Consider the following 57,671-nt stretch of genomic DNA (forward strand, 5'->3'; position numbering starts at 1 on the left):
GGGGGGACGGTACGAAGCTTTTTCACGTTTCATAGGGCGGGGCTAGCTCTACACCTTTACATGTATTCAGATACTTAGATACACTTATTTACAGATACATACATACATGCATACGCGTACAGCTACGCACTTCACGTCACTACCGGAAGGACCACCAATGATCATTGGCATCGCAAACGTGAAAGGTGGGGTCGGCAAGACGACGACCAGCATCTACCTCGCCACCGTACTCGCTGACCAGGGCCACGAAGTGGTCGTCGTCGACCTCGACCGTCAGGGGTCCGCCTCCGAATGGGCGGACCGAGCCGAGGACGCTGGCAACCCACTCCCCTTCCCCGTCGAAGTCTCCAATGCCGCCCGCCTCAAACGCTTCGTCAAGAACTACGGCAAGCGCACCACCATCATCCTCGACACCCCACCCGGCGATCCCGCCACCGTTGACGCCGCCATCGCCATCTCCGACTACGTCGTTGTCCCGACCCGCTCCTACGGCATCGAGGTCTCTCGGGTTTGGGACACCCTCCCCTCGCTCAACGGCATTCCGCACGCCGTCTTGGTCACCTCCGCCCGCCTCGGCACGCGCTCGCTCGAGTTGTTCCTCGCGATCCTGGACGAGGAAGAGGTGCCACGCTTCCGCACTGTCATTCCCCTGCGGGAGTCCGTACCAGACACCTGGGGCGATGTGCCGACCCGATTCGAGGGTTACGACAACGTTGCTGCGGAGATCCTGGAGGCCATCAAGTGAGCGACAAGAGGAACAAGCTGAGCCCGCGGAAGCCTTCTGCCAGTCGACGTCGCAGCGTCGAGGAAGCCTTCATCTCAGCTGACGCTAAGCCGGCTCCGGAGCCAACCCAGATGTACAACATCAAACTGCCCGTCGAACTCCATCGTCGCGCGAAGATGCAGGCATTTAAGGAGGACCGCACGATGAAGGACATCATCGTGGAGCTACTACGGGATTACCTCGACGAACACGAGGAATGAGATACATAAATACACATGTATTTGTAAATACGTAAAGGTATGTATCTGTAAATTTGTGTAGATGGATACTATGGCCAGTCCTCCCCCACAAGGTCACTAGCTGCTGATACCGTTGCAAGAATAGTGAAAGCCGGGCGCTGTCCTACCAGCCCCGGCCATGACCCCACGACCCTGAATGAAAGCGTGAGGATTTATGGGTGATCATACCCTGACCCGGGACGACTCTGGCAACCCCGGAGAAATTGAGCAGACTGAGCAGGCCGTGGGCTACATCAGCCGCTGGTTCGTCCAAGCGCTCTTCCCCTATAGGAAGACTGACGAACTCGTCCGTCAGATCCAAAGCGGCCGCGACAGGGTCACCGTTATGTCCGCCAACGGACTACCCTACGGAAAATATCCGCGTCTCATTATGGCCGCCATCATCACCACCGCAGTACAGCGGGCGGGCCAGGTCGAGCTCGGCCTGATGACCCCGGAAGAGGCCCGCCGCATTCCGCTCGGCCGATCGCTGGATGGATTCCTCGCCACGATTGGGATCGCGAGCCGGGGGACTGGGGGAGCACGTGGAAACCGGACGCTGATCCGGGAGCAGATGCGCCGGCTAACGAGCTCGATCATCACAGTGCAGAAGATCTACGAGACTCGAGACCAAGGCGCGACCGCTCCTGTAGCCAAGCGTTGGGACCTGTGGTTCGATCCCGCACACCCAGAACAAGAGACTATTACTGAGTCCTACATCGAGCTCACCGAAGAATTCTGGGAGCAAATCAACCGCGCTCCCATCCCGATTGACCTCGACATCCTCAAAGCACTCGGCAGACCGAGGGCGATGGACCTCTATGTTTGGATCTCGCTCAAGAAATACTGGCTGAACAAACGACCAGAAAAGACGTTCACCTTCGCATGGGGAGACCTGACTGATCAGTTCTCCCCGAAGGAGTTGAAGACGACGGATGACCGAATGAACTTCCGCAAGGAACTCCGGAAGGCGCTCTCCGACGTCGCGAAGCTGTGGCCCGACGTCGGAGTGGAAGCTACCGCCGACGGGCTCCTGGTCCACGAGGGTCAGCCTTCCGTGAAGATCCGGACAGCCCGACAGCTGGAACAGTAGAATGTTGAGTATGCCTCTCACCATCATGGTGCGGGGCATTTCCATTTTCGCAGGTCAAGGTGCCGCAGATTTACCACCGTGGCACCTCAGGCGGCGACCTGGGAAAATGGTGTTTTCGCAGGTCAAGGTGCCGCAGATTTACCACCGTGACAAAAATTCAGCCGCAGATTTACCACCGTCAATCCGCAGATTTACCACCGTCAATCCGCAGATTTACCACCGTCAATCCGCAGATTTACCACCGTCAATAAAGTTATCCACAGGGATTGACCTGCGCTTATCTTCTTTCGGACCCCGCTGCTATAACAATAACCCCTATGACAATATGCGTGCGGTTTAGAGGTGAGTGATCATCGTCTAGGCAGTAACCGGTAGGCGAACTATCGAGGGCTGCCGCGGCGCCGCTGCGCGACGCCTTGCCCCGAAACAACAGTGGTTACCCTGTCAGTGCGCAATAAAGCTCTCCTCCCCAGTCAGTGGGGCTCTCCCCAGCAGTAGTCGGCAAGACGACGAGTGATCTGGTTCTAAGAAGTGCTTTCCCCATGAAATAGTTCTGGGAGGAGCACCACCCACTTCCCAGGAGGAGCCACCATGTCGTTGCGTCGTTGAATGACCGTGTTGGGGGCCGTTCTCGTCGTCGGGTTGACCGCCGCCGGCTGTACACCACCGAATGGGGGAGTAGCTGCCCCACCCATCACCGAGACCACAGTCTCCGCCCAGACGGACGATACTGCTGCCGTCTCACCGGCCGCTGACATCGCCTTCAGCTTATCTGGCTCATCGTCTCCGGTAGGGGAGGAGACGACCTCCCCGGGCGATCAGACTGCGGCCGCAGGGAGTGCGATGGCAGCACTCGAGACCCTGGAGGTCAAAGGCCGGGCCCCGAAGACCGGGTATGACCGCGATCAGTTCGGGCCCCGCTGGGCTGATACCGACCACAACGGCTGCGACACCCGCAACGACATCCTTGCCCGCGACCTGGAGTTCGAGACCTTCCGGCCCGGCACCCAGGACTGCGTGGTCCTCACCGGGGTGCTCGACGATCCGTACACCGCCACCGAAATCCACTTCCTCCGCGGCCAGGACACCTCCACTCAGGTGCAGGTCGACCACGTCGTCGCTCTGTCCGATGCCTGGCAGAAGGACGCCCAGCAACTCGACGAGACCACCCGCACCGCGTTTGCCAACGACCCGCTGAACCTGCTGGCCGTCGACGGGCCCGCCAACGCCCAAAAAGGCGACGGCGATGCTGCGACCTGGCTGCCGGCCAACCGGTCGTTCCGCTGTGACTACGTCTCCCGCCAGATCGCGGTGAAGGCCCACTACGACCTGTGGGTCACCAGTGCAGAGAAAGACGCCATGGGCAGGGTGCTGTCGAACTGCCCCGACCAGGTACTGCCCACCGATCAGACCGCGGCCACGGTGTACGAGATCGACACCACCGCCACCCAATACCCGACTCCCGCAGTCGCCGAGCCAACACCGGTCGTGGAATCCCCGGTGGCAGAGCCGACGACTGTGGCCCCCACACCGACGAGTATGGATCCACGGTTCACCAGCTGCGCGAAGGCCAAAGACGCCGGATACGGTCCCTACACCGCCGGAATCGACCCCGAATACGACTGGTACCGCGACGGCGACAACGACGGCACCACCTGCGAATAACCTGCAACCACACCTCCGCCGTCACTGGACCGGTCAGACCCCGGCAGCGCTGGCTGTCGGCCGCGTCCGTGCCAATCAGGAGCCGGTGGACTTCTTCCGTCCTTGAACAGACCAGCGACGCTACCTGGTGGGGCAGGTATGTCGGCTCAGTGTTGGCAATCTTCAGGCTGCGTCGCCACACCGGTGGAAGTGTCCGCACGCGGGTAAAACCCGCATGTCGTGCACCATGCAGAGGGGAAGGACACTGAGTGGTGGCTCTCCTGGCCATCGAACCCGACGATGCCCCTCTCACACTGCTCACCGCCGCGGTGTTGAGATGTGATGTCCTGGACATCATCGTCACCCGCCCAGATCGCCCGTGAGCTCGCGGTCGAATTGTTCACGAACGAGCAGGCGGGTGCTCACCGCGACAGGCACGGACGGCTCCCTCCGGATCGCGAGTCTTACAGCGTTCTACTTCGGCTCCCAGGGAGAAGAACCCCTGTCGTGAGTAATGGTTTTCTGATTCCCGCAGTGACCCATACACAGTTCTGATCAGGTTGAATGATGTCGGGTGTATGTTCTCGTTGTCCTTTTGTCGAAAGATTGAGCAGAATGGACCCATGCCTGAATTGGAAGCCTTGTTCGAGATTGATACGCCTGCTCTTCGCAAGGCACGTGGGGCTTACTTCACTCCCGAAGGAATTTCCCGTTTCATCTCCACCTGGGCTATCCGCTGCGGTGATGACCGTGTGATGGAGCCGTCGGCAGGTGATGCTGCCTTCATGGTGGCGGCTGTAGAACGACTGAAGAACCTGGCGGACAATCCAGACGCTTCACCTCTTATCGAGGGCGTGGAGATCCACGAGCACAGTGCTCGGATTGGTCACGAGCGAGTCATAGTCGCAGGTGGAACTCCGGACATCACTGTTAGTGATTTCTTTACGGTCTCTCCGGAACCGGTATACGACGCCGTGATCGGCAATCCACCGTATATCCGCTACCAGGACTTTTCTGGCACTTCCCGGACAATAGCCGCGGAGGCGGCGCTGCGGGCCGGTGTGCGCCTGTCTCGTCTGGCTTCGAGTTGGGCGGCCTTTGTCATCCACTCTGCACTGTTTCTCAAGCCCGGGGGTCGGCTCGGCCTCGTACTGCCCGCTGAGTTGATGAGTGTCAACTATGCGGCGCCGGTGCGGCAGTTCCTCTTCGACAACTTCGCGGATATCCAGCTTGTCTTGTTTGATGAGCAGGTCTTCCCGGATGCCGAAGCTGATGTGGTGTTGCTCCTGGCTGATGGCTACGGCCAGGGACCCACGGGGGAAGCTTCTGTCCGGTTAACCAAGAACGCCGAAAGCCTAGCCTCCCTCAGTGATGAGGCTGTGTCCTGGACCCCGCCCACGGCGTCGGGGAAGTGGACCGGCAGCCTTGCTGGCGCGACTGCACTGGAGGCGCTGCAGGCCTTATCCGCCCAGGACGCCTTCGTGGGTCTGCAGACCTGGGGTGAGACGACGCTGGGCATCGTCACCGGCAGCAACAAGTATTTTGCTTTGTCACCCCAACGGGTCATCCAAGTGGGATTATCTCACAGTGACACCCTCCCGCTGTCTCCTCCCGGTAGTGCCCACCTTCGGGGTCTGGCATTGACGACCCAGCAACTTCAGCGTCTGGGCCAGGAAGGGAAGTCCACCCGCCTGTTCTACCCCAAGCAGCCCCTGTCCCCGGCCGCTGCGGCCTATATCCAGGCCGGCCAGGACACCGGGGTCGACACTGCCTATAAATGCCGTGTCCGCAAGGTCTGGTACCAGGTCCCTCTGATCCCACCGGCAGATCTTCTCCTGACCTGCATGAATGCGGATACCCCACGGTTGACGACCAATGAGGCCAAGGCGCACCATCTCAACTCTGTCCATGGTGTGTACCTGGCAGAAGACCACCGGGAGCTGGGATGTGAACTGCTTCCCCTGGCCAGCGTGAACTCAGTGACGCTGCTGCATGCCGAGATCGTCGGACGCGCCTATGGCGGTGGGGTCCTGAAACTAGAGCCTCGCGAGGCAGATGTGTGGCTGACTCCTTCCCCTGATCTGGTGGCAGCTAACGCTCACGCGTTGAGAGGCGTCAAAGATCAGGTGGGCACGCTCCTGGCCGCCGGACAACTTCTCGATGCCGTCCAGGTTGTCGACGACGTGCTCTTCCACAGCAGTGATGGGGTCGCGCTGCGATATCTCGACGCCGTGCGGGAAGCCCGGGAACGTATGGCGCACCGACGTAGCGCAAGGGGGGCCAGTGGCCGCTAAACCCAGTGCCAAAGACAAGGCGTGGATCTTATTCGACGAGATCGTTGACCAGGCAGCACCAGACGGTGAGCACACCAATCCATGGGCGACGAACAGCGATGGTTCCCTTCGCTATGAGCCTGATTTCGACACGCTCACTCGACTGCTGGGTGTCCCCCTGCAGCTGAAAGCCGCTTCCCAGAGCGGTGTCCCGGCCTTAGCCCTGGACGTATGGCTCAGTTATGAGCTGCGGCGGGCTGGCTTTCACCCGGATCAGACGTGGCCTAGAGCCGAGAGCCCCCGCATCCTGCCGATGCCTATTTCTAACCTGCTTGCGGCACTGCCGCGCACGGAACGCGCTTCCCTGCAGACACGACTCGCCTCAAAATCCTCCATGTCAGGAGTCACCTCGTCGAGCGCGAATATCCTGGGCAAAAACTACCTCAAGCAGGTGGATGTGATCATGACGGACTGGGCGACCGGGCCCGAGCTGTTGATCTCCACCAAACGCATGGACTCCTCCTACGGCAAGAACGCCGCCAACCGGATTGAGGAGTCCTACGGTGATGCCAAAAACCTGCGGATGAGACATCCCCAGGCGGCACTTGGATTCGTGTTTGGCCTGCGCTCGGACATCCTCACTAAAGAACCCGACACCGCCGAATGGCTCATCGACCTCCTCGGCAAACTCGGTAACGAGGAAGACGCCTACCACGCCACCTGCCTGATCATGTTTGACTACGACGATGCCCTCCCAGACTCCGACGTGGAGGAAACAGAGACCTCAGCACTCGCGGAACCGGGCGTCGACGGAGCAGAGGAGGATGAGGGCCTGCAGCAGGATACACCTCAGGATGACCTCGGCGTTTCTTTGGAGAATCTTCCCCGTCTCGACCTTCTTCACGAGAAGATCCCCGCAGGCTTGTCCGCGAGTAGATTTCTGTCCATCATGGTCAACCATGTTCTGGACGCCACACCGGTCACGATGCACAGGGAAGCTCGCCGGCGGCGCCGAGCCGCTACCCCAGACCCTGCTGCTGTAGGGGAAAGCGGCATCGTCCACGACACTCCCGTCGCTGAGTAACACCTACGCGTGCTCTACTTTCCTCAAAGAGAAAGTTGGTTGGCGTTGGATCATGATCAGGGCTCCGATCGTTAGCCCGAAACCGAGAATCGTCAGCAGGGGCAAAGTGGTGCCGTTGACGATGAAGTCGAGTACAGCGGTAACTGCGGGAACAAGGAAGAACAGGCTAGTCACAGACACCGCATCTCGCTTGCCAACCATGGAATACAACAGGGCGGTCGCACCAACGCTGACGACCAGCACCATCCAGGTCGCAGCTCCTACAAAACGCCACCCTGGCTCCCAGGTACCGAGGCCGACAATAGGCAACGCCACCACGAATACGGCGACGGCGATCGTAGACTGAATAGCCAGGTTCGCCCACACGCCCACCTCAGAGTTGGACTTTTGCGTCAGTGTCCCCACGGTGATCGCGAGCAGCGCGATGACTGCCGCGAGGTAACCGCCCACAGCACCCGGGTTTGTCAGATCAATGTCTGCGGCCACAGCCAGTCCCACCCCGGTCAGACCGACCGCCAAGATCAGCCACGTCACACGAGGGCGGGTTCCAGTCAATACGGCGGTGATCAGTGGCTGGGCGGACACAATCAACGCCAGCATCCCGGGGTTGATCTCCTGGTCTAATGCGACGAAAAACGCAGCCTGATATGCAACTTGCATCAACAGGGCCGTGAGTATGGTGTGTCGCCACTGCCGCCGCCCGGACGGCAGCGCGTCACGCGAGAAAAGCGTCCAGATACCCCAGACGATGACGGCGCAACCGACAGCTCGGACGGGGGCCGTCCCCTGTTTGGTGGACACGCTGACCCTGGCCCAGAATGGGCCGGAGAATGCGAGAGACCACCATGCCGAAGAACACCTACACCGATGAGTTCAAAGCCGACGCGGTCCGGCTCTACGAGGACACCAAGGGCGCTTCTTTTTCCTCAATCGCCGTGGACCTCGGCATCAGCCGGGCGACGTTGAAGAACTGGGTCTACGCCGCCCGCAGGGCCCGCGGCGTCCAGCCCAGCCGCACCGCCGAGGACCCCACCGACGAGCTGCTGCGCCTGCGCAAAGAAGTCCAGCACCTGCGCTCGGAGACCCAGAAGCTTTCCACCGAGCGCGATATCCTGCGCAAGGCCGCGAAGTATTTCGCGGGAGAGACGACCTGGTGATCCGCTTCCAGTTCGTTGACGACTACGCCACCACCTACTCGGTGAAGCGGTTGTGTCATGTCCTTAATCTGAACCGGTCAAGCTTTTACAAGTGGCGGGACGGCAAGCCTGCCCGCAGGCAGCGCCAGCACGCCGATGAGGTGCTGGTGGCCCAGATGCGGGACTACCACGAGGAGTTCGACGCCACGATCGGAGTGCGCCGCATGACCGCCGAAATCAACGACACCGCGCCCACGCCGGTCAACCACAAACGCATCGAACGTCTCATGTGCCAGCACCAGATCGTCGGGGTGAGCCTGCGCAAGAAGAAGCGCACCACCATCCCGGACCAGGACGCGAGGGTCTTCGACGACCTCGTCGGCCGAGACTTCACCGCCGAGGACTGCAACCAGCTCTATATCGGCGACATCACCTACTTGCCCTGCGGGAAAGGAGAATTCATGTACCTGGCCACGGTCATCGACGTCTGTTCCAGGCGTCTGGTCGGCTACTCGCTTGCGGACCACATGCGTACCAGTCTCGTCCAGGACGCGATTGAGGACGCGGCACGCACGAGAGGCTCCCTGGACGGGGCAATATTTCACTCGGACCACGGCAGCGTCTATACCTCCTCAGCGTTCCAGACCACGTGCCGGAGGCTGGGGATCCGCCAGTCGATGGGCCGGATCGGATCGAGTGCGGATAACGCGATGGCTGAGTCGTTCAACGCCTCGCTGAAGCGGGAGACGCTGCAAGGTTCTGGTGGTTGGGCGTCGCCGGTTCAGTGTCGACGGGAGGTGTTCCGGTGGATCACGAGGTACAACACACGTCGTCGGCACTCCGGGATCAGTTACTTATCGCCGAGAGCTTTCGAACACCGCGCCACGGCTGTTACCGTGGCACCCGCTGCTTGATCAATCCTGCGTGTCCACTCAAAGGGGGACACCCCCACGGTGAGGAACGCTTGCGGCGAAACCTCCTCGAGACCGAATGGGGTGACAATCGCCCCTGAAGCCCACATCAAGACAAATGCCACTTGGCTTGTCAGGATGAGAAGGGACGACTGTGCTTGTCGATTCGTTCCGGGGTTACGGACTTTTCTCGCCGTTGTGTCCATCAGGCAGCGACGCTTACCCAATCATTGATAGAGAATCGCTCTCCGAGAGCACGAACGTTGATCATATAGTCACGGACCATTTCTGCTTTGGCGATGAGCTGGTCGTCGCCGGCGGTCCGGCAGATATCCAGCAGCCAGTCATAGGTGCGCTCACCCGGGACGTTGTAGTCGAAGTGGATCTTCGACAACAGGAACAGGACATCCTTGAAGTTGCGGCGGTTGACCACCTCCGACAACCGGAGCAGCCGCTGTTCAAGGTCTGATGTGAACGCTGCTCGTTCGCGGATTTCCGGGCTCAGATCCGGTTGGTAACTGCTTAAGTCCCGAAAGATGCTGGCTTCGTCGCGTTGCCCATCGAAGATGAAGTCCACACAGAGAGATTGACGGGACTGGCTGGAGAAGTTCACTGCTGAGTGGACAGCCGCCGCATCGAGGTACCACAGCTCACCAGGACGCATGCGGATCACAGTGTCGCTGTCAGAGTGGAACGCCTGGGGGTTATCCTCGAGGACCATGAACGTGCGGAAGTACCGGTCGTTGTCCTCGCCCAGATCGACGAAGTCACGGTGAGACACAACCATCGCGTCAATCAGGTTCCGCGCCCTGACCATCTTGACTCGATCGCGGTCGAAGACGGTGTTCACCAGTTCGGACAGGTAGGGGGTGTTCTTTCCGTGCTCGGTGGTCAAGGCTGATCCGTCGATGTCGACATAGGCGGTGTCGTCTGCTTGTCCACTGCTATTGGCCAGGGAGAGGTTCTTCCAATAGCCGGACGAGAACTCGTCGTATTCTTCTTCGACGCGTGGAACGGCGGCGGGGTAGGCGAGATCGTCATCGAGTCGTTTCTGGTCGAGGTCAATGCGGGCAAGAATGTGGGAACGCATGAGGAAGAGGTTTCTCCTTCGGGAGGCGACGTGGTGGAAAAGCGATTCCCTGCGGGGTTGTCCCATGCGGGGCACTGTCCAGCGTGCGCGCCTCGGGTTTCTAACGGTAGGCGGAGAACTGTATCCAGCATTCGCATTACGTATAATTACTGGTTATGACGATCAATATCCGCCATCTACGGGCTCTGCTTGCTATTGATGACACGGGGAGTATGACGGCGGCGGCGGAGAGCCTCGGATTGACCCAGCCGTCCATCACTCGCATCATTGCCGAGCTGGAGGAACACATGAATCTAGCTCTGGTCACGAGGAGAAAGCGCGGCACTACGCTCACTACTGCCGGGCAGCACCTGCTTACGGGGTCACGCGAGGCCGTTGATGCATTCGACACCGTGCTGTCGACGACGGGTGAGCCAAAGCCATTGCGCATCGCATATGCGTGGTCGGCGCTGATACCAGCCATGGAGCGGATCCTCCGATCCTGGAGAGAAGATAAAAATCATTGCCCCGTAGAGCTGGTGCGCACGCGTAGCCCCATAGCCTCGTTGACGGCGCACTCGTGTGAACTGGCGCTGGTACGGGACTGGCAACCTCAACCCGGCTTCGAGGGCCTCGACATCGCTGAGGAACCTCGCGCGGTGGCGGTCGCTTCCACCCATCCTTTAGCTGGCGCAGACACAATCCAGTTGAAGGACCTGGAGAAGTTCGGGCTAGTCACCAACTCCTACGGCGGAACCACCCCAATTGATTTGTGGGGGCATCCCCGCACTCACGTATTGGACAAAAAGACCGACGACATCGAAGATTGGCTAACTATCATCGCCACCGATCCCCTGGTCTTCGGCATGACACCTGTATCGACCGCGGCGATGTATCACCACCCGGCAGTGTCTTACGTACCGATAACCGATGCTCCTTCCGTGGTCTCCACACTGGTGTGGGTACCGGATAACCCATCGACTAGACAGTTCATCGTCAGCATCCGCTCTTGGAAAGAGAAGTGAGACGGGGTGGATGTTTTGCTGGACCGCCATAGGAGGGGCCGTCCCCTGTTTGGTGGACACGCTGACCCTGGCCCAGAATGGGCCGGAGAATGCGAGAGACCACCATGCCGAAGAACACCTACACCGATGAGTTCAAAGCCGACGCGGTCCGGCTCTACGAGGACACCAAGGGCGCTTCTTTTTCCTCAATCGCCGTGGACCTCGGCATCAGCCGGGCGACGTTGAAGAACTGGGTCTACGCCGCCCGCAGGGCCCGCGGCGTCCAGCCCAGCCGCACCGCCGAGGACCCCACCGACGAGCTGCTGCGCCTGCGCAAAGAAGTCCAGCACCTGCGCTCGGAGACCCAGAAGCTTTCCACCGAGCGCGATATCCTGCGCAAGGCCGCGAAGTATTTCGCGGGAGAGACGACCTGGTGATCCGCTTCCAGTTCGTTGACGACTACGCCACCACCTACTCGGTGAAGCGGTTGTGTCATGTCCTTAATCTGAACCGGTCAAGCTTTTACAAGTGGCGGGACGGCAAGCCTGCCCGCAGGCAGCGCCAGCACGCCGATGAGGTGCTGGTGGCCCAGATGCGGGACTACCACGAGGAGTTCGACGCCACGATCGGAGTGCGCCGCATGACCGCCGAAATCAACGACACCGCGCCCACGCCGGTCAACCACAAACGCATCGAACGTCTCATGTGCCAGCACCAGATCGTCGGGGTGAGCCTGCGCAAGAAGAAGCGCACCACCATCCCGGACCAGGACGCGAGGGTCTTCGACGACCTCGTCGGCCGAGACTTCACCGCCGAGGACTGCAACCAGCTCTATATCGGCGACATCACCTACTTGCCCTGCGGGAAAGGAGAATTCATGTACCTGGCCACGGTCATCGACGTCTGTTCCAGGCGTCTGGTCGGCTACTCGCTTGCGGACCACATGCGTACCAGTCTCGTCCAGGACGCGATTGAGGACGCGGCACGCACGAGAGGCTCCCTGGACGGGGCAATATTTCACTCGGACCACGGCAGCGTCTATACCTCCTCAGCGTTCCAGACCACGTGCCGGAGGCTGGGGATCCGCCAGTCGATGGGCCGGATCGGATCGAGTGCGGATAACGCGATGGCTGAGTCGTTCAACGCCTCGCTGAAGCGGGAGACGCTGCAAGGTTCTGGTGGTTGGGCGTCGCCGGTTCAGTGTCGACGGGAGGTGTTCCGGTGGATCACGAGGTACAACACACGTCGTCGGCACTCCGGGATCAGTTACTTATCGCCGAGAGCTTTCGAACACCGCGCCACGGCTGTTACCGTGGCACCCGCTGCTTGATCAATCCTGCGTGTCCACTCAAAGGGGGACACCCCCGGACTTTCAAAAATGGAAACGCCTCTCTGGCTATACCTCTGTGACCCCTTGTCGAAGTCAGAAGACGATTGCACGAACATGATGTGGTGAGCAGGGCTGTGCAAACGTCTTCTGACCACTATCTGGTCACTACCCGCGTGCACAAAGCAGAAAAGGTCAGAAGTCCCGTTCACAAACTGTCACTACAGGCTGGGGCCTGAGACTCAGGGGTCAGGCGTTGCCTTCGGCGGTGTGGGTCTCTACCGGCCGGGGCGGGAGATGTCGGTAGAGGCTGGAGCGGGTGATACCGGTCTTCTCCACGATCTTGCTCATGGAGAAGCCCTCGTTGCGTAGGTGTTCTGCGTAGCGGAGCTTGTCCGGGTCCACGACACTGGGCCGGCCCACCCGCTTTCCCTTAGCTTCGGCCACGGCCCGGGCATGGGCCGCGCGCTCGATGGCGTAGGTGCGCTCCATCTGCCCGAACAGCGAGAGGATCACTACCGATAGTTGGGCCATCGGATCATTCGGGTTGGAGGAATCAACCTTGATCGGATCGGCGAGAGTGCGTACTCCGACCTCACGCCCCTGAAGATCATGGATGAGGTTGAGCGTGTCGCGCACGGTGCGCCCCAGCCGGTCGAGGGTGTGGACGACGATGACATCACCCGCGCGGGCTTGGTCGAGTGCTTGCTGGAGTCCGGGACGGTTGGTGGTGGACCCGGATTTCTTGTCGACGTAGATGTATTTGTCGGCAATACCTTCCTGGCGCAAGGCGTCGATCTGGCGGTCGAGGTCTTGTTTCGCGGTGGAAACCCGAGCGTAACCAATATCCATGACCGGTATCGTACCGGAAGTCTATTCGGCAGCAGGTTTCGCGGGACGGTTGAGTTGAATAGCTTGTGGAACGGTGCGTCCTGGGACTATGCATTTTCATTAGGTTTTCATTAAGGGTGTTCCACTTCCTTGGAAGTGAGACACTCCAATGTGCACCCCGGCTCGGTGCTCGAATTTTTCCGGTACGGCAATTCTTTACCCCTTTCCGTCAAGTGCGGGCCTCGGCCACAATGGAAACGGAGGAGCTATGCCGGGGAAGGTCGGGGCAAGTTTCCGATGCCTCCCTCTCCTTGTTTTCCATACGGGAAATCAATGCGATCAACGGTATGGAAAACAACCGGAACGACAGTAATGATTCCGGCTGTCAGAGTCAGAAGGCGTTGGCACAGATGTCAGAAGTCCGGGCAGAGCACCTCTCTTAATACGTAGTGTCAAAAGTATGGAGACAAACCCGGATAACATCATCGTCAATATTCTCGATGACATGGCAGAAATTGGGGACTGGACCAGCATCGCCGATGCCACTGCAGCCAATGGAAAAAACTCCTTCCATGCCACTCGCGAGGACGTGGTCGCAATTCTCACCGCCATCAAAAACAGTCAGACCATTATTCCTGGAAGGCTCAATGGGGGATTCCAGGATCTTCCAGCAGACTGGGACCCCACCACGGTGATGGGCGAGATTTTCTCCGACCCGAACCCGGCGGGAGCCATGATGGAAGTTCTGTTACGACCGGCGGGAGAATGGCCGAAAAGACAAGACACTAACATCACATGATGGCCACAACATCTTCTCAGAGCCGCGCCGCCACCATGGCCGGTCAAGTGGTCTCCGGGGATTTCTTCTGCCGCGTAGGCAGGGACTTAGTGTCTTTGCGCAGTGCTCGATACACGGTGGTGCGACTGACACCGAGGACCTCGCCGATCTGGGCGACGGTCATATCCTTCTGCTCATAGAGTTGCCGGGCGGTGCGCAGTTTGTCCCCACTGAGTAGTGGCGGTCGGCCACCTACCCGGCCCCTCGCCCGGGCGGCCTCCAACCCGGCGTTGGTGCGCTCCCTAATGAGGTCGCGTTCGAACTCGGCGAGCGAGGCGAAGATGTGGAACACCAGCCGCCCTTCCGAGGAGGAGGTGTCGATGTTTTCCTGCAAAGACCGAAACTCCATCCCACGCTCCTGGAGTCCGGCGAGCTGATCAATCAAATGCCTAATCGAGCGGCCCAACCGATCAAGCCGCCACACCACGAGGGTGTCACCGGGGCGGAGTTGATCAAGCAGCTTGTCGAGTTCGGGACGCGACTGCAACGAGCCGGAGGCGGTGTCGGTGAAGATCCGGTAGTAGCCGGCTGCGGTGAGTGCGTCGTGTTGGAGTCGGGCGTCCTGGTCGCCGGTGGAGACCCGCAGACCCCACTTCGGGGAAGACGAGTCGTGGGACGGGTTTTAAGTATCTGGAAAATTTCCACGAGAAGCGGACAGTTACCAAGACAGTTATTTGGAATATCCCTTTCCTGCGGAAATCGTTTATCCATGAGTTTCGCTCAGGCTGTCTCAGTTCTGAGGAACTGAGGCAGCCTGTGTGCAGGGCCGGGCGGGGACCGTCTAGCTTTCAGTGCGATTGACCAGCGACGGCCTTACCGACACTGACCACCAGCGCCGTCGTGCTGGTGCAGTTGTCTGCTCCACGGGGGCTGAACTTTCCCACCTCCATCAAACCCGGGAAAGTTCAAAGACCGATCATGATGGGCCTTCATGTCAACGGTCTTTTGGGTATGCTAGCCGTATTTCCCGCATGCTGACTTTGCGGTTGGCCTATCCCCGAACCGATGAAAAGGTATTTACTCCGTATGGAGCCCCCTGAGCGATCTATTTGGCCCGCCTACAGTGACCACGACGTGCTGAGGCGGGTGAGATCATGACCGCAGCTGTTCTCACGTTGCTGCTCGGGTTGGCCGTCATCGGTCTGATCATCGTTGCCAACGGCTATTTCGTGGCCCAGGAGTTCGCTTATATGTCGGTGGACCGCACGCAGTTGCGGGCCCGTGCGGATACCGGGGATAAAAAAGCCGTCCGGGCGTTGGCGATCACCAACCGCACCTCCTTCATGCTCTCAGGCGCGCAGCTCGGTATTACTGTCACTGGTCTGTTGGTCGGTTTCGTGGCTGAGCCGCTCGTCGGGGAGTCCCTCGGTGTGCTGCTGGGCGGGGCGGGGGTACCGATGGCTGTGTCGGTCGGTGTAGGCACCGTTCTGGCGCTGGCCATCTCCACCATCGTTCAGATGATTTTCGGTGAGTTGTTCCCGAAGAACTACACGATTGCCGCGCCGATGAAGTCCTCACTCGCGTTGGCCCGATCGACCTCTATCTACCTGACGGCTTTCGGCTGGTTGATCACGTTCTTCGACGTCTCCTCCAATGCTTTTCTGCGGCTGTTGCGCATTGAGCCGGTAGAGGATGTTGATTCCTCTGCCACTGCCGAGGATCTCGAGCACATCGTCAACACCTCACGCAATAGTGGGGCTCTCGACGACAGCACCTTCCTGGTTCTCGATCGGCTGCTGGATTTTCCTGGCCAGGCTGTTGGGCACGCGATGATTCCGCGTTCCCGTGCCGACGTCATCGCCCCGGAGACCACTGTCGGTGAGGCCCGTGAGCTGATGACAACCGCCCACACCCGCTATCCTGTCATCGATGATGAGCATGTTCCGGTCGGTGTCGTCCACCTGATCGACGTGCTCGGTACTGAGCTTCCCGACACTGCCCCAGTCACCGGGCTGATGCGCGAGGCCGTGGTGATCCCTGAACTCATGGTCCTGCCCGACGTGGTGGACGAGCTACAGAAGCGGACGGAAAAGCTCGCCTGTGTCATCGACGAGTACGGCGGTTTCATCGGCATCATCACCCTTGAGGACCTGGCCGAGGAGATCCTCGGGGATGTCACCGACGAACACGACCTATCCCAGTCTGAGGAGATCACGACCGTCCGGCAGGACGAGTGGCTGGTCGACGGCGACACCCCGATCGATGAGGTGGAACGCGCGATCGGCCACGACCTGCCCGAGGGTGATTTCGAGACGATCTCCGGGCTGGTGCTTGCCCATGCCGGTGGGCTCGTAGACATCGGCGAGGTCCACGACATTGAGCTGGACGCCGAGCCCGAGGACTTCGTCGAGGTTGATGAGGCACCGGTGCGTATTCTGCGCATTCGCATTCAGGAGGTCGAGCACAACGTACCGGGCAGCGTGTATTTGAAGCTCATCGAGAACTATCCGTCACAAGGCGGTGGGACTGACTCCGCCCATCCGACAGACCACCACACCGAGGAGGGGCGCTAACCCATGACCGAATGGTATGTCGCCTTTCCCGCGACGATCCTGCTCATTGCCCTGTCCGCCTTCTTTGTCATCATCGAATTCGCGCTGCTGGCCACCCGGCGTAACCGCCTGGAGGAGACTGCGGAGACCTCCGCGGCCTCCCGGGCCGCGCTACGCAGCCTCAACGAGTTGACCCTCATGCTCGCCGGTGCTCAGCTGGGTATTACGGTGTGCACCTTCGCTCTCGGTGCGATCACCAAGCCGTGGGTGCATGATGCGCTGATGCCCGTTTTTGAGGTCGTGGGTATCCCGTTGGCCGCGGCCGATGTCATCGCCTTTATCCTGTCGCTGTTCATCGTCACTTTCCTGCACCTGGTCATCGGTGAGATGGCGCCGAAGTCCTGGGCGATCACCCACCCGGAATCCGCGATCCGCATCATCGCGCTGCCTGCCCGCGGTTTCATCAACCTGTTTCGACCGCTGCTGTCCTGGATTAACCGGATGGCCAACCGCCTGGTTAAGGCCACCGGTGAACAACCGGTGGAACGGGCCGCCGCCCGCGGCTACGACGCCGACACCCTGCGGCTGCTGGTCGAACATTCCCGGCTGACCGGCACTCTCGATGATGTCTCCGCCTCCCAGATCACCGGGGTCATCGAGCTGGAACGCGCCACCGTCGGCGAGGCCATCGACGCCCCCGGAAACGATCCGAGCACCCTGCCATCCACCGCGACGGTGAGAGACGTCCACGCCGCCGCCCGGAAATCCGGGCACCTGCGGGTACTCCTCGACAACTCGTCCTGGGAGGTCCCCCGTGTCGTGCATGTCCGCGACACCCTGCCCGCAGCGAAGGACGCCCCGGCGGCCGACTGGTCGCGTCCGGCGCTCACCCTGACGGAGACAGCCACCGTGCAAGACGCGCTGGAGCAGATGCGTGCGGAAAACGAGCAACTCGCCGTCGTGCTCTCCGTGAACAACGGCCACACCGTCCGCGGCGTGATCACCTGGGACTACATCCTGCGCCAGTTGTGGCCGAGCATTGAAAAAGAGATCGACCGCGTCCAGTCGAAGCGCCGAGACTAGCGTTCTACGCCGTTAATCCACTAATTAATTGGTGGGATTGGGCATATCCTCAGCAGGGGACCCGAAAGTGGAGGTGACGCTCACCGCTGATAACCATCACCGGGTGGTTCGCCGGGGGTCAGGCCCATGGGACCTCAAACTTCGGTAATCGTGGAGTTCATCCGCACCTACCGCCACCGCTTCGGGGTCGAGTCAATCTGCGAGACACTGACTATAAATCGGCCTGACCGCAGCACCCAGGACACTATGAAGCGCGTGGACGAGATCTTGGGTGCTGCTCTCTTTGGCTTCTACATAGGGGGAGAGTTGGTGCTCGTTGACAGTGAGCATCTGTCGCGCCAACTGGTAAGCGTGCTCGTCCCAGCCCTTGCGGACGAGTCGGGCAGTGCCTGGCCTACCCGGAGGAGCCCATGGCGAATAGGGACTGTTGGTACCGGTGTTCTGGGTAGTTGGTGTAGGTGGTACCACCTGGCCGGGACCACCTGGCCGGGACCACCTGGCCGGGACATCGGCACCAACTCAATCTATTCGCCAGTCCATGGACAAAAGGAGATGGAGAAACTTTTCCTCTCCCTGGCCTGATCCACTGGACACTGTCAGACTGGAGGCGTCGAGTCATCGTCAAGTCACCTACCGTTTGAAGGAGTCAGAGCATGTCCTACACCCACACCGCCACCGTGTCCCTGTCGTACGAGGACGCCGTCGCGCGTACCCGGGAAGCACTGGCCGAGCACGGCTTTGGCGTGCTGACCGAGATTGATGTCAAGGCCACCTTCGATAAGAAGCTCGGGGCAGACGCCGCCGAGGCTGTGGGTGACTACGTCATCCTCGGCGCCTGCAATCCCACCCTGGCCAGCAAGGCCCTGGCCGCCGAGCCGGAGCTCGGTGCCCTACTACCGTGCAACGTCGTCGTCCGCCGTGGAGCAGGGGACAACCAGACCACCATCGAGGCGATCGATCCGCAGACCATGGTGACACTTGGCGACAGTGACCAGGTCCGCGAGGTCGCCGACGATGCTGACGCCCGCCTGCAGGCAACCCTGGCGGCCATTATCGGCGGCAACAACATCGACGTCTAAACCGGCCCGCTGATCGTCTGACCCCGCGACACTACTCCCGGATCCCCCGGGAGTAGTGGCAGGCACGAGCGGCTGTCGCGCTTCGCTTGTGCTGGTGGGAGGATCGGAGCCTGTCGGTCCGCTGTCGCGTCCTGAATGGATCCCGGAGTGTGATTGGCCGCTATTCGCCCTTTACTTTCTCGTTGGGGCAGTGTGTACCACATCCTGCCGTACATACTGTCGGCAGATCGTGAAGTTTCGCCTGTTCGACATCTGATTCCGGAGGGAATCGTCATGAAACGCACCATCACATTATCCACCTTTACATTGGTCGCTGCCCTGGCCCTGGCCGCCTGCGGCGGGAGTACTGAGGACGGGACCACCGACACCACGACCACCAATACTGAGACGGTCACCAGCGCCCCGGAGGCCACCACCGGGACGACCACGGATCAGGCCCCGGGGGAGAGCGCCGCCGAGCACAACAACGCGGACGTCATGTTCACCCGCATGATGATCCCCCACCACCAGCAGGCCGTGGAGATGAGTCAGATCCTCCTGGCCAAGGACAACATTCCCAGTGAGGTCGTCGACTTCGCCCAGCGGGTGTTCGACACCCAAACCGCTGAAGTCGACCAGATGAACGCCATGCTCGAGACCTGGGAGCAGCAACCGGGTTCTGACAACATGGGTGGCATGAGCGGCATGGGTTCTGACTCCGGCCACATGGGTTCTGACAACATGGGCAACATGGGCAACATGGGTGGCATGATGGATCAGGAGGGTATGACCGCACTGGAGAACGCGGAAGGCACTGAGGCAGTTCGCCTCTACCTCGAGGACATGATTCCGCATCACGAAGGAGCCATTGACATGGCCCGCACCGAGGTCAACAACGGTCGCAACTCCCAAACCATCGCCCTGGCCGAGCAGATGATCACCACCCAGGAGGCCGAAATCACCGAGATGGAGCAGATGCTCCAAAACCTCTGAGCGACCCCGTGAACCCCAGAAACGATCGCCCTGACCTCGTCACGGGCGATCGTTTCAAAGCTTCGGCCCCACCAAGACCCGTTAAAAACTCTCCGGTTTAGGTTTCTTGGTTCCTGGGAACCTGAGACGCCCCGGTTGTATGCCCCGGTCACTCGTGCATGAGGGAGACGACTTGTCGACTTTCGCTGTCAGGTCTTCCCGGCAGGAACGATGATGTCATTGACCTCTTATCCCTGACGCTCGGATCGAGTGTTAGGAACGCGTAGTTTGAAACGGCATGGTAACCATCGTGAAGCGCGATGGTGAGCTTCGTGGAGCACTGAACAGACGTATTGTTTGGGACGTGCTTCCAGTAGCAGTGTTCTGACGAACCGATCGTCAGAACCGCGCTACTAAAAGCACGTCCCTAACACGTATGCCACACCCTTTCAGGGACTGCACGATAACCCGGTCGTGAGGGTGTTAAGAAAGCGTTTTCGGTAGCGCAGTGGTGATGATCCGGTAGTGCTCGAGTGAACATCCGAAGGCAGTGATTCCGGGGGCGGGGCCGTCCCCTGTTTGGTGGACACGCTGACCCTGGCCCAGAATGGGCCGGAGAATGCGAGAGACCACCATGCCGAAGAACACCTACACCGATGAGTTCAAAGCCGACGCGGTCCGGCTCTACGAGGACACCAAGGGCGCTTCTTTTTCCTCAATCGCCGTGGACCTCGGCATCAGCCGGGCGACGTTGAAGAACTGGGTCTACGCCGCCCGCAGGGCCCGCGGCGTCCAGCCCAGCCGCACCGCCGAGGACCCCACCGACGAGCTGCTGCGCCTGCGCAAAGAAGTCCAGCACCTGCGCTCGGAGACCCAGAAGCTTTCCACCGAGCGCGATATCCTGCGCAAGGCCGCGAAGTATTTCGCGGGAGAGACGACCTGGTGATCCGCTTCCAGTTCGTTGACGACTACGCCACCACCTACTCGGTGAAGCGGTTGTGTCATGTCCTTAATCTGAACCGGTCAAGCTTTTACAAGTGGCGGGACGGCAAGCCTGCCCGCAGGCAGCGCCAGCACGCCGATGAGGTGCTGGTGGCCCAGATGCGGGACTACCACGAGGAGTTCGACGCCACGATCGGAGTGCGCCGCATGACCGCCGAAATCAACGACACCGCGCCCACGCCGGTCAACCACAAACGCATCGAACGTCTCATGTGCCAGCACCAGATCGTCGGGGTGAGCCTGCGCAAGAAGAAGCGCACCACCATCCCGGACCAGGACGCGAGGGTCTTCGACGACCTCGTCGGCCGAGACTTCACCGCCGAGGACTGCAACCAGCTCTATATCGGCGACATCACCTACTTGCCCTGCGGGAAAGGAGAATTCATGTACCTGGCCACGGTCATCGACGTCTGTTCCAGGCGTCTGGTCGGCTACTCGCTTGCGGACCACATGCGTACCAGTCTCGTCCAGGACGCGATTGAGGACGCGGCACGCACGAGAGGCTCCCTGGACGGGGCAATATTTCACTCGGACCACGGCAGCGTCTATACCTCCTCAGCGTTCCAGACCACGTGCCGGAGGCTGGGGATCCGCCAGTCGATGGGCCGGATCGGATCGAGTGCGGATAACGCGATGGCTGAGTCGTTCAACGCCTCGCTGAAGCGGGAGACGCTGCAAGGTTCTGGTGGTTGGGCGTCGCCGGTTCAGTGTCGACGGGAGGTGTTCCGGTGGATCACGAGGTACAACACACGTCGTCGGCACTCCGGGATCAGTTACTTATCGCCGAGAGCTTTCGAACACCGCGCCACGGCTGTTACCGTGGCACCCGCTGCTTGATCAATCCTGCGTGTCCACTCAAAGGGGGACACCCCCGGCACCCAACAGAAGCTTTCAGCCAGCTCTATGCCTTAGCCTGTAGCGTGTCGAGGAGAATAAAACCTCTCATACGAAAACCGAAAGCCGAGTTCGCTATGACAGTGCGCAAGTGGGCGTGGATCTCTGTCTGGGTATCTCTGATAGTGGGGGCGGTCCTCGCGGTTGCCGGGTTGAACGGCTTCTATGTCACAATGCGGTGGCTGCAGCTGGAAAACGCAGAGGTGACTGGCCCGCTCCACCGCATTGAAACAGCATGGGGATATATGTGGCCAGCGGTCTGGTTCCTGGGCTATGGCGCGGTCCTGGGAATTGGGATGAAGCTGCTGCCGAGGATGGCCTGAGGGTGCCTACCGGAGAGGAAGCTGTCACGCCCTTGCGTCGTAAAAGCCAGGATCTGAAATAGCTGCGGCTGCTACCGCATCCCCACCGGCCTACTGGGTCATCACTACCGCGCTTTCAGATAGCCGTTCTATACATGGGGGAACTCGGAGGGATCTCAACCGTGGCCGGGCCCGTCGTCGCTGAGTCCCTTCTCAACCGTCTTACGGGCGGGGTGGAAAACACCAACCGGGACTGGTCGAGCACGAGGCTCGCACCGATCTGGGTCAGGTAGTTAACCCAGCGAACGAGGATCGGGGGGAGCAACGCTTCAAGATGCTCACTCCGGTGCTTCACTTTCATCACCACGTTGCTTCAAAATGCACGTTCGGAACATCGAGGGCATCCTTCGCTTCCCGGCTCCCACTGAGGGGACGAGAGGGGCATAACGCCACAACAGGGCACGTAACGGTTGCTGTTGGCTGTGCGCTGCGCCCGTCGTTTTCCGGGCGGTTATCAGCGTTCCCAGTGCTCGGCAGGGAGTTTTCGAGGCTCCGGCCAGAATAATCCTGGACCTCACAGGGCGTGACGGTGCAGGCCGGTAGTAAGAGTCAGGGGTGGGGTGCCAGCTTTCAGCTGCAATTTTCCCACCCGGGGTCGTTGCGCACCTGAGCTCATCACGATGCTTATCCCTGTGCTGTGGCGGGAGTAGGTGTGCGCATCACCAGTGTGCGAGCCCCCTTCGCACTCGTGCTCACGATCCGCTCGAGGGGACCTTGCCCGAAGGCTTTGCGCCAGGCCAGGGCGAAGATCGCGGCGGCCAGGAGGTGGAGGATAAACCACAGAGCGGGCAGATCGTAGTGGACCTGCAGGGCGAGCACCAGTAGGTGAACGGTGTAGAGGGTGAAGGTCATCGACCCCATCGCTGCCAGCGGAGCCAATACCAGCTCGGCCTTGCGGGGAATGAGCAGGCAGGCTCCCAGTACCGCCAGGCCCACGCCCAGGCTGAACATGATGGCCAGGGGGGTGTTCGTGTGCGGGGTACTAATCGCCAACCACCAGACGGTGTCGTTGGGCAGGACTTCCGGTCCCCACACCAGGACCTCCCACAGGGTGTGCTCGTCCATCCCGGGACTAGCCAGCAACCGGTCGTAACCACCGGCGCCATAAAGCAGCAGGGCGGAGGTGAGTTTGGCGCCCGCCGCCAGTGTCACACCGGCCGCCAGCAGCCGCGGGGCAGCGTCTCCTGAGTGCAGGTCGAGTCGCCCCACGGCCAGCCCGATGAGCATGTAGGTCATATACGGCAGGGCCGGGTAGACACCGGTCACGAGCAGCTGGGAAAGGAGACCAACCGGCTCGGTGACTACGTCGGTGAACGTGGGATTATAGGAGGCCATCTCCGGCAACAGGTCCTGGAACTGCTGCATCAGTACCGGGGAGAGCACGGCGAAACCGGTCGCCCACAGACACAGTGCCTTCACACTCAGGTGCAGGAAGGGGATGGACAGCAGGAAGAACACCGCGTAGTAGAGCAGGATCCCGTAGGCCGGCGGGTTCTCCACCGGCATCACGGTAGCCACCGCCAACCCGGCCAGCCCGACCAAGACTGCGCGGACGGCCAATGCAAGGCGGCCGGCGGTCATCCGCCGTCCCCGGTGCGCAGTGTTTCCCCCGGTGCCCAGGCCCAGGCCTACGCCAGCGAGCAGGGCGAACAGGGCGGCGGAATGTCCGGAAAACAGGATCCAGGACACGCTCGCCTCGCCGGTCGTCTCATTCCAGGACGGCAGGATATGGATGGCCACCAGGCCAATGAGTGCAATACCCCGGGCAACGTCCACGCCTATCAGCCGACGGGATGCTATGCGGGATGGTTCCCCGACCGTCAGGTCGGATGCTTCGTTTACTGTCGCTGTCATATTCCTACTCTTCGCTGTCGAGGGCCAGTCCCCACAGTCGGCGAGGGGATCGGGGCAGTTCAGTGAGAAAATGCGGACCTGGGTTGAGTCGCATCCTTAGGATTACAACGACAACTTGCGACCAGGTTGAGCAATTCTCAAGATTTCCTCAAGAAACGAAAAGGCCTGTCTCAGGCAAGGGCGGAGCCCGGGACCGGCAGCCGGGTGCTACCGCAGCACATACCGCACCTGGCAGGGGATCCCCCAGACACAGGCGCTCTGCCCCCTCCCGCCCCGCCTCCTGGCGTGGCCGGGAGAGCACCGGGGCCACTCGGTGGTCAGTGGGATAGGGTGGCGCGGGGGAGATGGATGCGAAAGCTTGCCCCGTGGCCGGGGCCGGGGCTAGACGCCTCCAAACGTCCACCGTGGGCTTCGACGATGGCTTTGCTGATCGCCAGACCTAACCCAGAGCTTCCGCCCGAGGTTTCGCGCCCCGGATAGGCGCGGTAGAAGCGTTCGAAGACATGGGGCAGGTGCTCGGGGGCGATGCCTTCACCATTGTCGGTGACGGTGATGGTGACCGCCTGGGGGGTGTGGTCGGTATGTACGGCAATAGTGCCCCCCTCCGGGGTGTGGCGTAGGGCGTTTTCGAGCAGATTAGACAGGACCTGCCCCATCCGGTCCGGATCCATCCGCACCAGGGCCGGCTGCGGACCCGAGCTGGTGGTAGTGATCGTGATGTGGTGGTCGGCGGCGACCTGTTCGACCGCGTCCACCGCTTCCGCGGCCAGCTGGGAAGGTTCCTGGTGTACCAGCTTCAGGCGTGTGATTGCCTCCTCCGCCTGGTTGAGGGAGCGCATATCCTGGGCAAGTCGCTCCAGGCGGAGGACCTGGGCGTGGAGGATGTCTTTGGTTCGTTCATTGAAGGCAACCACCCCATCATCGATGCCTTCCAAATATCCCCGGAGACTGGCCAGCGGGGTGCGCATCTCGTGCGCCAGATCGGCCAGCATCTGGTCTCGGGTGGTGTCCACGGCGTTGAGTTGGACGGCCATGTCGTTGAAGGAGTCGGCCAGGGAATCGAAGTCGGGTCCCAGCCCGGCGGAGGTGACCCGGATTTCGTAGTTGCCGGAGGCCACCTGTTTGGCGGCGGCGCTGAATGTGCTCACGGGGTGGCCGATCGTGCGGTAGAGGTAGACGCTGACTGCTCCGGCGATACCCAGGGCCGGGATCACGGCGATGCCCAGGGCGGTGAAGATGACCGAGCGCAGGGCATCCTCAAGGTGGATGAGTCCATAGGCTTCGTAGGCGTGCCCGGCAGACACCAGCTCGCGATGAAACATCGACGGCCCGATCGCCACGGCGGTGGCAATGACAATGATCAGGCCGACCGCCAGCACCGCGAGCTGGCCCAGCAGCAGGCGGACGGTCAGCGAACTCCACCACGGGGTGGTGGCAGCTGGTGCGGAGCTCATCGTCCATCTCCCATCCGGTAGCCGATCCCTCGGACGGTGTGAATAAACCGGGGGTGTGCGACGTCTTCGCCCAGCTTTTTGCGCACCCGCGCGATGTGCACATCGACGAGATGGTCGTCGCCCTGCCAGGCCATGTCCCACACCATCTCAATAAGCTGTCGGCGGCTGAGCACTAGCTGCGGGCGGGCGGCCAGCACCGCCAGCAGGTCGAACTCGATCCGGGTGAGCACCACTGGCTGGCCGGCCAGCTGTACCTGACGGGAGGACTCGTTGACCACCAAGTCGCCGATGGTGTGCACCGTGGCTGTCGTCATGGAGTCGGCTGCTGGGTCTGTGCCCATCGCAGCAGTGTGGCCGCGGGCCCGGCGGAGCATCGCTTGGACGCGGGCAACGAGCTCGCGGGGGCTAAACGGTTTGGTCATATAGTCATCCGCCCCCACCGACAGGCCCACGATCTTGTCCACCTCATCGTCTCGGGCGGTGAGCATGAGAACGTGACAATCGGAGAAGGCACGCACCTGTCGGCACACCTCAATTCCGTCCATTCCCGGCAGTCCCAGGTCCAGCACCACCACATTCGGGGCAAACTGGCGCACTGCGTTCACGGCCTCCATTCCATCGTGGCTGACTTGTACCTGTAGCCCGGCCTGGGATAGATAGCCCTCGATCAGCTCTGTGAGGTCAACGTGGTCATCGACCACCAAGACCCGGCCGACGAGAGATGTAGACATCAAAGCCTCCTGCGCTGTGGACAATACTGCCGGTTCGAGATCAAATCCGGCCAGGTGAGATCGCCCCCGAGATCGAGAGCTGCTCGACAACGAGCTCTGGGGAAATTCTGACACTGTCTCACCCCATTAACCGGCGAATGACTGATGCGGGAGTGTTTCTCACCGGTTCGGTTCTGGGCGGGGGTGGCCCCTCCCTTCCGCCCTGACTTCGCTCGGCAGCACCGCTGATGCGGCCGAGGAGGCGCTGAGCGCCTAACGGCACGCTCCCACGGCCAGCCCTACCGGTTTTCCTCCAGGTCTTCCCGGTGGGGCTTTCCCTGTGCGCCAGATCCCCGAATCTCAGACAGCTGCACTGTGACTCAGGGCAGAAATTGAGGTGGGGAAGACGGCGCAACGGGCCATCCTTGCTCTTCCCTCCACTTCATGAAATCATATGCACATGTATGCATATGATCAGTGGGGTACCGCCGCCGACAGTACCTACGTCGAGCTAGCTGTGGAGATGTTCTCCATGCTGGCCGACCCGACCCGGGTACGCATCATCCTCGCCCTGCAGGAGACGGAACTCTCCGTCGGGGAGCTGGCCGAGATCGTGGACAAGTCTCCGGCGGCGGTCTCCCAGCACCTGGCCAAGCTGCGCCTGGCGAGGATGGTGGCCACCCGCCAGGAGGGCAAGCGAGTGTTCTACCGTCTAGCCAATGAACACGCCCGTCAACTGGTGGCCGATGCCCTCTTCCAGGCCGAACATGCCGTAGAGGCCGAACCTCGCCACCACCGGAAAAGCTCTCCGACACCGGTCACCAGGCTCAGGAATCAGGCCAAGTCATGATCGAGGTACTGCGCAACCCCTCCTATGCAAAACTGTTTTCCGCCCAGGTCATCGCCCTGTTGGGCACCGGCCTGTTGACCGTTGCTCTGGGACTGCTGGCCTTCGACATTGCTGGCGGGGACGCCGGGCTGGTGCTCGGTACCGCGATGACCATCAAGATGATCGCCTATGTGGCCGTTTCCCCGGTCATGTCTGCCCTGACCGTCCGCCTACCGCGCAAACCGGTGCTCATCAGCGCGGACCTGCTGCGCCTGGCGGTGGCCCTGGCGCTGCCCATGGTGGATCAGGCATGGCAGATCTATGTGCTGATCTTTATCCTGCAGGCCGCCTCGGCGACATTCACCCCCACCTTCCAGGCGGTCATCCCCGAGGTACTGCCCGATGAACGTCAGTACACCCGTGCTCTGTCCCTGTCCCGGCTGGCCTATGACACCGAGTCCCTGGTCAGCCCGATGATCGCCGCGGCACTGTTGACGGTGGTGGCCTATAACAACCTGTTTATCGGTACCGCCCTGGGCTTTTTCGCCTCCACCGTGCTGGTGTTGTCCACCCGCTTCCCAGCCATCACCCCGGCCGAGCCTGCCCCCTTCCTGGACCGGTTGACGCTGGGGGCACGAATTTTCTGGCGCACCCCGCAGCTGCGCAGCCTGTTGGCGATGAACCTGGTCGTCGCCGCAGCGTCTGCGATGGTGATCGTCAACACTGTCGTCCTTGTTCAGGGACCGCTGCAGCGCCCGGAAGCCGACGTCGCGCTGCTGCTGGCCGCCTACGGGGCTGGGTCGATGATCGTCGCCCTGATCATCCCGCGATTGCTGGACAAGGTCGCGGACCAGCCAGTCATGCTTGTTGGTGCCGGTGTCCTGCCGGTGGGTTTGGTGGCTATGGCCGCGGCGATCGCTGTGCCCACCGGGCAGGCGCAATGGATAGGACTGCTCATCATCTGGCTGCTCCTGGGGGCGGCGACCTCGCTGGTTCTCACCCCGTCGGCCCGGCTGCTGCGCCGTGCCAGCACCGAGGAGAGCCGTCCGGCGGTATTCGCCGCTCAATTCTCACTCTCCCATGCCTGTTTCCTGCTCACCTATCCCACGGCCGGTGCTCTCGGTGCGTGGCTGGGGTTGCCTGACACGGCGCTGATCCTGGCAGGCCTCGGATTGTTCGGGGCGATTTTGGCCGTCGCCGCGTGGAGGCCCCGATTCCACTCTGGCCTTACTTCCCCTTGATCTCGTTGCCGACCATCATCGGCACACACTGCCTGTCTCTTGTCTATCTGGGGTGGTAGTTATAGTGGGCGGTTGAAGGGGAGTAGCTCTTTCTCGCAATTTGAGGCGGGGATGGTTGGTCGACATACTGGTGAGATTCTCGCCCGGCCGCCAGCTACCTGCCCGACCAGTTTCCCCAGTCGGTCAGGTAGTGAGCGAGACCTTCGGTCCGTGCCACCCGCGCCGACCGAGCTACTCTCGCATTTCACCTGCTCGCCGGCGCCCGAATCAGTAGGTGCTCTCATGTCTTCTCCTTCTTCTTCCCGCCGCAGTGAACAGCGCCTGCTGGAGCGCTTCATGCTGCTGTCGATCGCCACGGCGGTAGTTACCATCAGCCTCAAGGCGGGGGCTGCTGTTATCACCGGCTCGGTCGGATTTTTATCCGATGCCCTGGAATCCGGTGTGAATCTTGTGGCCGCCGTCGTGGGATTGGTGGCCCTGCGCATCGCCGCCCGTCCGGCAGATGACAACCACCATTTCGGACACGGCAAAGCGGAATACGTCTCTGCCCTGGTCGAAGGCGCGATGATCTTCGTGGCCGCCGCCCTGATCATCTGGACCTCGATCCAGCGCCTAATCACCCCGCAGCCACTAGAGCAGGCCGGCTTGGGCCTGGTGTTGACCACTCTGGCCTCAGTCCTCAATCTCATCGTCGGTGTGGCCCTGATCCGGGCCGGGAAACGATATCGCTCGGCGGCACTGTCAGCCGACGGTCACCATCTGATGACCGACGTGTGGACCTCCGCAGGTGTTCTGGTCGGCATCGCGGCGGTGGCCGTAACCGGCTGGTACTGGCTCGATCCTGTGATCGCCCTAGCGGTGGGAGCGAATATTCTTTGGGCGGGTTACCGCCTGCTGCGGCAGTCTCTGACCGGTCTGCTCAGCGCGGCCTTGCCCATGGAGGAACTCGAGAAGCTCAATACTGTCCTGGCCGGGTTCCGTACCGACCATGGCGTAACCTTCACCCCGCCCCGGACGGTGGAATCCGGTCGCCACCGGCACATCTATCTGGCTATGGGGGTACCCGCTGGTTGGACTGTCGCCACCGCCCACGAGGTCGCCGACAACCTGGAAGATGTGATCGACGACCTCCTGCCCGGAGCCGAGACCTTCATCCACGTAGAACCGGACGATCGTGCGGACGGTCCCCGACACGGTAAGTCGACTCGTCCGCGTGATTCAAATACTGAGCCAGACCGTTAACTACCGGTTGACAAAGTATAGCTCGACATCGAGAAGGGCAAGCCCTGACTGTGCGATGGGGCGGTCACCTGTTCTGCCTCGAGGAGACGAGTGGTAGTAGCGTTGGTCCTGCTGTGTGCGACGACGGGTCCACAGGAGCACGGACACGGCCACAATTGTCGCTACGGTGATGATCTCGTGGGGACACTATTCGAGCACTGGCCGTTGCATTGGGCCGCAACGTCGGGGGTGTCCCCGCAGGAGTGGATACCCTCGCCCTGACCGGGTAACGCTTTTGCGCTTCTGCTTAATGCGGGTACCCGCCGCTTCGACTGGGGCAATTACTGGGGTTCGCGCGCTGCGGTACGGGTTTACAAACGCCACCGGTTGGTGGCTCGGAGATTGTGGCAACTCACCACTGCCTTGACGATCGGACCTGAACAAGGAATCTGCGCGCTGACCGGCACTGGAGATGGCGTTTCCAACCCGCTGGGATCCGTTCTTAGCCCTCATGATGAGCGCGGCGGATGGGTATGCCTATCCGACGTTGCACTTTGATTTCCCTGCCCGGCCGCCGGACCTGCCTTTCGAGCTGGGGAACTTAGGGGAATAGAGAATTATCGCTCCGAGGAATCCCTGACGGTGACCGGTCGGGGATTCCGAGTGTCTCCAGAATGTGGTGATAAGAAGGTCAAAAAGGGCGGACAAGACGTCGCCGTGGGGCGGCGCTCTGGTGGTGGAGGATCAGCAGACATCTTCGTGATGGACGTGGCCGTCCTGCTCGATCTGGATGGTCGAGTGTCCAATCTCGAAGTCCTGCAACCGGGCCTGGGCGGCATCCAGAATTCCGCAACCGGAGATATTCATGTCCTTGACGACCAAGTGGCAGGTGGCCAGCGGCTTCGTGCCGTCGGTGCTCCAGATATGCAGGTCATGCACGGCCGTGACTCCGGGCAAGCTGAGCAGGGCGGCTTCCACCTCGCGGGCGTCGATGTTCTGCGGGGTGCGGTTCATCAGCACCGAGAGGGAATCAGCCAGCAGGCGCAGTGCCCGCGGCAGCACCAGGGCGGCAATGAATAGGGAGGCGATGGTGTCGGCGGCCAGCCAACCGGTGAACTGGATGATCAAACCGGCGATGATCACGGCGACCGAGCCGACCAAATCGGAGAGTACATGCAGGTACGCCCCGCGCATATTGAGGCTCTCGTGCTGGCGGCGTATGAGGATCAGTGCGGAGATCACATTGGCGACCAAGCCAACCACCGCAACGACGAGCATCACGCCCGTGTCGATCGATTCGTGGCCACCGATCCGGCCGACCGCACGGATGACGATCCAGACCGAGACCGCGGAGACCACCGCAGCATTGACCAGTGCGGCGAGCACTTCGACGCGGCGATAACCGTAGGTGGCTCGGGGGGTGGCGGCCCGGCGGCCGATGAGGATGGCCACCAGGGCGATGAGTAACCCTGTGGAGTCGGAGAGCATGTGCATCGCATCGGATAACAAGGCCAACGAGCCTGAGACGAGGCCTCCGATCACCTGGGCCAGGAAGATCGTAGCGGTCAGGATGAAGGCGGCCGCCAAGGCTTTGAGGGATCCGTTCGGGGCAGTGCGGTGGTTGTGGTCGTGTGGGCGCGCACTCATGCCGACAGCCTAACCAGAAAAACCTCTTATTGAAAGCTTATTGAAAAACCTGGATGGAATCCGGCCCTCACCGTCGGATACGGCTGGCAACGGACCACAATGCGCTGTGTAGAAGGCTGCGGTTAGAACCGCTCGCGCTGGCGGCGGACGAACTTCCGGGAGTGGTTCGGCTGGCTGTCGCCGTAGCGGTCGTGCAACATGCGTGAACGGGCACCGGCGGATGCGGAAGTAGCGGCTTCGGCCTGGACGACACTGTCGGTGCCGTTCTCCAAGAGGACGGTGCGAGCGGTACCCATCGGGGCCGACTCCGTCTCCCCGTCCTGTGGATCCTCGGTCTGTTGGGAGGATGCGGTGCCGCCGGCGAGCTCGACCTCCTCGCGGCGCATACGGCGGCGTTCCTTCAGCTCCGCCCAGATGAAATAACCTAGGCCGAGCGGGGCCATGATGCCGAAGGCGATCCATTGGAAGGCGTAGGACAGGTGCGAGCCGCGGTCGAGCATGGGCACCGGGATGGCGTTGATCTCCCCGGCCTGCCCCTCGGCGAGCTGCACGTAGTCCTCCGCCAGATCCGTGCCGGTCACCTCGGCGATCTGTTCAGTATTGATGCCGTAGACCTGGCGGTAGCCCTGATCTTCAATCGGGGTGGACACCGGCGCCTGCTCGTTAAAGCGGGCATGGCCGATGATGGACTGCTCACCGGCCGGCGGGGTGTCAATCGGTGGGACACCGCCCTCGAACGGCGGCTTGAAACCACGGTTGACCAGGATAACCTCACCGGAGTTCAGTTGGAAGGGGGTCAGGGCGTGAAAGGCGGGGGAGGAGTCGACCGGACGGTTGCGCATCAACACCTCATCCTCTGCCAGGTAACGACCCTCGAGAATCACCCGTGCCCACTCCTCCCCGGACTCGAGACGTCCCTGGGCGTCGAAGACCTCCCCGGCGGGAACGGGCTCGACCTCGAAGGCGGCCTCGATCTGCTCGTTGCGCTCGACGATGTCATCGTCCTTATTCAGCTGCCAGGGGGCGAGGAAGGTGAAGGCGAAATAGGAGAAGGCGATAATCGCCAGGACACCGAACACCCAGCCGGGCCGGAGGAATGTCCTCCAACTCTTCTTCTGTGGGGCCCGACCGTACCTGCGCTCAAGTGTGCTGCTCACAGGCATTGATTCTATCGCCCCGTCCGGTGAGAAAGCGTATTCTGTCGCGAGTCTCGAAAGAGGAAGCACTACTAGTAGAGTGTCGTGACTAATGTTCTGGGTAGAGGTGGCGGAGTTTGATCCGTGCGTCCGTGGTGATGAGCTGCCAGTTCACGGGTCCGAGTGGTGGACGATGCCGGTGGAGGTGAAGTCCAGCTTCGTGCGCCGGCGGGAAACAGGGAATGCTCCAGGGCCATGAGCACCATCCGGGTGTCCATGACCATGGTCACGACCCAGCCGAGGATCATCCGCGAGTACGCGTCGGCAATGAAAGCTACGTAGCAGAATCCCTTGCTGGTCCACACGTAGGTGAAGTCCGCGATCCACCACTGATCCAGGTGCGACGGGTAGGTCCACTGGCGGTTGACCCCGTCCGGGTGCCGGCGGTATGCAGGATTGGTCACCGTCGTTCTCTTCCGGTGCATCCCCCGGGACACACCGCGGATTCCGGTGATCTCCATCAGCCGTCCGACCTGGCCACGGTCAATGCTCATGCCGTCGCAGACAGCGGCCTTCCAGAGTTTACGGCGGCCCTAGACCTTGCGATTCTGCTCCCACAACCGAAAGATGTGGTGTGCATCGTAGGCCTGGTCGAGTTCTGTGCTCGAGGGACCGAAGCCACGGGACTGATGGGCGTAAAACGTGGCTTAAGGCCAATCGCGATGCCGTGGCTAGTGTCCTGCGCCGTTAATTCGTTGCTAGTTTTTGTAGAATCGAGGTATGGCGCAACGAGGACCGGCGTTAGCCGAGTTGACACTATCGGAGAGTGAGCGCGACCAGCTGGAGCGGTGAGTGCGGCGACGAAAGTCTGCACAGGACATCGCGCTGCGCTCAAGGATCGTGCTGGAATGCGCGACGGGGCTCTCGAACTCGGAGGTCTCCCGACGTGTGGGAGTCTCGTTGCCGACCGTTCGCAAGTGGCGCTCCCGGTTCCTGGAAGCGCCTGGACGGGCTGGTGGATGACCCTCGGCCGGGGCATCCTGCCACAGTAACCGCCGAGCAGGTCGAGGACGTTGTGGTCGCCACGCTGGAATCGACCCCGAAGAACGCCACACACTGGTCACGGGCGAAGATGGCCGAACGCAGTGGGTTGTCGAAGTCCACGATCGGCCGGATCTGGAAGGTCTTCAACCTCAAACCCCACCGCGAGGAGGGGTTTAAACTCTCCAATGACCCGTTGTTCGTGGACAAGGTCTACGACATCGTGGGCCTTTACCTCAACCCGCCAGAATCCGCGGTCGTGCTCAGTGTCGATGAGAAGAGTCAGGTTCAGGCGTTATCCCGGTCCCAGTCGGCGTTTGAAGATGATGCCCGGCATGCCGGAGAAGCGTACCCACGACTATGTCCGCAACGGCACGACCAGCCTGTTTGCGGCACTCAACGTTGCCGATGGAACCGTGATCGCCTCCACCCACCGCAAGCACCGGGCGGTGGAGTTCAAGAAGTTTCTGGCCAAGATCGACAAGCAGGTGCCTGAGCACCTGGATGTGCATGTCATCTGCGACAACTACGGTACCCACAATCATCCGACCGTCAACACCTGGCTGGGTAAGCATCCGCGGTTCCACATGCACTTCACCCCGACTTACTCGTCCTGGATCAACCAGGTCGAGCGACTGTTTGCCGAGGTCACCCGGGACCTTCTCCAGCGCAGTGACCACCGGAGCGTGCAAGCACTGGAGAAGGATCTGCGCGAATGGGTCAAGGCCTGGAACAACAATCCGACGCCATTCATCTGGACCAAGACCGCCGAGGAAATCCTGAAGTCACTAGGCAGAATGTTGAAACGAATTAACGGCGCAGGACACTAGTCAAGGTTTCACAGATTGGCTCGCCCCCGAAGCGCTTCCGGTAGGTGCGGGTGAACTCCACGATCACCGCAGTGTGCGGTCGAGCTTAAGCCTGGGTGAAAAAAGCCGACGCCGTCTTCAAAATCTCATTGGCGCGTCGCAGCTTGGCTACTTCCTTGGCCTGCTCGTCGTAAGCGGCCTGGAGCTGCTCGTAGGACAGGGAACCGGGCTCAGGAGCTTCGGCCTGCTTTTCCTGTTTGTGGATCCAGTTGCGCAGCGTGGATTCCTTCACGCCGAGAAGTTCACCGATCTCCCGGCGAGCAGGCGCCTTGGAGATGCCGCCTTCCTCGAGGCGCTCGAAGTACATGCGCACCGCGCGCTCCTGCGTGGCTGCGTCGTACCGGCTCGGTCGTGCCATGCTGATCGTCCACCTCAGGTAAAACCTAGTCTCCGACCAACCCAGGCCGCCTCATTGGTGTGCGTGCATCCGCACCGCCGGGAGAATTCTGAGAACGATATGTTTCACCCCGGTTTTCGGTGGGGATGGTTTAGTTTCCAGGGAACTGAGACTCCCCTACGGTGAGGTCAGAAACCGAGATAGACCGAGATCAGGGCAAACAGTGCGAAGCCGACGGTGAGGAAGAGCGGGCCGAAACGGCTGGTTTCGCTCTCGTGCGCCTCGGTCATCATTTCCTCGACGACAACACTGGTCAGTACACCACCGGTCATGGCGAGCACAGACAGGGTGATGATGTCTGGAGCATCGCGTAAGGCGAAGTACCCGATGGTGGCCCCGAGAAAGATCGGGATCACGAAGCTGAGCGCCATAAGGATGCGCACACGGCGGCGTATGCCTGCCTGGCGCATGGAAGCGACAGCGGCGAAGCCTTCGGGGAAGTCAGCGGGGACTTGTCCGAGAGCGAGCAATAAACCCAGGGAGGGGTTGAGCACTGTGGCGGTACCAATCATGACACCGTCGCTGAACAGGTCCAGCGAAACGCCGGAAAAGATGGCCAACGGGCCAGTGGTGTGTTCGCCCATTTTGAGCTTGTTCTGCACAATACCGATAAGCCTTTCGATGCCCATGAACAGCACTCCACCCACCGCAAAGGAAAGAACTGGGGCCCACGGCTGTTGCGCGTTGAAGGCCTCAGGCATCAGCTCCAGACCTACGACGGCCAATACAATGCCAGCGGCCAAGTGCAGGGCCAGGCTCAAGGCCCGTTCAGAGATCTTGAATACTTCCGAGGCCAGCCCACCAAGAAAGTTACCGGCTGCTGGCAACGCAGCTAATACCAGTACAAGCGCAAATCCCTGCATGTGGGTCTTCTCCTTGCTGACCGATTGGTTGTGGCCTATTCAGAATTACTCGGGTTTTATACGGAAGGGCACGCGGCGAAAACGCGGCCAGAAGTGGGGCAGGGTCCAGCCGTTGCCGGTCAGGGTCTCGACAATATTGAAGAGTGACTCGACACCCCCTCTTGTCAGACTTGAATCTTCCCCTGCAGGCCGCATCGCTTTAGGTCCGGGCCTTGTTCTCTGCCTGCTCGTGCCTAGGCATTCTGACGGCCTCGTCTGGGGCAGGTGTTGGGTGTGGGGCGCGCGCAGCCCGCAGCCCGTTGGCGATGACAATGACCTCGGCGACCTCATGGACCAGGACAACGGCGGCCAGTCCCAGCACGCCGGTGATCGCCAGGGGGAGCAGGACAATGATGATCGCCAGGGACAGAAAAATATTCTGATTGATAATCGACCGTCCCAGGCGGGCGTGGTGCAGGGCCCGGGGGATCAGGCGCAGGTCATCACCGGTAAACGCCACATCCGCGGACTCGATCGCGGCATCTGAGCCCGTGGCACCCATGGCAATGCCGATATCGGCCGATGCTAGGGCGGGAGCGTCGTTGATGCCGTCGCCGATCATCGCCACCGGGCCCCGCTCGGCCAGGTCGGCCACCGCCTGGGCCTTGTCCTCCGGGCGCAGCTGCGCCCGAACGTCCTGGATGCCGGCCTCGACGGCCAAAGCAGTGGCGGTACGCGTGTTGTCACCGGTGAGCATGGTGCTCCCGAAACCCTCACGGGTGAGCGTCTTGATGACGGTGGGGGTTTCCGGGCGCAGTTCATCGCGCACCCCGACCGCACCGACGGGCCGGTCGTCGCGGTGGACGATGACCACGGTCATGCCCTGGCTCTCCAGGGCCTCGACCTGGGTGGCCAGGGGACCGGGGGCAAGCCAGCGGGGGCTGCCGACCGCGATCTGTGCCCCGTCGATAACCCCGGTGATCCCCTGACCGGCGGCCTCGGCGACCTGCTGAGCGGCCGGTGCCTGGCGTGTGGCGGCGGTGATCGCGGATGCCAGCGGGTGGGTGCTATGGGACTCAAGTGCCGCGGCCCAGCCGAGAACATCCGCCCGGACGATGCCGTCGGTGGTCAGTAGCTCCGCGACGGTGGGCTGGTTGCGGGTCAGGGTGCCGGTTTTGTCCAGGGCCAGGTGCCGGATGCCGCCGAGGCGCTCGAAGGCGGCGCCGGACTTGATGACCACGCCGAACTTGCTGGCCGCACCGATTCCCGAGACCACCGTGACCGGCACCGAAATCGCCAGCGCACACGGAGAGGCCGCAACCAGGACCACCAGGGCACGTTCAATCCACACGCCCGGATCACCCAGCAAGGAACCGATGACGGCCACCAGGATGGCCAGGATGAGCACACCTGGCACCAGGGGCCGGGCCAGCCGGTCGGCAATGCGCGCCCGCTGTCCCTTCTCGTTCTGCGCCCGCTCGACCAGTTCAACCACGGTGGTCAAGGAGTTGTCCATGCCCGCGGCAGTGGCCTCGACTTCGAGGGCGCCGGTGGTGTTGATCGACCCGGCCAACACCGCATCGTCGGGGCCGACCTGGACGGGGATGGATTCACCAGTGATCGCCGAGACATCCAGGCTGCTGTGCCCGGAGCGGATGACCCCGTCTGTGGCCAGGCGTTCACCGGCAGCCAGCCGCAGCACGTCACCGGGAACGAGATCTTCGACCGGTACGGTGCGGGTGGCCCCATGGGCGGCAATGATGGTCGCGGTCGAGGGGAGCAGGGCCAGCAGAGCACGCAAACCCGAGCGGGCCTTGTCCATCGCCCGGTCCTCCAGTGCCTCGGCAATGGAGTAGAGGAAGGCCAGGGCCGCGGCCTCCTCGATGAACCCGAGGAGCACGGCGCCGATGGCGCTGATGGTCATCAGCAACCCAATTCCCAGTTTTCCTCGGATGAACAGACTCTTCAGGGCTCCGGGGACGAACTGGGAGGCACCCAGTAACAGGGAGACCCAAAACAGGGCGGTGGCCACCAGCCCTGCCCCGGGGACAAACCACTCCAAGATCAGGCCCGTCAGCAGGGTCAGGCCGGAGACTGCGGGGATGAGGATGGCCCGGTCACGCCACCAGGGGGTGTGCTCCTCGTTGTCTTTTTCCGCAGGGCTCGTGGCGGGTGCGCAACAGGCGTCCATTGTCCTTACCGCCCCTCGTCCACATCGCAGCAGCCGGCGACCGGGCATTGGGGGTCTAGACAGACGGCGTCCTCGTCGACGGCCAGGGTGGTCTCTAGCAGAGTGTTCAATGCCGTCGTCAGGTGGGCGTCGACGATCTCATATCGGGTGCGTCGTCCCTCCGGCTCGGCGACGACGATCCCGCAATCACGCAAACAGGCCAGATGGTTCGACACATTCGTTCGCGTCAATCCCAGCGTTTCGGCCAGCTGGGCCGGATATCCAGGGGCCTCCAGCAGGGACAGCAAGATCCGGGATCGGGTGGGATCGGCCATGGCCCGGCCCAGGCGGTTCATCACATCGAGACGGGGGGCAATAGTCAGCATGCGCTGACTATACAGTGGGGGCTGACGGGTATGCAATCGTCCCCCTGCGGCTGTCCTCGGATACCTGACGAGGCGCGGTCCTGCAGTGCATCACTAGGGAGGGAGGTTGTCCCATGGCACGACACACCTGCACTCGGGGTTAATTGGGAGTCTTCTACTTCTTAAGGCATGTCGCGACCTCGGACGATCAGCATGCTGACACCGGCGATGACACCAAAGATGGCCAACCCCGCGAGGGTCAAGACTATCGGATTATTGAATCTAGAGGCGTCCTCCTCGACGGCATTTCCCGCGGTCGCGGTCTCTTCCGGCTCCTCTGTGTTCTCCGTCTGATCGGCGCCGGCGTTTGTCGTGGCGGTATCAGCTGGTTGCGCCGCATCGCCAGCGACGGTGAAGGTCGTCGCGTTACGGGTGGCGTGGCCGTCGGAGGAGATGATCTGGAAACCGACGGTGTAGTCACCGGGCCCAGCGCCCACATCCGCAGGCAAATCGAGGACCACCGACTGGCCGTCGATAGTCGGCTCGCCACTGAACAGGACCTCACCGGAGTTTTGGTCCGTGATGGCCAAGGTGCTGAAACCCTCCCGGGGAAGCCCCGAGAACTCCAGCTCAATGCTGGGTGGGAACTCCTCCACCACCGCACCGTCCGCGGGGTTGCCGCCGATCACGGCGTCGTGCGCCAGCACCGCCGGGGCGGCGGCGAAAGCCACGACACCGGCCGCCACCACAGCGGCCAGCACACGACGAGGGGGCATGAGGGAGATGATCACGAAAGTCCTCCTGGACTGGGCCGATTCTTCTGGAGGTCAGCGACTAAGGCACCGGCCTGCGGGAGGTGCCAAGAGACTGGTCGGGACGGGCAGGAGGAAAGTTCCCGGCCTCGTCGTGTTTACCGGGTGTTATTTCTCACAGATGGTGGCGCCTCAGCAGGGGCGGCGGACCTCACGGATCAACCCGGGTCGAGGCACTTTGGAAGAACACCAGCAGACCACATTAGGGTAAACCTCACGCCAGCTTCCGAACACCCCACGAGAGCGGAGGCGGCATCGGACGGCGAAATGGACACAGATGACCCACCCGGTAAACGACACTCCCGCTGCCACAGATGCGACCGCAGGGAAGGCCCCCACCACCGGGAGCCGGCCTAAGGATCGGGTGCGCCCCATCTGGCCGCTGTACCTGCTCTTCCTCGTCGTCGCCGGTGCAATCGGCGGGACGATTGCCTACAGCTTCCTCGGCGAGTCCCTCGCAGCCCTGGGGATTCCCGACCCCGGCATCGCCACCACCTTCGGACTGCCGTTTTTCCGCGCGGTCGGCTGGATGCTCGCTGCCCTGTCGGCAGGCTCCTTCCTGTTTGCCGCCTTCCTCATCTCCCCACGGCTACCCGGCGGTGATAACGCCCGGCTGACTGGGGCCTCGTTGACCGTGGACGGACACCTCGCCTCCCGCACCGGGGCGGTCGCGGCGCTGTGCTTCGGGCTTGTCGCGTTGTTGATGATCCCGCTGGTGCTCTCGGATGTCTCCGGCACCCCCCTGGTCCAGACACTGGGCCCAGAGGCCCTGGCGGTGGCCCTCGAGCAGGTGGCCATGGCCCAGGTATGGCTGATCGTGGCCCTTATTGCCCTGGTTACCGGTGCTACGGGCCTCATGAGTAGATCGTGGATCACCCAACCACTGCTGCTGCTCGGGTCGATCCTCATGATCATCCCCCTGGGCCTGACGGGGCACTCCTCCTCGGGCGGTGACCATGACTTTGGCACCAACTCCTACCTGTGGCACCTGATCTTCCTGGTCCTGTGGGTCGGCGGACTCATGGCGCTGCTCGCTCATGGCCGCCGCCTGGGACCGGATCTGGACATCGCCCTGCGCCGCTACTCGGCGATCGCCCTGTTCTCGATCATCGTCATGGCGGTCTCCGGACTGGTCAACGCCAGCATCCGCATCGAGTTCTCCGACTGGTTCACCACCCGCTACGGCCTGATCATCGTGGCCAAGACCGTCGGCGTGATCATCCTCGGTATCTTCGGCTGGCTGCACCGGGCCTGGGTCGTCCCGAAGGTGCAAGCCGATCCCACCGACCGCCGCCTGTTCCACCAGGTTGCGATCGTCGAGGTACTCGTCATGGCGGCGGTCACCGGTATCGCCATCACCATGGGGCGTACCCCGCCGCCCCCACCGCGTGAGCCCAACCTCTCACAGATGGCCACCCAGCTCGGCTACGAGTTGTACGACAAACCCACCATCCTCAACGTGTGGGGCATGTGGCGCTTTGACCTGCTGTTTGGCACCCTCGCCCTGCTACTGGCTGCCGGCTACCTCCACGGCGTGTACCGGGCCCGCCGCACGGGGAAGAGCTGGGCGACGGGACGGACCATCTGGTGGCTCCTGGGATGTACGGCCCTGCTGGTGACGATGTCCTCCGGCATTGGCCTGAACATGGCCGCCACCTTCTCGGCACACATGGTCGGCCACATCATCTTGTCGCTGGTCGTACCCGTCCTCCTCGTCCTCGGCGCCCCGCTGACCCTACTGATGACCGCCTATGACTCCGGCCCGCCAGACAGGCCGGGCATCTACGACTGGGTGCGCGCCTTTACCCGCAGCCGGCTGGTGGGGATTATCACCCATCCGGTAGTCAATACCGTCCAGTTCCTGGTCTTTTTCTACGTGATGTACTTGCTCATCCCGCTTTATGAGCTGATGATCTCCGAGCATGCGGGACATTTGATCATGAACACCGTGCTCCTGGTCTCCGGCTGCTTCTACTTCTGGGGGATGCTCGGGCCCGACCCCATCCCGTATCGTCGTCCGGCTCCGGTCCGCCTGGGGTGGCTGGCCGCCTCCCTGCCGGTCCATCTGATCTTCGGCATCTACCTCCTTCAGCTCGACACCATCTTGGGCGAGGAGTTCTACCGCTCGCTGCTCCTGCCCTGGGAGCTGGACCTGCTGGCCGACCAGCACACCGCCGTTCTGTTCTGGGCCGCGGGCATGGTCCCGCTGGCTGTCGTCGCCTTCCTGCTCATCCGCCAGTGGCCGGGCGCCGGCGGGGACGCCAGGGGTAGTGAGGAAAAGACCACCACCGACACCGGTGAGAGATCGCTGGTCCACCACGACAGCCCAGGAACCGGCACGCCCTAGCTGTCCCCGCTCACCAGTGGTACCGGTGAAAGGTCACCGGAGCGGCCGGGAAGCCGCCGGAGTCCGGCCAGGAATACCCAAGCCGTGACCCCTTTTTATGAGGTCAATTATGGGCGGGGAACAACCCTCGGCACGGTGTAGTCGCCTTCGCCAATCCCCTGAAAATGCCGGTGAGCATGCTGTGAAAAGGGTAAAAGAATCACTAAACGCGCGTTCCGACTGGCTCCCTTGGAGGGCCAGGCGCTAGTGTTACGTCCGTAAATAACGGAACGGTCACAATCTGGTCTCCAACGAGTACGATACTGGGGTCGAGCGTGGCGGGACATACGGACAACGATGGAAGAAGATTCATGCGCTTGAAGGCTCGGCGATCAGCCGGAGGAAAACACCGCAAGATCACCACCTCGCAGACCAAGGGCCGTGTGGCGCTGGTGGCCGTGGCCGCAGGCGCGGTTTCGTCGGCAGGTGTGGGCGGGGCCGCAGCAGCAACGCTGCAGGCCCAACCCGAGGATCCGGCTTCCCCGGGAGTCGCCGCCGTCGACGTGGAGCTGGCCGGCACTGACACCGCCCTGTCCTCGACTGTGGCGGAGGCGGCACCGCAGGTTCTCGCGATCTCGGAGTACAAGCCGGCCGCCAACGTCGACGGGCAGTTGGACAAGGCGGTTGAGTATGCTGCCGAACGGGCCGAGGCCGAACGTCTTGCCAATGCTCCGTCCGTGGTCAAGCCTGCCGAAGGCACCTTCACTTCCGGTTTCGGTATGCGCTGGGGCAGCCTCCACGCCGGCCTGGACATCGCCAACGTCGTGGGTACCCCGATTCTCGCGGCCATGGGCGGCACCGTGATCGACTCGGGCCCGGCCTCGGGTTTCGGTCAGTGGATCCGTATCCAGCACGACGACGGATCGATTGCCGTCTACGGCCATATGGAGACCCTCGACGTGAGCGTCGGCGAGCGCGTCACCGCCGGCCAGAAGATCGCCGGCATGGGCAACCGAGGTTTTTCCACCGGTTCCCACCTGCATTTTGAGCTCTACCCGACCGGTAGCGGTGCCGTGGACCCTGCCCCCTGGTTCGCCGAGCACGGCATCACCTTCTAAACCCTTCCCCATTCAAGACAAAATACAGTCCTGGCCCCCAGGCCCACCTTCGTGGTCTGGGCGTCAGGCCATGAGCCCAGTCATCCTGGGTCACGCTGGTGATTAGTACACGGGATTGTGTACTGTCTATCGTTATGAGCACGGCGACCGTCACCCACACCTCGGCGTTGTCCCGGGTGGGTAATGCCCTGTCCGATGACACCCGGACCGGGATTCTGTTGGCCCTGCGTAACGGGCCGGCCCGACCGTCCGAGCTGGCCCGGCAGTTGGATGTCTCCAAACAGGTGATGTCGAATCAGTTGGCTTGCCTGCGAGGATGCGGACTGGTGACCTCCATCCCGGAGGGGCGCAACGTCTGGTATTCGCTGGCTGATCCCCGGCTGGGTCATGTCCTGGGCGAGTTGCTTGAGTTGGTGGTCACCATCGATCCGACCTGCTGCTCGCCGGACGGCTGCACCTGCTCATAATCACCCCAGGGCCGAGAGGGATTCGTCGGCGTCGTGCCGGGCGACCCTGAACCCACTGCCCTGACTCCCGCCAGAGATAGAACGGAACCCTCGTGAGCACCCCCACCAACCGCACCACCTCCCCCCGACCTTCCGGGAACTGGCGAAAAGCCCAGATAATTGTCTGGGTAGTGCTGGCTATCGTCGTGATCGCCGGGATCGTCGCCTTCCTCATCGGCCGGGCGGATTCCGCTCCGGAGTCCGCCCCGGAAGCTGTGACCAGTGATGCCGGCCAGGTGGTCCGGGACAACAGTCGGGTGCTGTCTCAGGCGCCGAATGAGAAGGCTGTGCTGGTGGAGTTCCTCGACTTTGAGTGCGAGGCCTGCCGGGCGGCGTACCCCTTTGTGGAGGAACTGCGGGAGGAGTACTCAGACACCGTCACTTTCGTTAACCGCTACTTCCCGTTGCCGGGCCACCGCAACTCCATGCCGGCTGCCGTGGCCGTCGAGGCCGCTGCCCAGCAGGGCCAGTACGAAGCGATGTACCACCGGATGTTTGAAACCCAGCCCGAGTGGGGCGAGTCCGCCGAGGATAACAGCGAGGTCTTCCGCGGCTTCGCTGAGGACCTGGGATTGGACATGGCCGCCTATGACGCCGCCGTCGCCGATCCGGCCACCGAGGAACGGGTCCGGCTCGATGTGGCTGACGGAACGGCCCTGGGTGTGCGCGGCACCCCGACCTTCTTCCTCGATGGCCAGCCCCTTGTCCCGGACTCCCTTGAGCAGTTCCGGGCCGAGGTCGACGCGGCCGCCGCCGACTAACCCGAATCGATGACGCACTCAGTCACCGCCCAAGACGAAAATGAGGTTCTCGTGACCGAAACGAACGATAAGACCTCTCTACCAGCCTTCGTCCGGGACCGTCCTTTCGCCCTCATCCTGCTGGTCACCGGTGTGATCGGATGGGTGGCCTCCGGTATTCTGGTGCTCGAGCGCCTGGCCCTCTACGAGGACGCCGAGCACGTCACCACCTGCGACCTCAACGCCCTGGTCTCCTGCGGGAAGGTGATGGGCACCTGGCAGTCCGAACTGTTCGGCTTCCCCAACCCTTTGATCGGCATCGTCGCTTTCGCCGTGGTTATCACCACCGCGATGGCGATGCTGTCTGGGGCTCGGCTCGGCGACTGGTACTGGGCCGGCCTGCAGGCCGGGGTGAGCGTGGGCCTGGTGCTCATTATCTGGTTGTGGTACCAGGCCCTGTTCGTTATCCACATTCTGTGCCTGTACTGCATGGTGGTGTGGGCGGTGATGATCCCGTTGTTCATCCTGCTGACCGTGCGTAACCTCGCCCGTGGGCTCTTTCCCGCCTCCCCTGCCGTGGTGCGGTTTTCCTCCCAGTGGGCGGGCACCCTGATCGCCGTGGTCTACGTCGCCGTGGCTGCCTCGGTGTTTGTCAGCTTCTACTCCGATTTCACCGGCCTCTGACCCTGACGAGCGGCCACTCCCCAGCGCCGGTGATTCCGGGGCTATGTGTGACGCAAACCCAGACCTGGGGTGACCTGCATCAACTCGGTGAGCTCTAGGTGGGGACCTTCGTCACGTTTTCGGAACTTTCCGTGAACCTGGACCGACAACTCGGGTGTACCTGAATTTAGATCGGGTGTCGGCAGGAATCGCGAGCCGGGAGTGTGTGAGGCCAGTTCGCCGCGCCTGCCGGAAAAGAAGCTGTCGCGGTGGCGATGAGCCACTGTGCCGGTTTTTCAACTGCGAAAGGCATATTCTGTGGATCTTGTCGATGTCTCACGTTGGCAATTTGGCATCACGACTGTCTATCACTTTATTTTCGTCCCCCTGACCATCGGACTCGCTCCGCTGGTGGCAATCATGCAAACGGCCTGGCACCGCACCGGTAAAGATATGTGGTACCGCGCCACTCGGTTTTTCGGCACGCTGTTCCTGGTCAACTTCGCCATGGGCGTGGTCACCGGCCTTGTCCAGGAGTTCCAGTTCGGCATGAACTGGAGTGAGTACTCTCGCTTTGTCGGCGATGTTTTCGGTGGCCCGCTCGCCTTGGAGGGGCTGGCAGCTTTCTTCTTCGAGTCCATCTTCTTGGGCATTTGGATCTTCGGCTGGGGCAGAGTCCCCCGCTGGATACACCTGGCGTCCATCTGGATCGTCGCGGCCGCGACTAATGTCTCGGCCTACTTCATCATCGTGGCGAACTCCTTTATGCAGCACCCGGTGGGGGCGGCGATGAACTACGAGAACGGTCGCGCGGAATTGATCAACGTCTGGGAGCTGCTGAGCAATCCGGTGGCACTGGTGGCCTTCCCACACGCGGTGGCCGGTTCCGTGCTCGTGGCTGGCACCTTCGTCGCCGGTATCAGTGCGTGGTGGATGGTGCGCGATCGTCGTCACGCCGCTAAGACGGGAGGAAACGCCGAGGATGCCGGGCAGTTGTGGCGGCCCCTGCTGCGCATGGGACTGTGGGTCACATTGTTGGGGATCGTTTCCGTTTCCATCACCGGTGACTTGCAGGCCAAGGTGATGTTCGAGGTCCAGCCGATGAAGATGGCCTCCGCGGAGGCCCTCTGCCATACGGAGGAGGACCCGTGGTTTTCCATCTTGGCTATTAGCACGTTCAACGACTGTAACTCCGTCTCCGAGATCTTCAGTGTGCCTTGGGTTCTGTCATTCCTGGCTGGCGGCCAGTTCAGCGGTGTGACGTTGCAGGGCGTCACGGACTTGCAGGCCCAGGCCGAGCAGCTCTATGGTCCGGGCAACTACTCTCCGAACCTGTTCGTGACCTACTGGTCCTTCCGTCTGATGATCGGCTTCATGGCCGCCTCCATCCTGGTGGTTATCGTCGGTTTCTGGTTGACCCGCAAGAAGCGCACCACCGACAAGCGGTGGTTCGCCTGGTTGGGTCTCATCGCGATTCCGTTTCCCTTCCTGTCCAACTCCGCCGGCTGGATCTTCACCGAGATGGGGCGCCAGCCCTGGGTGGTATACCCGAACCCTGACTTCGGTCCGGAGAACAGCCCGAACGGGGAGAACGACATCCACCTGATCGTGGACTTCGGGGTGTCCAACCATTCGGTGACCACTGTCTGGATTTCCTTGATCGCCTTCACCTTGATCTACGGCATCCTCGCCGTGGTCTGGTTCTGGCTCATGCGCCGCTTCGTGGTCGCTGGGGCACTGGCGCCTGGCGCTTCCGAGAACATCGTCGAGGACACCTACGGACCGGACGCCGAGGAACTAGAACCGCTGAGCTTCAACGCCGACAGCTCCGACGACGCCGAGGACAGCGACGGTTCCCACAGCACCGAAGAGTTCGAGCCAGCCGACCGGGGTTCCGCAGCTGTCACCACGAAACCACGCCGACAGCGTGATGAGCGCACCGTTGATGAGAAGGAGCAATGACTATGGATCTGCAGACCCTGTGGTTCATCGTGATCGCTTTCCTGTTCGTCGGCTATTTCGTCCTGGAGGGTTTCGACTTCGGTGTGGGCATGCTTTTGCCCTTCCTGGGCGGTGACGGTGAGGAGCGTGCGCGGCGTCGCGACGCCGTGGCCACCAGCATCGGCCCGGTGTGGAACGGCAACGAGGTGTGGCTCATCGTGGCGGTGGGTGGCATGTTCGCCGCCTTCCCCGAGTGGTACGCCACGATGTTTTCCGGTTTCTATCTCCCGTTGCTGCTCATTTTGCTCTCCCTAATCCTGCGGGGCGTCGCCCTGGAGTGGCGCGTCAAAGTCGACACCCAGGCCTGGCGGAACCGGTGCGATATCGGGTTGGCTATCGGCAGTTGGGTGCCGGCGATCTTTTGGGGCGTAACCTTCACCAATATCGTCCAGGGCGTGGCAATTGACGCCAATCGGCAGGTCGATTCCAGCTTGACCGCGATGTTCGGCTTGTTCAATCCCTACGGTCTGCTGGGGGCGGTGACCTTCGTTCTGATGTTCATGGTGCACGGAGCGACCTTCTTAGGGATCAAGGTGCACGAACCGCTGCGCAGCCAGGCCCATCGGCTGGCCCAGCGACTGACTATCCCGACAGCCGTGGTGGCCGTCGGGTTCGCGGTATGGACTCAGCTGGCACACGGTGATCCCGTCATCGGGATCGCGGTGGGTGTGCTCGCGCTGTGCGTGCTCATCGGTTCGGTGTCCCTCATGCGGGGCCACGACGGCGTCGCGTTCGCGGCCACTGCCGTGGCTGTGGCCACCCTGGTGGTGCAGATTTTCGCCACCTTGTTCCCGAACGTGATGCCCACCTCCCTGCCGGGCGGGGTGTCTCTGGACATCTATAACGCCTCCAGCTCGGACTACACACTGGTCTTTTTGTCCTGGGGTGTGCTGATCCTGGTGCCGTTCATCCTGGCCGCCCAGGGCTGGACCTTCTGGTCCTTCGCCAAGCGGATCACGGTGTGAACCGCGTGCAAGGACCCATTGACCCCAGACTCCTCGCTCTGGTTCCACCGGTACGGGGCCTGATCCTGCGCACCGGCGTTCTGCAGGCGCTCACCACCGTGTTAGTGCTCGCCCGCGGGGTGCTCATCGGCTGGATCGCCGCGCGCGTCATCCTGGACCGTGGCGCCGACTGGGACGTGCTGACCTGGCCGGTGGTGGCACTTTTCGTGGTCATCGCCGCCCACGGCGGCGTGTCCGGCCATGCGCAACGCACCTCCTCGGAGAGCGTCGGGCGGGTCGTAGATACACTGCGGGCCAAGGCCCTGGCTGCGTTGCGACGCCACGATCCCCGCCGCGTACAGGAGGAATCGGCCCACTGGCGCGAGGTGCTCACCGACGGCATCGAGGACTTCCGGCCCTACCTGAGCGCATTCCTGCCTTCGCTGGTCGCCGTCGTTCTAGCTACTCCGGCCGCTTTAGTGGTGGTGCTGGTGGCGGACCCGGTCTCCGGAATCCTGGCGCTGGTGACGGTACCGCTGATCCCGGCCTTCATGGTGCTGATCGGCAAGCTGACCGCCGCGCATACCCGACGCCGCCTGGAGGTGACCACCGCCTTGGGCGGGCAGCTGGCGGATCTGCTCTCCGGCTCGCTAACGCTGCGGGCGCTGGGAGCCACCCGCCAACCGAGCAGGCAGCTGCGGTCCACGGGGCGTCGCCATGAAAAGGCCACCATGTCGGTGCTGCGCCTGGCATTCCTCTCTTCCTTCGCCCTGGAGTTCCTGGCCACCCTCGCGGTGGCGCTAGTCGCTGTGAGCATCGGGCTGCGCCTGGTGGACGGGAACATGGAGTTGACCGCCGGGCTGATCGCGCTGATCGTGGTCCCGGAGGTGTACAACCCGATCCGGCAGGTGGGTACGAACTTCCACGCCGCCTCCGACGGGCTCACCGCCGTCGAGGAGATCCTGGAGCTGCTGGATGAGGATGCCAAAGCAACCGACACATCCGGTGCCGGAGTGGACCACCGCGGCCGGACCTACCTGACTCACCGCGAATCACCCGGAGCCGCCCCACTGACGGTCACCGGTCTCAGCGTGGGAGGCCGCGACGGCATGAAGCCGGAGAACTTGAGCTTCACCGCCGAATCCGGGACGATCACCGTGTTGTATGGCGACAACGGTTCCGGAAAATCCACTGTGTTCCTCGCCGTCCTGGGCGCGCTGCCGGGTGATCTGGTCACTGGACGGGTCACCGCTGTGCCGCTGGTACGCACGTCCTACCTGCCGGCCCGGCCGGTACTAGTGCAGGGCAGCGTAGAGGACAACCTCGTGCTGCTGGGTGCGGAGCGCGGACCGGCCACTGAAACCGCTCGGAACCTGGGCTTCGACGTGCCGCTGGAACGCTGTCTCGGACCCGCGGGGGAAGGCATCTCTGCGGGGCAGAGTCAACGCCTGGCCCTGGCGCGCACCCTGACAGGCGGCACCGGCCCCACACTGTACCTGCTGGATGAACCCAGTGCGCATTTGAGTCCGGAGCTGGTGGAGACCCTCTCCGCTGAGCTGCGGCGGCGTGCAACGGCCGGACACACGGTGGTGGTGGCCAGTCATGACGTCCGGCTGGCCGCGATCGCGGATGAGGTGGTGTACCTGTGAAGTCCGAATTTCGCGTCCTGAGCGCCATGCTGCGCCTGGCCGGCGTGCGCTACCGTGAGGTCGTCGCGGGTATCGCTGCCGGTTCCATCACGCTGATCTCTGCGCTGACCCTGACGATCGTTTCCGGTTGGTTGATCACCAAGGCCTGGCAGATGCCACCGGTGCTGGACCTCTCGGTCGCGGTCACCGCGGTGCGCGGCCTGGGCATCTCCCGGGCGGTCTTCCGCTACGTGGATCGGCTGCTCAGCCACCGCATCGCACTGCAGGCCCTGACCACATTGCGGTCACGGGTCTTCGACGCGCTGGCTTTTGACCACACCGGCTCCGGCCGGGGACACCTCTTCACCCGCGGTGACGGGCTGGTGCGCCTGGTCGCCGACACCGAACGCGTCACTGACGTCATCGTCCGTTCTGTCGTCCCCGGTGGGGTGGCGTTGGTGCTCACCGTGTTCGCGGTGGCCGGCGCCACCTGGCTGCACCCGGCAGCGGGCCTGGTCCTGGCTCTCAGCTTCATGGTCACCGGCCTTATCACCCCGTGGTTGGCGGTGCGGGCGGCCAGACGTTCACGTCGAGTGTTCGCCGAGGACGACTTCGACATAGCCCTGGATGAACTGCTGGACCACCGCGTCGAGTTCGCTGCCGCGGGCTTTGGGCAGAAGCGTGAGGAGCGGGCCGTCGCGGCGTCGCGACGCAGCAGCGACGCCACCGTAGCCGCCGAGAAACCGCTGGCCACCTCACAGGTGTTGATCACCTGGTCCACCGGTCTGGCTGCGGCGCTGACCGTGGTCGTTGGCGCACTGACCTACACAGGAGATCCCACCTGGCTGGGTATGATGGTGCTGCTGCCGCTGGCCGCCTTCGAATCCCACGCCCAGCTCTCAGAAGCCGCAATCCACGCCGACGAGGCCTCCCACAGTGCCCACCGACTCACCCACCTGGTCGAGGAGTCCGGTACCACTTCGGCGACGGACGACGGGGAGGCGTCGACGTGGGAACTCGATGACTGCCACCTTAAAGCCACCGACCTACGTTGCCGCTTCGGCGACACCACCTGGCAGGTGGATCTGCCACCCGGTGAGCGCATGGTCATTCGCGGCCCCAGCGGTTGCGGCAAGACCACACTGCTGCAGACCCTGGGTGGCCTGGTGCCACCACGCAGCGGTTCTGTCACGCTGGGAGGGCAACGTGTGCTGGAGATCGACCCGGCCGCGTTGCGGAAGACCGTCCGCGCGCACGCGGAGGACGAATGGCTCTTCTCCACCACCATCCGACAGAACCTCCTCGTGGCCAACCCGGCCGCCAGCGACGGGGAACTACGAGAGGTCCTGCACGCGGTGGGGCTAGATGACTGGTTGCGGGATACCGTTGAACCGTTAACAGACCCGCTGGACCTGCTGCTCGCCGACGGTGCGGGCTCCCTGTCGAGCGGACAGCGCCGCCGTCTGCTGCTGGCCAGGGCGCTATGTTCCACCGCGCCGGTGCTGCTGCTAGATGAGCCGACCGAACACATTGACGAACCAGATGCCGATGACCTATTAGACACCCTCCTGGCCAAGCCGCTACCGGGACCGCGCAGCCGACGCAGCGTCATCGTGGTCACCCACCGGTCGAATAAGCAGGACAGCGGGAACACTGAAGCCGGAGAAGTAGATATCCGCCGCTACGCTGACCCGGTGACGGAGCACCACTAAGTGCTTATCTGCTTGTCGACGCCTCCTGCGCCCGGGGGCAGGCCGGGGTGAGCCGTTCACCACAGGGTGATGCCGACGTGCTTGACCCCGACCAAACCGGCGTCGAGCTGCCCCACCCCTGGAATCACCGCCCACCGCGCGCCCCCTCATAAGGCAAGAGAACACCGCAATACAAGTACCCAGGCCCGCTGACCGTGTGGTCGGGGACCTGGGTGCTGACCTCTTGGGTTTCTGCCCTAGTGCGAGTTGATCTTCGTTGCCGGTGAGCATCTGCCTCACCATCCGGTAGGCGTGCTCGTCCCACCTTTGGCGTACAGCATCGCGGACGATTCGGGAGCGGTTCCCACAGGTGACCGCAGCCAATGACAGGGGTGTTGCCGCGGTGACGGCCGATCTCCACGGCATGGCGGATGTTCTCGGCCTGGGTCGCCGACCGCAAGTGGTCCTCATCGACGGGGACAAGCGATGATCTCCGGCATTGGCACACCATCAGGCGGACAGGGCCAGCAGCAGTTTTTGAGACTGGCATTTCAGGCCTCCGGCAGAGTCTATTTGGAGCCGTCGGAACCCGGCCGCTTCGGCGTGGTTTTTCCTGAAGCTCCGGCCGCGGTGCGATTCTTCAACGCCGTGCTGCCCGCGGCACCGCGAGCCTGCTCATCAGTGGAAGCACCGGCAGTCCTCTCCCCCAAGGATTCTGCATCAGACGAGTCTATCTTGCGATGCCCAGGCCTGATTCGGCGGACCTCCGCCTCGCTTTCCCTGCCCTTGGGCAGCATCAGGAAGATAATCACCGCAGCGATGAAGACCACTATTGAGACGATAGTGTTGACCCTCATGCCGAAGATCAGGGTAGCGGCATCGGAACGCATCAATTCGATCCAGAACCGACCCAGGGTGTAACCGGCGACATAGAGGGCGAAGAGTCGTCCATGGCCGATCTTGAAGCGGCGGTCTAGCCAGATCAGCAGCACGAAAATCAGCAGGTTCCATAGCAGTTCATAGAGGAAGGTGGGGTGTACCGTTGCCAAGACCTCCCCGGTAGAACGCCCATTGACCGGGGAGGGATCACCATTGGCGTCCACCCGGTAGTAGATCTCCAGAGCCCAGGGGACGTCGGTCTCACGACCGTAGATCTCCTGGTTGAACCAGTTTCCCAGGCGGCCGATGGCCTGCGCCAGGATGATACTGGGGGCGATCGCGTCGGCGAAAGGGCCCAGTTTGAGCCCCTTGTAACGAAAGAGTGCCCATACCGCCAGACCACCGAGTGCTACCGCACCCCAAATGCCGAGGCCACCGGCAGTGATATTCAGGGCGTTCATTGGGTTGCAGCCATCACAGAAGTACTTGTCATAGTCCGTGATAACGTGATATAGGCGACCGCCGATGATACCGGCCGGGATAGCCACGATGGCCGCGTCCCAGACCACTTCACCATCACCACCTCGGGCGACATAGCGTTGGTGGGTCAGCCACAGCGCGATGATCATACCTACGATGATGCACAGGGCGTAGGCGCGGATCGGGATCGGGCCCAGCTGCCAGACACCCTGGGCCGGGGAGGGGATGTTCGCGAGGATGGTGGTCTGCACCCTCCCAGTCTGCCTGATGCTTCTCGACACCGCGAGAGGACGGGGCCGGGCGGGGCACGCCCCCGGAGGTCATGCCCCTTTACAACAGCACCATATCGGCAGTATCACCGCATCGCCCACAGGAGAGGCCCGAGCAGTGGCCAGCGTAGTCACCCTGTTCACCGCGTTTCTGCGGGACTGGCAGATCCGCCGTAACCCGTGGATCCCATGTTCCGGAGGGTGATGCGGCCCCTGCGCCGTGAGGATGGGCTCACCGCGCACAGGCGTCAATATGACTCCAGGAAGATGGCTTAATCGACTGCGGGGGCTAGAAACCGCTCAACGAAGCTGTGGGTCACAGTGAAGAAGTAGCATAATCCCGCTACCTCATATTCAACTCCTCACCATCGGAGATTAGAAGCGACCATCTACTACATCCTGGATGACATCTAATTTCCGGGATTCGCCCCTGGTTCGCCCTGAGCGCTGATGGACCAGACCACACTGAATGGGGCCTCTTCACCGTTCTCGTCAAGGCCAACCATCACCGCGGAAACCTCGACCAGTACCAACTGCGGGCGCTCTGCACTGTCCTCAGTGAGGGGATCGACGGAGCCGGGAATCTCTGCCGTAGTGGCGTCATAACTACCGTGAAGCACCTGATCGTTGGCGGCAGGATCATCGTAGATTCTCAGCAGCGCCCACTCCAGTTGATGGATTGGCTCGGGGATTTCCAGATGAAGGCTTTCGTCAGGACCGACCTCTAAGGCGGGGATATCACCCTCCGGGCATTCTGTGCCGGGGACACAAGCAAGATAGGGAAAGATCTCCATCTCTTCCTCGCCGACACTGGCGGTGATGGAGACCTCCGATGGCTGGGGACCAGGCCGATTGTTCCACCAGTTCTGCATCAGCACCGAGGCGACCACGACGATCACCACCGCAATGATCAGTGCGAGAATTCGCAGCAGAGACTTCTTCTTAGCTTCCTTACGACTGACCATAATGCCCCATCATAATTCTTGGCCACCCGCTGATGAGCATAGAGACCCGTGCCCGAGATGTAGGCATGATGTTCATAACTCCCAGGTAAGTAGGGACAGACGCTCATCTCGGGCTGCGCTGCTTGGGAGGTAAGGCTGACACTAAAGTGGGATAGGTTCACTCACAGGTCTTCCTGCCGGCCCCGTCACTGGTGAAGATCGCAGCTGCAATATTAAGGAGTACACCCACCATGGCCCTCAACGAGACCACCTACGCCACCGACCGTGTCAGGCGGGGCCTGGCGGACCAGTTCAAGGGCGGCGTCATCATGGACGTCGTCACGCCGGAGCAGGCGAGGATCGCCGAGGACGCCGGCGCCACCGCCGTCATGGCGTTGGAGCGGGTCCCGGCCGACATCCGCGCCCAGGGCGGGGTCTCACGCATGTCGGATCCGGACATGATCGACGGCATCCTCGCGGCCGTGTCCATCCCCGTCATGGCGAAGGTCCGTATCGGCCACTTCGTCGAGGCCCAGGTGCTCCAGACCCTCGGCGTCGATTTCATCGACGAGTCCGAGGTGCTCACCCCGGCCGACTACGCCCACCACATCGACAAGGCCGCCTTCGACGTCCCCTTCGTCTGCGGGGCGACGAACCTGGGGGAGGCCCTGCGCCGCATCAACGAGGGTGCGGCCATGATCCGCTCCAAGGGCGAGGCCGGCACCGGTGACGTCTCCAACGCCGTGACCCACATGCGCACCATCCGCGCCGAGATCAACCGCCTGCGCTCCATGGCCACCGACGAACTCTTCGTCGCCGCCAAGGAACTGCAGGCGCCCTATGAGCTGGTCCGGGAGGTCGCCGAGACCGGTCTGCTGCCCGTCGCCCTGCTGACCGCCGGCGGAATCTCCACCCCGGCCGACGCCGCGATGATGATGCAGCTGGGTGCCGAGGGCGTGTTCGTCGGTTCCGGCATCTTCAAGTCCGGCAACCCGGAGCAGTGCGCGAGGGCCATCGTCGAGGCCACCCGCAACTACGACGACCCGGAGACCCTCGCCCGGGTCTCCCGCGGCCTGGGCGAGGCGATGGTGGGCATCAACGTCGAGGAACTGCCGGTCCCGCACCGCCTGGCCGAGCGCGGCTGGTAGTCTCCATCGGCATCAGATCTAGTACTGAGTCCCACCACCCGCCCGTCCGACGGACAGGCGGGTTTCGGCTACCCGCGAAAGGGCACGGGTTGAGCTGCCATATCTCGATAATTGCGGACGCCCGCCTGTCGTCCAACCGGCGAGGCAAGCGACATGCGACTGCTGGGAGGGGTGGGCGATTCTCCCCGGCTAAGGGTGCCTCACTTGATCTGCCGGAACAGATCCCTTGATCTTTCCCGGCAAGTTGTGCCCAGGGTGTCTCAGTTCTTAGGAACTGAGACACCTATGTCGTCCTTAGGGCGGTCGTGGAAACGGCTTCTGGATCTGACAGGATTCGAAGGCGATTTTCTTCACGAAATCTTCACAGTTTAACTCGTCAGCCCGTTCAGCCAGGGATATACCCTCTGGGTACGGGCGGGCCGGCTGTGCGGTTCGTCTTTCGGGCCCCATTGAGCAAGCAGCAACCTATGGACCGTCACAGCAGCGCTCTTTTGAATACCCAACCGAAGAATCGGGAGAACAAAGGACAAGGACAAATCCGCTGAGTGCCAGGCCTGTTCTAGGCATCCTCCGACGGTACCTGCCGGTAATGGTGCGCCCTTGTCTAAAGGCTTTGTGGGGCCGTCCACTCGACTGAAGGAGAATCTGGCGTGTCAATGAGACAAGAAGGTCATGACAAGACGAACGGGCACCACAGTGGTGGCCACAACTCACACGGTTCCAAGACGATGTACCTCCGGTTCGCTGCCATGATCCTCACCGGGATGGTGGTCATGTACTGGACTATGTTCGCTGGCTCCTGGGAGTGGAGCCACATCCGGTGGAGCGAGAGTCGCCTGTTCATGGCCCTGACCATGGGCGGCGCCATGGGTTTGGTCATGCTCGCCTGGATGCTCAACATGTACAAGAACCCGAAAGCCAACATTACGATTGTCGTCGTCAGCGTCCTGCTGCTCGGAGGCGGGATCTTCCTGGACCGTAGCCAGGTCACTGTGGATGACACCGACTTCATGCGGGCGATGATCCCGCACCACTCACTGGCCATCACTCGCTCTGAGCGGGCCGACATCGAGGACGTGAGGGTGTGCGAGCTCGCTGTGGAGATCAGCGAGGCTCAGCGCCGCGAGATCTTCGAGATGGACTGGCTGATCGAGGACATCCAGAAAAACGGCGTGGCTGACACACCTGAAGAGGCACAAGCCCGGCCAGTGCCTGACTACGAGGAACTCGCAGAGCGCCAGTGCCCCGCTGGCTGATCCCCGCGTAAGACCGGTTAGCTGTCCACCCTCCCCCGGGATAGGTGCAGGATCCGGAAACGTGAACCCACCCCGCGTCCGCCCGGGAGCATGGTTGTCCGGTTCACCGTCAAGCCGCCGCGGTGAATCACGTCGAGCGCCGGCGGCGTGGATGTGAGCACGAGCGGTGGCGGAAGCGCCTGAGACATCCCATCCGCGTTTTCCCTGCGCATCGGCCTGGGACTGGAGTTTCGGCCTTGATCCGGGGCCGGGTACCCGATAGCTGCCAGGTGCGGAACAAGGCGTAGACTCGCCACCAGGGGCAGCCGATGCGGATGCCGTTGATCAGATCCCGAAGGGTGTAGCGCCGCGGTTGACCCTGCCGGGAAGGCGCAGGCAGCAGGGGTTCGAGTAGGACCCCCTGGGCGTCGGTGAGGTCGTGGCAGGTGTCAGCGTCTACGGTGGGGATAAGGCCTCCTGTGTCCGGCATTGTTTGTTCGCACCTTCCTCGCTACACCGGAGGCCGCCCTACTTTCCAGCCGCCACGCCGACCGCGCCCACGACTTTCGTAACAGGTCCACGTAGCTAGCAAGCAGGGACTCCCAGTTGTGCGCGTATCGCTTCCTGAATTTCTAGACACGCAGTTTCATCTCGGCGTCGGGATCCAAGTCAGCAGATGTCTCAGTCACCTCGTTGAACGCGAATATCTTCGAGGCCTGTCTCGGCGATGGTGACCTCATTATCGCCGACCTTGACCCGCAGTACGCCCGCCACCGGGCTTCCGGGGACTGTCAGGTGCGCACCGGGCACTACTCCATGATCGGCCAGGTAACGCAGCAGTTGCGGGTCCCGGTCGTCAATCTGCTCGACCGTGGCAGACTCCCCCTCACCGATCGCGGCAAGGCTGACCCCCTCCACTTTCTCGACCCGCCCCTGGGCATCAGGGATGGGGTCTCCGTGCGGGTCACGGTCAGGATGTCCCAGATAGGCGTCGATACGCGCCAGGAACCGGTCCGAGACGGCGTGTTCGAGAAGCTCCGCATCCTCGTGCACCTCATCCCACGTGTAGTCGAGCGCCCGGACCAGAAAGGTCTCCAGCAGCCGGTGGCGCCGCACCATGGCCACCGCCAGCTCGCGTCCCTTTGGGGTTAGCATGACCCCGCGGTAAGGCTCCTGTTTGACCAGCCCCTTGTTGGCCAGACGGCGGATCGCCTCGGAGGCGGTCGTTGTCTTCTGTCCCACACGAGCGGCCAGTTCCCCGAGGGGGGCGGAACCACCGGAGTATTCGGTGACGGTCCAGATCGCCTTCAAATAGTCCTGGGATCGGTCGGGCAGGTCGCTTACGTGCATGCTCCCCAGGTTATCGGACCCCGCCGGGGGTGGAACCCCGCTTGCCGAGCGGAAAGTTCATGGTTACGATTCTCGAAGATTCAATATGATGAACTTTAATGTTCATTTCTATCTAGGAGAGTTGATGTGACCCGGAGACGACACCTGCTGACCGCCACCGCCCTGTTCCCGTTGGCTGCGCTGGCGCTGACCGGTTGCGCGGTAACTGACACCACCGCCGTGGCCATGGGTGACGATGCCCTCTTCGAGGTGTACGCCACCACCGGTTACCTGGCCGACGCCGTCGCTCACCTCGCCCCCGAGGCTGAGGTGGCCACCATGGTGGGCCCGGGCGGGAACCGGCAGCTGGCCGTCGGCGAGCTGCTCCCTGAGGAGCTGCTGATGGATTGGCCCGAGACCGATGATGAGGGCAACGCGCTATTTGATCCGCATGTCTGGAATAGCCCGGAGGCCTGGTCCCCGGTCGTCGGGCAAAACGATAATGGTTGACCGGGCAGCGCAGTAAAGCTAGACCGAACGAAGTTTTTGTAACGACTGTTTGACAAGGCGTGAGATAACGAGATGAGTGCCGGAATCGCCGAGCCCAAAACCCGGGGCCGCAAGACCGCTTGGCTGCTTGGCCCTGCCTTGGTGGCGGGGGTGGCTTACCTTGATCCGGGCAATGTGGCGGTCAATATGTCAGCAGGAGCGCAGTTTGGGTACTTGCTGGTGTGGGTGATTGTTGCGGCCAATATGGCGGCGTGGCTGATCCAGTACATGTCCGCGAAGTTGGGCTTGGCCACGGGGTCGAGCATGGCTGAGCTCCTGGGGCAGCGCATCAAGAGCCGACCAGGTCGGGTCCTATACGGACTGCAGGCGCAGTTCGTGGCGATCGCCACTGATATTGCCGAGGTAATCGGCGGAGCGGTAGCCCTGTGGATCCTGTTCGACATTCCACTCGTGATGGGGGCGATCATCACGGGCTTGATCTCCACTATCTTGCTTCTGGTACAGGCTAGGCGGGACGCGAAGACCTTCGAGTTCGCGATCATCGGCCTGATGCTGGTCATCGTGGTCGGATTTTGTTACGGCCTGTTCCTGGCGCCG

General features: G+C 62.2%; 50 protein-coding genes and 1 pseudogene (1 of these 51 running past the window's edge). 33 read left to right on the forward strand and 18 right to left on the reverse strand.

Going from position 1 to position 57,671, the window contains the following annotated elements; all coding sequences use genetic code 11:
* Positions 1-157: 157 nt before the first annotated feature.
* The 7 genes from A605_RS14290 (at position 158) to A605_RS14310 (ending at position 7,096) form a co-directional block, all read left to right on the forward strand.
* On the forward strand, positions 158-745 hold the full coding sequence (locus A605_RS14290; protein ID WP_015402224.1) for a ParA family protein: 588 nt from the start codon (positions 158-160) through the stop codon (positions 743-745).
* Positions 746-855: 110 nt separating this feature from the next.
* Complete coding sequence (locus A605_RS15425) at positions 856-984, forward strand: CopG family transcriptional regulator (protein WP_149029545.1); 129 nt, start codon at positions 856-858, stop codon at positions 982-984.
* Between the two features lie 193 nt (positions 985-1,177).
* Positions 1,178-2,095 (forward strand): replication protein RepA, encoded by a 918-nt coding sequence (locus A605_RS14295; RefSeq protein ID WP_015402225.1) that lies wholly within the window; start codon positions 1,178-1,180, stop codon positions 2,093-2,095.
* A gap of 10 nt (positions 2,096-2,105) precedes the next feature.
* Complete coding sequence (locus A605_RS15430) at positions 2,106-2,435, forward strand: hypothetical protein (protein ID WP_149029546.1); 330 nt, start codon at positions 2,106-2,108, stop codon at positions 2,433-2,435.
* Between the two features lie 503 nt (positions 2,436-2,938).
* The gene (locus A605_RS14300; RefSeq protein ID WP_015402226.1) at positions 2,939-3,760 is read left to right on the forward strand and encodes a GmrSD restriction endonuclease domain-containing protein; all 822 of its coding nucleotides are present in this window, start codon (positions 2,939-2,941) and stop codon (positions 3,758-3,760) included.
* A 602-nt stretch (positions 3,761-4,362) separates the two neighbouring features.
* Positions 4,363-6,033, forward strand: coding sequence for an N-6 DNA methylase (locus tag A605_RS14305; protein WP_027004588.1), 1,671 nt, complete (start codon positions 4,363-4,365; stop codon positions 6,031-6,033).
* On the forward strand, positions 6,023-7,096 hold the full coding sequence (locus A605_RS14310; RefSeq protein WP_015402228.1) for a hypothetical protein: 1,074 nt from the start codon (positions 6,023-6,025) through the stop codon (positions 7,094-7,096). The genes A605_RS14305 and A605_RS14310 overlap by 11 nt, the downstream gene beginning before the upstream one ends.
* 3 nt (positions 7,097-7,099) lie before the next feature.
* Here A605_RS14310 and A605_RS14315 read toward each other — a convergent pair whose 3' ends face one another.
* Positions 7,100-7,897, reverse strand: coding sequence for a DMT family transporter (locus A605_RS14315; RefSeq protein ID WP_015402229.1), 798 nt, complete (start codon positions 7,895-7,897; stop codon positions 7,100-7,102).
* A gap of 44 nt (positions 7,898-7,941) precedes the next feature.
* On the opposite strand from A605_RS14315, the gene A605_RS14325 reads away from it, so the two are divergent.
* Positions 7,942-9,146 (forward strand): IS3 family transposase gene (locus A605_RS14325; RefSeq protein ID WP_149029457.1). Its coding sequence is split into 2 segments (ribosomal slippage): positions 7,942-8,236 and positions 8,236-9,146, totalling 1,206 coding nucleotides; the frame shifts between segments, so codons are not numbered across the junction.
* A gap of 202 nt (positions 9,147-9,348) precedes the next feature.
* Here the strand turns inward: A605_RS14325 and A605_RS14330 are convergent.
* The gene (locus A605_RS14330; protein ID WP_015402230.1) at positions 9,349-10,233 is read right to left on the reverse strand and encodes an aspartyl/asparaginyl beta-hydroxylase domain-containing protein; all 885 of its coding nucleotides are present in this window, start codon (positions 10,231-10,233) and stop codon (positions 9,349-9,351) included.
* Between the two features lie 155 nt (positions 10,234-10,388).
* Between A605_RS14330 and A605_RS14335 the strand changes: the two genes are divergently transcribed.
* A complete protein-coding gene (locus tag A605_RS14335; protein WP_015402231.1) occupies positions 10,389-11,237 on the forward strand; it encodes a LysR family transcriptional regulator in 849 nt (282 codons plus the stop codon).
* Positions 11,238-11,341: 104 nt separating this feature from the next.
* Positions 11,342-12,546 (forward strand): IS3 family transposase gene (locus A605_RS14345; RefSeq protein WP_149029457.1). Its coding sequence is split into 2 segments (ribosomal slippage): positions 11,342-11,636 and positions 11,636-12,546, totalling 1,206 coding nucleotides; the frame shifts between segments, so codons are not numbered across the junction.
* Positions 12,547-12,792: 246 nt separating this feature from the next.
* On the opposite strand, the gene A605_RS14350 is transcribed toward A605_RS14345, so the two are convergent.
* Positions 12,793-13,395 (reverse strand): recombinase family protein, encoded by a 603-nt coding sequence (locus A605_RS14350; RefSeq protein ID WP_015402232.1) that lies wholly within the window; start codon positions 13,393-13,395, stop codon positions 12,793-12,795.
* Positions 13,396-13,834: 439 nt separating this feature from the next.
* On the opposite strand from A605_RS14350, the gene A605_RS15435 reads away from it, so the two are divergent.
* Positions 13,835-14,173, forward strand: coding sequence for a hypothetical protein (locus tag A605_RS15435; protein WP_149029547.1), 339 nt, complete (start codon positions 13,835-13,837; stop codon positions 14,171-14,173).
* A 43-nt stretch (positions 14,174-14,216) separates the two neighbouring features.
* Here A605_RS15435 and A605_RS14355 read toward each other — a convergent pair whose 3' ends face one another.
* Positions 14,217-14,798: a recombinase family protein gene (locus A605_RS14355; RefSeq protein WP_027004592.1), complete on the reverse strand. Its 582-nt coding sequence runs from the start codon at positions 14,796-14,798 to the stop codon at positions 14,217-14,219.
* Positions 14,799-15,306: 508 nt separating this feature from the next.
* Between A605_RS14355 and A605_RS14360 the strand changes: the two genes are divergently transcribed.
* The 5 genes from A605_RS14360 to A605_RS14385 all read left to right on the forward strand — a co-directional run bounded on the left by A605_RS14360 (position 15,307) and on the right by A605_RS14385 (position 21,656).
* Positions 15,307-16,725, forward strand: a complete 1,419-nt coding sequence (locus A605_RS14360; RefSeq protein ID WP_015402234.1) for a hemolysin family protein — start codon at positions 15,307-15,309, stop codon at positions 16,723-16,725.
* A gap of 3 nt (positions 16,726-16,728) precedes the next feature.
* Positions 16,729-17,787: a CNNM domain-containing protein gene (locus A605_RS14365; RefSeq protein ID WP_015402235.1), complete on the forward strand. Its 1,059-nt coding sequence runs from the start codon at positions 16,729-16,731 to the stop codon at positions 17,785-17,787.
* A gap of 653 nt (positions 17,788-18,440) precedes the next feature.
* Positions 18,441-18,866, forward strand: coding sequence for a DUF302 domain-containing protein (locus tag A605_RS14370; protein WP_015402236.1), 426 nt, complete (start codon positions 18,441-18,443; stop codon positions 18,864-18,866).
* A 273-nt stretch (positions 18,867-19,139) separates the two neighbouring features.
* Positions 19,140-19,838, forward strand: coding sequence for a DUF305 domain-containing protein (locus A605_RS14375; protein WP_015402237.1), 699 nt, complete (start codon positions 19,140-19,142; stop codon positions 19,836-19,838).
* 613 nt (positions 19,839-20,451) lie between these two features.
* Positions 20,452-21,656 (forward strand): IS3 family transposase gene (locus A605_RS14385; RefSeq protein WP_149029457.1). Its coding sequence is split into 2 segments (ribosomal slippage): positions 20,452-20,746 and positions 20,746-21,656, totalling 1,206 coding nucleotides; the frame shifts between segments, so codons are not numbered across the junction.
* 1,043 nt (positions 21,657-22,699) lie between these two features.
* On the opposite strand, the gene A605_RS14395 is transcribed toward A605_RS14385, so the two are convergent.
* The 3 genes from A605_RS14395 to A605_RS14405 all read right to left on the reverse strand — a co-directional run bounded on the left by A605_RS14395 (position 22,700) and on the right by A605_RS14405 (position 26,114).
* A complete protein-coding gene (locus A605_RS14395) occupies positions 22,700-23,851 on the reverse strand; it encodes a heparan-alpha-glucosaminide N-acetyltransferase domain-containing protein (protein ID WP_244429058.1) in 1,152 nt (383 codons plus the stop codon).
* A 395-nt stretch (positions 23,852-24,246) separates the two neighbouring features.
* A complete protein-coding gene (locus A605_RS14400) occupies positions 24,247-25,383 on the reverse strand; it encodes a sensor histidine kinase (protein WP_015402241.1) in 1,137 nt (378 codons plus the stop codon).
* Positions 25,380-26,114 (reverse strand): response regulator transcription factor, encoded by a 735-nt coding sequence (locus A605_RS14405; protein ID WP_015402242.1) that lies wholly within the window; start codon positions 26,112-26,114, stop codon positions 25,380-25,382. Before A605_RS14405 ends, A605_RS14400 begins: the two co-directional genes overlap by 4 nt.
* Before the next feature lie 433 nt (positions 26,115-26,547).
* Here A605_RS14405 and A605_RS14410 point away from each other — a divergent pair, with 433 nt between their 5' ends.
* The 3 genes from A605_RS14410 to A605_RS14420 all read left to right on the forward strand — a co-directional run bounded on the left by A605_RS14410 (position 26,548) and on the right by A605_RS14420 (position 29,405).
* Positions 26,548-26,943 carry an ArsR/SmtB family transcription factor gene (locus tag A605_RS14410; protein WP_015402243.1) on the forward strand — a complete coding sequence of 132 codons (396 nt, stop codon included), beginning with the start codon at positions 26,548-26,550 and terminating at the stop codon, positions 26,941-26,943.
* A complete protein-coding gene (locus A605_RS14415; protein ID WP_015402244.1) occupies positions 26,940-28,163 on the forward strand; it encodes an MFS transporter in 1,224 nt (407 codons plus the stop codon). Before A605_RS14410 ends, A605_RS14415 begins: the two co-directional genes overlap by 4 nt.
* A gap of 282 nt (positions 28,164-28,445) precedes the next feature.
* On the forward strand, positions 28,446-29,405 hold the full coding sequence (locus tag A605_RS14420) for a cation diffusion facilitator family transporter (protein ID WP_149029548.1): 960 nt from the start codon (positions 28,446-28,448) through the stop codon (positions 29,403-29,405).
* Positions 29,406-30,128: 723 nt separating this feature from the next.
* On the opposite strand, the gene A605_RS14430 is transcribed toward A605_RS14420, so the two are convergent.
* The 3 genes from A605_RS14430 to A605_RS15170 all read right to left on the reverse strand — a co-directional run bounded on the left by A605_RS14430 (position 30,129) and on the right by A605_RS15170 (position 32,721).
* The gene (locus A605_RS14430) at positions 30,129-31,031 is read right to left on the reverse strand and encodes a cation diffusion facilitator family transporter (protein WP_027004550.1); all 903 of its coding nucleotides are present in this window, start codon (positions 31,029-31,031) and stop codon (positions 30,129-30,131) included.
* A gap of 122 nt (positions 31,032-31,153) precedes the next feature.
* Positions 31,154-32,194 (reverse strand): SURF1 family cytochrome oxidase biogenesis protein, encoded by a 1,041-nt coding sequence (locus A605_RS14435; RefSeq protein ID WP_027004549.1) that lies wholly within the window; start codon positions 32,192-32,194, stop codon positions 31,154-31,156.
* 65 nt (positions 32,195-32,259) lie between these two features.
* Entirely contained in the window at positions 32,260-32,721 is a 462-nt protein-coding gene (locus A605_RS15170; RefSeq protein ID WP_081602193.1) for a DDE-type integrase/transposase/recombinase, read from the reverse strand.
* Positions 32,722-33,019: 298 nt separating this feature from the next.
* Here A605_RS15170 and A605_RS14440 point away from each other — a divergent pair.
* Positions 33,020-34,038: pseudogene (locus A605_RS14440) on the forward strand (IS630 family transposase).
* Positions 34,039-34,123: 85 nt separating this feature from the next.
* On the opposite strand, the gene A605_RS14445 reads toward A605_RS14440, so the two are convergent.
* From A605_RS14445 to A605_RS14465, 5 genes are all read right to left on the reverse strand, one after another.
* On the reverse strand, positions 34,124-34,435 hold the full coding sequence (locus A605_RS14445; protein ID WP_015402248.1) for an IS3 family transposase: 312 nt from the start codon (positions 34,433-34,435) through the stop codon (positions 34,124-34,126).
* A gap of 167 nt (positions 34,436-34,602) precedes the next feature.
* Entirely contained in the window at positions 34,603-35,337 is a 735-nt protein-coding gene (locus A605_RS14450) for a ZIP family metal transporter (protein ID WP_015402249.1), read from the reverse strand.
* A gap of 199 nt (positions 35,338-35,536) precedes the next feature.
* Positions 35,537-37,507 (reverse strand): heavy metal translocating P-type ATPase, encoded by a 1,971-nt coding sequence (locus A605_RS14455; protein WP_015402250.1) that lies wholly within the window; start codon positions 37,505-37,507, stop codon positions 35,537-35,539.
* A 5-nt stretch (positions 37,508-37,512) separates the two neighbouring features.
* The gene (gene cmtR / locus A605_RS14460; protein ID WP_015402251.1) at positions 37,513-37,872 is read right to left on the reverse strand and encodes a Cd(II)/Pb(II)-sensing metalloregulatory transcriptional regulator CmtR; all 360 of its coding nucleotides are present in this window, start codon (positions 37,870-37,872) and stop codon (positions 37,513-37,515) included.
* A 161-nt stretch (positions 37,873-38,033) separates the two neighbouring features.
* A complete protein-coding gene (locus tag A605_RS14465) occupies positions 38,034-38,642 on the reverse strand; it encodes a copper resistance CopC family protein (RefSeq protein ID WP_015402252.1) in 609 nt (202 codons plus the stop codon).
* 385 nt (positions 38,643-39,027) lie between these two features.
* Here A605_RS14465 and A605_RS14470 point away from each other — a divergent pair, with 385 nt between their 5' ends.
* The 9 genes from A605_RS14470 to cydC all read left to right on the forward strand — a co-directional run bounded on the left by A605_RS14470 (position 39,028) and on the right by cydC (position 50,301).
* Entirely contained in the window at positions 39,028-41,010 is a 1,983-nt protein-coding gene (locus A605_RS14470; protein ID WP_015402253.1) for a bifunctional copper resistance protein CopD/cytochrome c oxidase assembly protein, read from the forward strand.
* A gap of 350 nt (positions 41,011-41,360) precedes the next feature.
* Positions 41,361-42,107 carry a M23 family metallopeptidase gene (locus A605_RS14475; protein WP_027004547.1) on the forward strand — a complete coding sequence of 249 codons (747 nt, stop codon included), beginning with the start codon at positions 41,361-41,363 and terminating at the stop codon, positions 42,105-42,107.
* 134 nt (positions 42,108-42,241) lie between these two features.
* Positions 42,242-42,574, forward strand: coding sequence for an ArsR/SmtB family transcription factor (locus A605_RS14480; protein WP_015402255.1), 333 nt, complete (start codon positions 42,242-42,244; stop codon positions 42,572-42,574).
* 92 nt (positions 42,575-42,666) lie between these two features.
* Complete coding sequence (locus tag A605_RS14485; protein ID WP_027004546.1) at positions 42,667-43,374, forward strand: DsbA family protein; 708 nt, start codon at positions 42,667-42,669, stop codon at positions 43,372-43,374.
* Between the two features lie 9 nt (positions 43,375-43,383).
* Positions 43,384-44,037, forward strand: a complete 654-nt coding sequence (locus tag A605_RS14490) for a vitamin K epoxide reductase family protein (protein WP_027004545.1) — start codon at positions 43,384-43,386, stop codon at positions 44,035-44,037.
* Between the two features lie 297 nt (positions 44,038-44,334).
* On the forward strand, positions 44,335-45,978 hold the full coding sequence (locus A605_RS14495; protein ID WP_015402258.1) for a cytochrome ubiquinol oxidase subunit I: 1,644 nt from the start codon (positions 44,335-44,337) through the stop codon (positions 45,976-45,978).
* Positions 45,979-45,980: 2 nt separating this feature from the next.
* Complete coding sequence (gene cydB / locus A605_RS14500) at positions 45,981-46,982, forward strand: cytochrome d ubiquinol oxidase subunit II (RefSeq protein ID WP_015402259.1); 1,002 nt, start codon at positions 45,981-45,983, stop codon at positions 46,980-46,982.
* A 5-nt stretch (positions 46,983-46,987) separates the two neighbouring features.
* On the forward strand, positions 46,988-48,610 hold the full coding sequence (locus A605_RS14505; protein WP_027004544.1) for an ABC transporter ATP-binding protein/permease: 1,623 nt from the start codon (positions 46,988-46,990) through the stop codon (positions 48,608-48,610).
* Positions 48,611-48,636: 26 nt separating this feature from the next.
* Positions 48,637-50,301 carry a thiol reductant ABC exporter subunit CydC gene (gene cydC, locus A605_RS14510; RefSeq protein ID WP_034991193.1) on the forward strand — a complete coding sequence of 555 codons (1,665 nt, stop codon included), beginning with the start codon at positions 48,637-48,639 and terminating at the stop codon, positions 50,299-50,301.
* A gap of 548 nt (positions 50,302-50,849) precedes the next feature.
* On the opposite strand, the gene lgt is transcribed toward cydC, so the two are convergent.
* Positions 50,850-51,890 (reverse strand): prolipoprotein diacylglyceryl transferase, encoded by a 1,041-nt coding sequence (gene lgt, locus A605_RS14515; protein ID WP_015402262.1) that lies wholly within the window; start codon positions 51,888-51,890, stop codon positions 50,850-50,852.
* A gap of 428 nt (positions 51,891-52,318) precedes the next feature.
* Complete coding sequence (locus tag A605_RS14520) at positions 52,319-52,873, reverse strand: DUF2771 domain-containing protein (RefSeq protein WP_015402263.1); 555 nt, start codon at positions 52,871-52,873, stop codon at positions 52,319-52,321.
* 230 nt (positions 52,874-53,103) lie between these two features.
* Between A605_RS14520 and pdxS the strand changes: the two genes are divergently transcribed.
* Both pdxS and A605_RS14530 read left to right on the forward strand, forming a co-directional pair.
* Complete coding sequence (gene pdxS, locus A605_RS14525) at positions 53,104-54,000, forward strand: pyridoxal 5'-phosphate synthase lyase subunit PdxS (RefSeq protein ID WP_015402264.1); 897 nt, start codon at positions 53,104-53,106, stop codon at positions 53,998-54,000.
* Positions 54,001-54,656: 656 nt separating this feature from the next.
* Complete coding sequence (locus A605_RS14530) at positions 54,657-55,256, forward strand: DUF305 domain-containing protein (protein WP_034991187.1); 600 nt, start codon at positions 54,657-54,659, stop codon at positions 55,254-55,256.
* 660 nt (positions 55,257-55,916) lie between these two features.
* Here the strand turns inward: A605_RS14530 and A605_RS14535 are convergent.
* On the reverse strand, positions 55,917-56,585 hold the full coding sequence (locus A605_RS14535) for a metal-dependent transcriptional regulator (protein WP_015402266.1): 669 nt from the start codon (positions 56,583-56,585) through the stop codon (positions 55,917-55,919).
* Between the two features lie 126 nt (positions 56,586-56,711).
* Between A605_RS14535 and A605_RS15735 the strand changes: the two genes are divergently transcribed.
* Entirely contained in the window at positions 56,712-57,074 is a 363-nt protein-coding gene (locus tag A605_RS15735; RefSeq protein WP_015402267.1) for a metal ABC transporter substrate-binding protein, read from the forward strand.
* A 72-nt stretch (positions 57,075-57,146) separates the two neighbouring features.
* Positions 57,147-57,671, forward strand: partial view of an Nramp family divalent metal transporter gene (locus A605_RS14545; RefSeq protein ID WP_015402268.1) — the start only. It continues 714 nt past the right edge of the window; 525 of the gene's 1,239 nt are visible here — the first part of the coding sequence; its start codon is at positions 57,147-57,149; its stop codon lies off the right edge, out of view.

Origin of the sequence: Corynebacterium halotolerans YIM 70093 = DSM 44683, assembly GCF_000341345.1 — a bacterium.
Taxonomy (GTDB): Bacteria; Actinomycetota; Actinomycetes; order Mycobacteriales; family Mycobacteriaceae; genus Corynebacterium; species Corynebacterium halotolerans.

Bases quoted from the DNA above. Each gene is read 5' to 3' on its own strand.
- A605_RS14400 (WP_015402241.1), bottom strand. From the start codon at position 25,383: ATGAGCTCCGCACCAGCTGCCACCACCCCGTGGTGGAGTTCGCTGACC.
- A605_RS14375 (WP_015402237.1), top strand. From the start codon at position 19,140: ATGAAACGCACCATCACATTATCCACCTTTACATTGGTCGCTGCCCTG.
- A605_RS14405 (WP_015402242.1), bottom strand. From the start codon at position 26,114: ATGTCTACATCTCTCGTCGGCCGGGTCTTGGTGGTCGATGACCACGTT.
- A605_RS14490 (WP_027004545.1), top strand. From the start codon at position 43,384: ATGACGCACTCAGTCACCGCCCAAGACGAAAATGAGGTTCTCGTGACC.
- A605_RS14535 (WP_015402266.1), bottom strand. From the start codon at position 56,585: ATGCACGTAAGCGACCTGCCCGACCGATCCCAGGACTATTTGAAGGCG.
- A605_RS14480 (WP_015402255.1), top strand. From the start codon at position 42,242: ATGAGCACGGCGACCGTCACCCACACCTCGGCGTTGTCCCGGGTGGGT.
- A605_RS14330 (WP_015402230.1), bottom strand. From the start codon at position 10,233: ATGCGTTCCCACATTCTTGCCCGCATTGACCTCGACCAGAAACGACTC.
- A605_RS14300 (WP_015402226.1), top strand. From the start codon at position 2,939: ATGGCAGCACTCGAGACCCTGGAGGTCAAAGGCCGGGCCCCGAAGACC.
- pdxS (WP_015402264.1), top strand. From the start codon at position 53,104: ATGGCCCTCAACGAGACCACCTACGCCACCGACCGTGTCAGGCGGGGC.
- A605_RS14430 (WP_027004550.1), bottom strand. From the start codon at position 31,031: ATGAGTGCGCGCCCACACGACCACAACCACCGCACTGCCCCGAACGGA.
- A605_RS14445 (WP_015402248.1), bottom strand. From the start codon at position 34,435: ATGGCACGACCGAGCCGGTACGACGCAGCCACGCAGGAGCGCGCGGTG.
- A605_RS15430 (WP_149029546.1), top strand. From the start codon at position 2,106: ATGCCTCTCACCATCATGGTGCGGGGCATTTCCATTTTCGCAGGTCAA.
- A605_RS14475 (WP_027004547.1), top strand. From the start codon at position 41,361: ATGCGCTTGAAGGCTCGGCGATCAGCCGGAGGAAAACACCGCAAGATC.
- A605_RS15435 (WP_149029547.1), top strand. From the start codon at position 13,835: ATGGAGACAAACCCGGATAACATCATCGTCAATATTCTCGATGACATG.
- A605_RS14530 (WP_034991187.1), top strand. From the start codon at position 54,657: ATGAGACAAGAAGGTCATGACAAGACGAACGGGCACCACAGTGGTGGC.
- cydC (WP_034991193.1), top strand. From the start codon at position 48,637: ATGCTGCGCCTGGCCGGCGTGCGCTACCGTGAGGTCGTCGCGGGTATC.
- A605_RS14435 (WP_027004549.1), bottom strand. From the start codon at position 32,194: ATGCCTGTGAGCAGCACACTTGAGCGCAGGTACGGTCGGGCCCCACAG.
- A605_RS14420 (WP_149029548.1), top strand. From the start codon at position 28,446: ATGTCTTCTCCTTCTTCTTCCCGCCGCAGTGAACAGCGCCTGCTGGAG.
- cmtR (WP_015402251.1), bottom strand. From the start codon at position 37,872: ATGCTGACTATTGCCCCCCGTCTCGATGTGATGAACCGCCTGGGCCGG.
- A605_RS14335 (WP_015402231.1), top strand. From the start codon at position 10,389: ATGACGATCAATATCCGCCATCTACGGGCTCTGCTTGCTATTGATGAC.
- A605_RS14290 (WP_015402224.1), top strand. From the start codon at position 158: ATGATCATTGGCATCGCAAACGTGAAAGGTGGGGTCGGCAAGACGACG.
- A605_RS14415 (WP_015402244.1), top strand. From the start codon at position 26,940: ATGATCGAGGTACTGCGCAACCCCTCCTATGCAAAACTGTTTTCCGCC.
- A605_RS14360 (WP_015402234.1), top strand. From the start codon at position 15,307: ATGACCGCAGCTGTTCTCACGTTGCTGCTCGGGTTGGCCGTCATCGGT.
- A605_RS15170 (WP_081602193.1), bottom strand. From the start codon at position 32,721: ATGAGCATTGACCGTGGCCAGGTCGGACGGCTGATGGAGATCACCGGA.
- A605_RS14450 (WP_015402249.1), bottom strand. From the start codon at position 35,337: ATGCAGGGATTTGCGCTTGTACTGGTATTAGCTGCGTTGCCAGCAGCC.
- A605_RS14365 (WP_015402235.1), top strand. From the start codon at position 16,729: ATGACCGAATGGTATGTCGCCTTTCCCGCGACGATCCTGCTCATTGCC.
- A605_RS14295 (WP_015402225.1), top strand. From the start codon at position 1,178: ATGGGTGATCATACCCTGACCCGGGACGACTCTGGCAACCCCGGAGAA.
- A605_RS14410 (WP_015402243.1), top strand. From the start codon at position 26,548: ATGCACATGTATGCATATGATCAGTGGGGTACCGCCGCCGACAGTACC.
- A605_RS14305 (WP_027004588.1), top strand. From the start codon at position 4,363: ATGCCTGAATTGGAAGCCTTGTTCGAGATTGATACGCCTGCTCTTCGC.
- A605_RS14455 (WP_015402250.1), bottom strand. From the start codon at position 37,507: ATGGACGCCTGTTGCGCACCCGCCACGAGCCCTGCGGAAAAAGACAAC.
- cydB (WP_015402259.1), top strand. From the start codon at position 45,981: ATGGATCTGCAGACCCTGTGGTTCATCGTGATCGCTTTCCTGTTCGTC.
- A605_RS14370 (WP_015402236.1), top strand. From the start codon at position 18,441: ATGTCCTACACCCACACCGCCACCGTGTCCCTGTCGTACGAGGACGCC.
- A605_RS14350 (WP_015402232.1), bottom strand. From the start codon at position 13,395: ATGGATATTGGTTACGCTCGGGTTTCCACCGCGAAACAAGACCTCGAC.
- A605_RS14520 (WP_015402263.1), bottom strand. From the start codon at position 52,873: ATGGTCAGTCGTAAGGAAGCTAAGAAGAAGTCTCTGCTGCGAATTCTC.
- A605_RS15425 (WP_149029545.1), top strand. From the start codon at position 856: ATGTACAACATCAAACTGCCCGTCGAACTCCATCGTCGCGCGAAGATG.